Raw genomic sequence first — 57,671 nt, forward strand, 5'->3', positions numbered from 1 at the left:
GGGTGTGGGGTGTGGGGTGTGGGGTGTGGGGTGTGGGGTGTGGGGTGTGGGGTGTGGGGAAATGGGGAGAATAAATAAAAATAATCTCCTGACTCCTGACTCCTGATTACTGTCTCCTGAATCCTGACTCCTGATTACCGTCTCCTGACTCCTGAATCCTGACTCCTCAATGGCTGATTTTTTTGTGCAGAAATAACTTTTGTGGTCGATTAAATAACCAATTGCTCAACCAACCGTCGGTTTTTTGCAGACGATAACCGCTACTTAAGTAGAGTGACTGGGCTGCTAGATTATTATCGAGAACATGGAGGGAAAGTTCCTCAAAACCCCATTCTCTAGCGATCTGTTCACACTTGAGCAGCAATCTCCGGGCCAGACCGGCACGCCGGTGATCGGGACTAACGGCTAAATTAGAGATATAAGGAATGGGAACAGCTAAAAAAGCACTGGATTTTAAGGCAATTTCCGCCGTAGCGACAATAATTTCCTCAGGACCCGTGGCGGTGACACTGGTTTGACTGACTACCAGACAGTGATAGTAAGGGGTATCACCGCGTAATCGTCCCCGTAAGTCCTCGTAAATGCCTAATTTAAAGATAGGACGCAGAAAAGACCAATAATTGGCCGTGGGGAAAAAACTATCGGCGATAATCTCCGCCAAGCTTTTGAGATCTTGGCTTTGGGCCAAACGCACCTCGACGGTAATGGCGGCAGTGTCACCGGTCGCTTCCGAGTCGGAGGGATGAGACAATAGGTATGAGATAAAACAGGAGTCCACTTTAATCACAGGAGTCGGGAGGGAAGATGGGGGTGGCGGTCCTTATCTAGGAAGGGTAAATAGGGATGGGAGCTAGTTGGGGGAATCAAGCATCTATCTTAAGGAGAAGACCGCAATTTTTCAAGACTACTGAATCAAAATCTCATCTATTCTACTGCCTATAGCCACGGCTGGGGGAAAGACCGCTATTTTTCGGGAATTTTTTTTGATCGCCGGGCCATGGTTAAGAGGGGGATGATGCCGGTCAGAACTAATTTCTTTCTTTTTGGGTCAATTAACTATATTCTTTAATCTAATCTATCCTCCTACCCCCCTCTATGATCAAGGAAATTTCCGCTTATTTGCAAGTGTTCCGCAGTCAAAAAATGGCGGCTTTGTTATTCTTAGGTTTTGCTTCTGGATTACCCTTATTGCTCACCAGTCGCACCCTGCAAGCTTGGATGACCACCGAAGGAGTTGATCTGAAATCGATCGGTTTATTTAGTTTAGTCGCTCTCCCCTACTCTCTTAAATTTCTTTGGTCTCCCTTACTCGATCGCTATGTTCCTCCTTTTCTTGGTCGTCGTCGCGGTTGGATTTTAATCGCTCAAATTTGTCTAACTTTAGCGATTGCAGCCATGGCTTTTCAACAACCAAAACAATCTTTGGAATTATTGGCAATTAATGCTCTACTGATCGCCTTTTTTAGTGCCACTCAAGATATTGCCTACGATGCCTATCGCACAGATATTTTAGAAAAATGGGAGATGGGTGCCGGGGTAGCGATCGGGGTTTTAGGTTATCGTTTGGCTTTAATTCTAACTGGTTCGATAGCTTTAATTTTAGCCGATCACTTTCCCTGGCCTCTCGTCTATCTTTTCCTAGCTGGATTGATGGCTTTAACGATTATTTGGTCTTTTTTTGCCCCAGCTACTCCCCCTAGAGATGATACTCCCCAAACTCTTTTAGAGGCGGTTTGGTTGCCTTTTTGGGAGTTTTTTCAACGCTATCAATTAGGTCAAGGAATCGGCATTCTCGCCTTTATTGTTCTCTATCGTTTAGGGGATGCTTTAGTTAATAATATGGTGACTCCTTTTCTCTTAAAAACTGGTTTCAGTCAAACCGCTATCGGGGCGATCCAAGGCGGTATGGGCATGATAGCAACTATGGTGGGAGTTTTATTAGGTGGTTCCCTGTTAAGTCGTTGGGGAATTAATCGATCGCTCTGGATTTTTGGCGGCTTGCAAGCTATTAGTAATTTAGCCTATTTTATTTTAGCAAATTTAGGGCAAAATTATCCTTTTATGGTCTTAGCTATTAATATTGAAAACTTCTGCAGCGGTCTAGGTACTGCCGCTTTTGTGGCTTTTTTAATGAGTCTTTGTAATGCTCGTTTTACTGCTACTCAGTACGCCCTCTTATCGAGTTTAATGGCTTTTAGTCGCGATATTTTAGTCGCTCCCGCCGGAGTTTTAGCAGCGGCGATCGGTTGGCAGTGGTTCTTTTTAATCACGGTAATTGCCGCTTTACCCGGGTTAGCGTTATTGCCTTTATTCGCTCCATGGCAAGAGCCGAATTAGGCTAATTTACGAGCTAGGAAGTGATGATTTATTCTTCCGATTTCACTCGCATAACTACTAAAGTCATATCGTCACTACTGTCATTTCCTAACCCGGTAAAAGCGTCCACTTTTCCAAATAAATATTTTAGAATCTGTTCAGGATCGTTGTACTGTTGACAGGCTTCTTTAACTGCCGATAGCCAATTTTTCTGATCAAATCTTTCCCCTTTCGAGTTGACTGCATCGGTAAAGCCATCGGTATAATAGATCAGCGTATCTCCCGCTTCTAATTGCACTTGGGCATCATCATAGATAGAATCGGCCTCTAAACCAACTAATGTCCCTTCCGTGTCAAGAGACTCTAACTCTGCCGTTTTAGCCCGCCACCAGAGGGTGGGATAATGGGCAGCATTACTGTAGCCAAGACGCTGCGTCAGGGGATCATACTCGGAATAAAATAATGTCACGAAACGATGAGAATTATCGAGATCGGCATACATAACCCGATTGAGATGACGCAAAATCTGGGCCGGGGAGTGACGATTTAACACTTCCGCTCGCAACATTCCCCGGGTCATGGTCATCAATAATCCTGCTGGGACACCTTTTCCCATGACATCACCGATGACTATACTCCAAGGAGCGGTACTGGCTTCCATTTCCGCCTCCCTTGCCGGTTTAAATTGATCGTAGTTGCAGGGGATAAAATCATAATAGTCGCCACCAACGCGATTAGCCGTTTTGCAGTGGGCTGCCAATTCTACCCCCTGAATTTTCGGACATTGCCGGGGTAAAAGACGATTTTGGATTTCGGAAGCGATTTCTAACTCTCGATCCTGACGTTCCTTGGCCCGTAATTCGATCGTTAATTCATTATTAGCTATAGCTACCGCCGTTTGATCGGCCACTAGCTGCAACAGTTTACGACGGGTGGGTGTCCAACCATAATCGGGATCGCGACTGAAAACGTATAAACGTCCCCGCTCACTATTTTTTACCAAAACTGGTGTACTATAAATCTGCGTACCCTGTCCGAGAGTTTGCCGGATTTGATGGTCGAGACTATCGAGAAGCGATCGACTATTTTTATTCTCAAGTGGCGTTTCTTGGTTTAATTGTCGGATAATTGCCTCTAATTGTCGGCGTAGTTCCCCATTAATTTGATTATCTTGGCAATGCAGTTGATCAAGCGCCACTTGACCGTTATTTTTACTCAAAATCAACGCCCCTCCCTCCGCGTCTGCCACTCGTGCGGCCATCAAGGGGGTAAGATCGAGGAATTGGTTTAAATTATTGAAACTCCGCAGGGCAAAACCGAGGGAACTTAAGAGATTTTGAACTTTGTTTTGTTCACGATATAAACTGGCGACCAACTCTTTTAAGGCTAAAATTGGCTTAATATCGGCACTTTGATCGCCCATATTGACGGTGGCAGTGGTGAGAGTGTCCCTCGGTTCCGGCTCAGAAAGCATAAAATGATTTTTGTGGCGGTGACATGATTATAGCTAGATGGTCATTGGGTTATGACCTGTTTAAGTTTAACAGTATAGTCGATCTTTTCCTGACTGCCACAATTTAACCCTGATGTTTTACTATTTCTGTTTTTTCACACCTAAGACTGAGGCTGATAGCTTGACCTTATAATAATTAGAAGTATTTAACTTGATCCATTGACTTTATGACCTTGCCTCTCGATGTTCCCACGGCGATTAATCAACGTCGTTCTATTAAAAATTTTACCACCGATCCGATCGCCCCAGAACTGCTGAAAACCCTAGTAGAATTAACCGTTGCCGCACCTAGTAGTTTCAACATCCAAGATTGGCGAATTATTTTAGTACAAGATGAGGCACAAAAGGCCGCTTTAGCCGAGGCCGCTTGGGGACAAAAGCAAATTATCCAAGCACCAGTTACTTTTGTTTTCGCTGCCGATGCTGCCGCAGGAGGAGGAGAGCTAACTCCTATCTATGAACAGGCTCTCAGTACAGGTGCCTGGAGCGAAGGCACGGTAAAATATTTTAAACAGGCAATCCCGGGATTTCAAAAGGATTTGGGCGAAAAAACCCGGGAATACGCGATTAAAGATGCCATGATCGCCGCTACTCATCTGGTTTTGGCTGCCGAAAGTCTCGGTTTATCTAGTTGTTTTCTCAACGGTTGGATCGAGGACAAGGTAAAAGCTGTGATCGGTGCTGCCGATCATCCCGATCTGGCGATCGCTGTTGTCGTTCCCATCGGTTACGCGGCGGAACCTCGGCTTAATCCGGGGCGTTTACCTTTAGATTACAATGTTTTTGTGGATCGCTTGGGTAATCCCTATCAAATCTAAACTCTATTAACTGGATTTAATCTCGTTTCGATCGCTGTTTTGTCCGGTGGTTTGGGGGTGGGTGTCGGTGTCGGTTTGCAGGAGTTGGTGTTGCTGATTTGAGATAGGAAGCTTCTGGCAAACTAACTTTTAGATAGGATGGCACGGTTGGCATTCATAGCTTGATTCAGCAACGCCTTGTATTGTGGCAAAATTAACAATTTAATCTGCATCAAGCTGCGCTAATACAGCCGACATCGATCTTAATTTTTTCACAAGATATAAGGTTAATTATTTGTATAACAAGTCCCTAAGAACCTTATTCATACCAAAACTCGGAACTTCCCGCACATTTTTCGTCTCTAAATAACCATTGTTGAAACACTTGTTCTCTACCGTCATAAGGTGCAACAATCTGATAAACTTTTAGAGATTTTTTAGCAATTCTCTGGCTGCCCTTGTCAGTTAATTCATAACCTAACAAGTTTAAAAAATTACGAATAATCGTCAGAGGACGGGAAGTATTAGCGAGGTTAATCTTGGTGATAGTTTTAATCTCGTTACGGTTTTTAATGGCAATTTCCGCCATTTTTTGTAAATCGGCATCATGATTATTTAATTCTCTTTCAGGATTAGCTAATAATACGGGAATTCCCAACAATTCTAACGTCCCGATAATCACTCCTAATTGACTACTATTAAAATCGGGAATAAATAAACTTCCGTGACCTGATTCTATCAGTTTACGCGCAATTAAAGCATCTCGATCACACAAAAATTGTCGCCCAATTGTCAAAAAGTAATGTAAGCGTAGTTCTTGATACCATCCTTGATCATCTTTAATTACTAATTGTGGTGTGACGGGGATTCCATAGCGTTTGTATAGGTCATATTTCCTGATAATTCTCCTTTCTTTTACTGACTTAACTAACTGTTTTTTTAGCAGACGACACTCTGATTCCGTTATCTCGGATGCGCTGGCAATTGCCTCGCATTCAGAACGATAATTATGTTCCATAATTTCTTCAATTGCTTCCGTTAACTGATTAGTTATGTCTAGTTCTTCTTCCTGATTTCGTTCTTTAATTCTATGACCTTCTGCTTGTAAAATCCCTAGAATTGACTGACGATAATTAAGCATATAAGCATTGACTCTTACGGCCATTTTTGCCCAACAGAGGAGAGATTCCGCTTGAAAAGTTGTATCTAAATCCTCCAGAGATTCTAAATCTGATTGGTGTAGTAAGCGAATATTAACCTCGGTTAATCGGTGTCCAGAGGTGAGAAGTTTGGGGATAGAAGTGGATCCATTGCCCACCTGATTAAATCCGTACACTGCTGACCAAATATAACGAGGAATATTCTCTCTAATTCTTCCTAAAAATTGAGCGATAGAAGTGGGATTCTGAATTCCCTGTGCTAAACACCAAACCGAGGAAAAGTGTTGCTGAATATCAATACTAATTCCCGTTTCGATCGCGGGACTAGCTAGAACTATATCATAGTTAAGTAACAACTGATTTAAATTGCCAATCGCTTGATAGGCAGCGTGACTAGAATCTTGCAATGACTCTGAGTCTATCCGCAGAACTTTCTTATGAGGAAATTGCTTTTTTAGATAAGATTCTAGGGTAATTGTTCCCCATTTGCTGGTTAATTTTTGTGCTGATAGACAAACAAAGGGTTTTCCTCCGTCTTTAATATGTTTGACCAAATCATTAACTAGCCGTTGGGGAGTATTATCGGAGTAGTTATAAACTCGCCAAGCTTCTTGATAACTAGGTTTCCACTCGTTACTAATCAAGAAAGTTTCTAGTTTAATTGCAGCTAAAGAAGTTAAATAATCTAGGGAAATATCACTTAAATCAGCATCAGCGACTAGGACTTTACCCCCACTGCTGACCACAGTTTGCAGCAAGGACTTTAGGGATTTTAAAATTGCCACACGATTAGTTTTACAAGTATCCCCATTTAACCCATGCCATAGAACCTGTTCGATCTCATCGATAATAATGATAGCTCCTTGGCAATCTTCTGCTTTAAATTTAGCTTGTGATTGGGGATGGAGAGAGTCAATACATAAACCATAACCGTAAATTTGTGCCGCAGGATTATCTCTAATTTTGCTGATATAGTTTAAACCAAAGCGTTGACACAACTCCTCTACCAGTTTCACCCGATGACCAATAACTAAAACTTTTTGTTGATTGGCAATAGCTTGTTTAACTATCTTGGCTAAAAACTCAGTTTTTCCCGTACCTTTAGCCGATTTAATCGCTATTAACTGCGCTGATGTAGGAACAGAAATATCTGGCAAGTAACGGCTATTTAACTCTAGATGAGGTGGGAGAGTTAAACTATTTAAACTTGCTGCCTTCCAAATCTCCCAAGAGGTAGCTTTTTGATAGACTTGTTTAAAGTAATCTTCTCCTCGATTGATTAGTAAATCATCCACTCCTTTACCGTCAGCAGCATCCCAAGTAACCACCTTTACCTCACAGTTAGCCTGGGTGAATAGATAACCCATTCTCTGTAAAGCTAAATTAACCGCTTGCTGGGTTTTCGGTTTAGTTTCTTGGTCGAAAACTAGATAAATCTTTCGTCCAGAATTAGCTAATTTTTCTAGCTGCGGAATTAGATGAGATTTACCGATTCTCCTACCTAGTTCGTCCTTGGGAGTACGATAACCATTGTGAATCCCGGGTAAAGCAATTGTCACATAACCTGCTGTTAGTAATGCCCCCGCTTTTTTCGCTCCTTCCGTAAGACAAATAGGTATCTCTGGATGTTTGATTACCCAGGACCAAAAACCGAGATCCTCTTGCTTATTATCCACTTCTTCAGTTAAAATATTAATACTGATATGCTGGGCTACTTTTTGCCAAATTTTCAGGGGAACCCGCAAAGCAAAGACTCCCGTGGGGGTTTGGGGAGGATGTTCGTACTTAATCGGTTTAGCATTATCGAAGCTTAAACGGGGAAAATCGGGCTTAAAACAGCCCCAAGAGTCATAATTGCCCGTTAGTAAGTCAATTCCTGAACACCACCAACCGCCTTGACTGGTATGTTCATAACGCTTGAGAATACTATCCCTAACTCTGCCATCATTGCGTCGCGGTAATTCTTGGGAGTAGAGTAGGTATTCACTGGGAGATAGCCCCGCTAAACCGGTGACATTGAGAGCGATTAACTCCGCATCCACCCCGCTACCACGCCATTCTTCTAAATATTTCATCCTTGTCCTCTACTGGCTAGACGCTATATATAGCGTTTTGTCCTATTATTCTAGCGGTAAGCCACTAAATAGCGAAAAGAGAAATTTTACTCTCTCAGAGGTTCTCAGAGGAAATTTGACTTTTAATCCACTCTTGTCTTAAATTATCGAAAAGTTAAGAACAAATAAAATCTCATCATAACCTCCTCAGCAGTCAGTCTGTTTTGCAATCAAATAAAAAGCTTTTTGTCAAGCATACAAAAGAACCACTTTGAGAGAGAATCGAGAATTTTTTCCAGAAAATGTCATCCAAAACACGGTTTTTAGGGAACAAAATAATCCTGGTTATACCACATATAGAGTGATAAAATTATTTAACACGCTAGATGTTGTGTTTTCCCAGAAAATCTGATAGAATGCTCTAGTACAAATAGATTAATTTGTCAAGTTTTTTAACGCCGCAATTTCCCAATTATGCAATCGAAGCCCTTGACTACTGCCGTCTCCATTCACAAAAATAACGAAGTAATACCCTTTCGTTCTACCCCTTTAGCTAATATGGGCAGCCATGGAATTAGAGTGATTCGGCGCGATGGTTCCACCACCAGCTTAAATATCGGCAAAATTCGCGACGTGGTAGAGTGGGCTTGTGAAGGTAAAAAAGTCAATTCAATCGCCTTAGAAGCGGGTTTAACCACACGCCTGCGGGATGGGATTACCACTAGGGAAATACAGGATAATTTAATCAATTGCGCCCTAGAAATGTGTAGTCCCGAGGAACCGGATTGGCGCTATGTAGCGGGAAGATTGCATATTTGGAGTCTGTGGAAAGATACCTTAGTAGTCCGAGGTTATCAGTACGGAAATTACGAGAAAACCGTCAAAACTCAAGTTAAAAATCGGCTGTACGACGAAAGGATTCTCATCTATTCCGAAGCAGAATTAAAAGAAGCCGGTTCTTGGATTAATCCCGATTGGGATATCGATTATGATTACGCTGGGGCATTGTTAATCACTAGCCGTTATTTACTCAAAAATGAGTTACCCCAAGAGGCATTATTAACCTGTTCCTTACTGCTTGCCACTGTGGAAGAGCCGGCTAATAGACTCCCCTGGGCTAAGAAATTTTATCAAGCAATTGCTCAAAGAAAAATCTCTCTTGCTACCCCAATTTTAGCCAATTTACGCACACCCAAAGGTTCCCTAACCAGTTGTTTTATACTTTCCATTGATGACAGTTTAGAAAGCATTTTCAGCGAGATTACTAATGCTGCCCGCATCTCCAAAAATGGTGGCGGTGTCGGGGTGAATGTGAGTAGAATTCGCTCCACTGGTAGCTGGGTAATGGGGAAAGCTAATGCTTCTGGGGGGATTATTCCTTGGATTAAATTACTCAACGATACAGCTATTGCAGTAAATCAGGGGGGAAGACGCGCCGGGGCAGTAACTATCGGTGTTGACATCTGGCATTTAGATGTGCCAGAATTTCTGGAAATGCAGACAGAAAACGGTGATCAAAGACGCAAAGCTTATGATGTTTTTCCCCAATTAGTTATCACCGATGAATTTATGCGTCGGGTGATAACTAAAGCCGAGTGGACATTAGTAGATCCCTACGAAGTTCGCACAAAATTAGGTATAGAATTAGCGGAACTATGGGGGGAAGAATTTGAAGAGGCTTATCGTTTAGTAGAGGCTAATTTAGATAAAGAGGTTCTCCTCTATAAAAAAATCAATGCCCGGGACTTATTTAAAAGTATCATGCGTTCCCAAGTAGAAACAGGAATGCCCTACATTGCCTTCAAAGATACCATCAATCGCGCTAATCCTAATAAACACGATGGCTATATCCCCGGTGTAAATTTATGCACGGAGAGTTTCTCGAATGTCACCCCGGATAAAACTGCCCATTGCTGTAATTTAGTTAGCCTTAATTTAGCCAACATCGACAAGGAAGAAATCGAGTCTAATTGTCAAATCGCTGTCAGAATTCTCGACAATACTATCGATATCACTAACCCTCCCTTTGATAATGCTAAAAACCACAACGATAAATATCGCACTATTGGGGTAGGGGCGATGGGATTGGCTGACTGGTTAGCTAAACGGAAATTATCCTACAATAACCTGTCAGAAATTAGTAATTTATTTGAAGAAATTGGCTATTGGTGTACCTATTCCTCGATGGAATTAGCCAAAGAACGCGGCGCTTATCAAGCTTTCTTGGGTAGCGAATGGAGCCAAGGTAAATTAATCGGTGCTAAACCAGTGGAATGGTTTTTAAATAACGCAGTGCAACCGCAAAGATGGCAACAATTAGCAACAGATATTCAACGATTTGGCATCCGTAATTCCCATATTACCGCCATTGCTCCTAATACTTCCTCCAGTTTGGTACAGGGATGTACCGCTAGTGTTTTGCCGGTTTATAGTCGCTTTTTCTACGATAAATGGGCAAAGGGAACCGTTCCCATCGCACCACCTTTTATTGAAGAAGCTTTCTGGTTTTATCCAGAGAATAAAAATCTCGAACAGCAGCAGGTGGTAAAAGCGATCGCTACTATGCAAGAATGGATCGATACGGGGATTTCTATGGAGTTATTATTCAACCTCAATGAAGGGGTTTACTTTCCCGCAGAACCTAACCGTTGTCTCACTGCTAAAGATATCTTTGATACTCTAATCATGGCGTGGGAATTGGGGTGTAAAGCGATTTATTATGTCCGTACCGTACAAAAGGACAATTTTCGAGAGTCTGACGATAGTTGTTCTAGTTGCGCTAATTAAAGTTAACTTGGGTGGGCAATGCCCACCTTAATTTTTTTATATAATTTAAAGGTGAGTTTTATTGATCACCTAATCACAGCTATGGATAAGACTTTATACGAACAGGATTACTATCTCTGGTTAGAGAAAACCATATCTTTACTAGAAAATCGCCAGTTTTCTGAGTTGGATTTAGAAAATTTAATTGAAGAAATAAAAGATATGTCCAGAAGAGAACGTCAGAAGTTAGAGAGTTTACTAACTAAACTCTTGGAACATTTACTTAAATTAACTTATTGGCAATCTAAGCGCGATTACAATAAAAACAAGTGGCGACGAGAGATTTTAAATTTTCGCATTCAAATAAAAAGAATTATTAGCAACAAAAAGGATGGAAACTATAATACAAACTTAGTATCTTATCTCACCGAGATTCTCGATCAATGTTATGAGGATGCTTGCCATCTATTTGTCGAAGGTTCTGGCATCGATAAAAGACTTTTAAGTGCTACACCTATTGGATCAATCAACCAAATTTTAGATGAAAATTGGTTTCCTGAGTTTCTCGGAGAGGATTAAGCAATGAAGAGTGATTTATACGAACAGGATTACTATCTCTGGATAGAGAAAACCATATCTTTACTAGAAAATCGCCAGTTTTCTGATTTGGATTTAGATAATCTCATCGAGGAGATTAGCGACATGGGCAAAAGTCAACGACAAAGCTTAAAGAGTTATTTAACTCGCTTATTAGAACATTTGCTAAAACTGGTTTACTGGCAGTCGGAATTAGAATATAATCAAAGAGGATGGAAAAATGAAATTAGGAATTTTCGTCGTGCCATAAAAAGAATTATTGCCGATAGTCCTAGTTTACAGCCTTATCTGATTGAAATTTTTAACAACTCTTTTCAAGAAGCTCGTATTTCTTTTATCGAATTATCGGGAATGGCTGAAAATTTGGTCAGGTTAGCTCCAATTTGTACTATAGAACAGGCGTTAAATGAGGATTGGTTTCCTGAAATATCAAAATAATGGGAATAATTATGGAAACGAACTTATACGAACATGATTACTATCTCTGGATAGAGAAAACCATATCTTTACTAGAAAATCACCAGTTTTCTGAGGAGGTTCAAAGACTGATCGGGTTCCAATTATTTTTATTAATAAATACTTTACACACTTCCTACCAGGTAAGCAAGAGGGCTACGCCACTACTACCAAATCATTACCCTGGAAGCTTTTCAGTGAGCAGAAAATCTCCAGACGGCCAATGTTTGCACAAACGAACCTCCTTGAAGTGTGGCAAGAGGCAGTAGAAGCTGATAGGCAAATCGCCATTCCGGGCGATTACCGAACTCAACAAGAAAATTACAGATTTTTTCAAGCTAGGATCAAAGATTTTGTATCGAAAAATACAAAACTGGACAAAGTGACTGTTTAGGATGGGTTTTTTGAGAAGCTTAAGAACCGATCCATACGTCAAAGGAGTTTTCCATGCCCGAAACGCCACAAGAAGTCTTGAAAATGATTCAGGACAACAATATTAAGATTATTGACCTAAAATTTATTGATATGCCCGGTATCTGGCAACACTGCTCGTTCTACTACGACCAAATCGATGAAAGCTCTTTCAGCGATGGTGTTGCCTTCGATGGTTCCAGTATTCGCGGTTGGAAAGCAATTAACGAATCCGACATGGCCATGGTTCCCGATCCTACCACCGCTTGGATCGATCCCTTCTACAAGGAACCGACCCTAAGCATGATCTGTAGCATCAAAGAACCGAGAACCGGTGAATGGTATAGCCGCGATCCTCGCTCTATTGCCCAGAAAGCGATCAATTATCTTAGCACTACCGGTTTAGGTGATACCGTATATTTTGGACCAGAAGCAGAATTTTTCCTCTTTGATAGCGCTCGTTTCGACCAAACCGCCAACTCCGGCTATTACTACATGGATAGTGTCGAAGGTCGTTGGAATAGCGGTAAAGACGAAAAAGACGGAAATCTTGCCTATAAACCCGCCTACAAACAGGGTTATTTCCCCGTTAGTCCCACCGATACCTCTCAAGACATTCGCACGGAAATGCTCTTAACCATGGCCGACTGCGGAGTTCCCATCGAAAAACATCACCACGAAGTCGCTACCGGTGGTCAAAACGAGTTAGGGATTAAATTCTCTACCCTAGTACGGGCCGCCGACTACTTGATGACCTACAAATACTGCATTAAGAACGTGGCTAAGAAATACGGTAAAACCGTCACCTTTATGCCTAAACCCATCTTTGGCGATAATGGTTCCGGGATGCACGTTCACCAGTCTATCTGGAAAGATGGTCAACCCCTGTTCGCCGGGGATAAATACGCCGGACTCAGCCAAATGGCACTGTACTACATCGGTGGTTTGCTTAAACACGCTCCCGCTCTCTTAGCTTTAACTAACCCCACCACCAACTCCTACAAGCGTCTCGTCCCCGGTTTTGAGGCCCCAGTAAACCTGGCCTACTCCCAAGGTAATCGCTCCGCTTCGATTCGGATTCCTTTATCGGGAAGCAACCCGAAAGCTAAACGTTTAGAATTCCGTTGTCCTGATGCGACTTCTAATCCCTACCTCGCTTTTGCAGCTATGCTCTGTGCTGGTATCGATGGGATTAAAAATCAAATTGAACCGGGAGAACCTCTCGATGTGGATATCTATGAACTCAGTCCCGAAGAATTGTCAAAAATACCCTCTACCCCCGGTTCTCTAGAAGCAGCACTAGAAAGTCTCGAAAAAGATCACGCTTTTTTGACCGATTCTGGTGTTTTTACCGAAGACTTTATCCACAACTGGATCACCTACAAACTCGATAACGAAGTTAACCCGATGCGCTTACGTCCCCACCCCTACGAGTTCTCTCTCTACTACGATGTCTAAGGTTTGATTGACTAATCATTAATCCTAGGGTAGGCTTTTTGCCTGCCCCTTTTTTTCGGAATCAGCAAGGGAGTGGGGAAGTGGGAAGTTTTTTGCCGTGAACAGTAAACAGTAAACAGTAATCAGTGAACTGAAAACTCGGCTCTTCTCGACTTTGTGTGATAATTTTTGCTTATGAAATCGTGAAATGTTTACTGGGAAAGACTTTTAGGACTATTTTGTTAAATAAACTATCAGTATAGACCTCGTTTCCACACAGAAACCAGAAGAGCCAAAACTCACATCTGATAACTGATAACTGATAACCGCCTAATCAAACAACAATCTTAAGCTTGATCTCCTCAGTGGTCAACAGTGATACAATTGCCGTCATAGCTAGGGGTGTCTGAGATAATCAGGCTGAGAAAGACCCTTAGAACCTGAGACTGGGTAATTCCAGCGTAGGGAAGCTGTTTACAGAGGAAATAAAATTATGAGACAAGAATGGGTTGCCCCCCGGCGCGGACAAGCAAATGTATCGCAAATGCACTACGCCCGTCAGGGGATAATTACCGAAGAGATGACGTATGTGGCAAAACGGGAAAATCTCTCTCCCGAATTGATTCGCAGCGAAATCGCCCGAGGAAGACTGATTATTCCCGCTAATATCAATCACCTCAACCTCGAACCCATGGCGATCGGTATTGCTTCTAAGTGTAAAGTTAATGCTAATATCGGGGCTTCCCCTAACTCCTCGAATATTAACGAAGAACTGGAAAAATTACACCTAGCGGTCAAATACGGCGCCGATACGGTAATGGATCTTTCCACCGGTGGCGGTAATTTGGACGAAATTCGCACCGCGATTATCAATGCTTCTCCTGTCCCCATCGGTACTGTACCCATCTATCAAGCGGTGGAAAGTGTTCACGGCAATATTGAAAAACTCACCCCCGAAGATTTCCTCCATATTATCGAAAAACACGCCGGGCAAGGGGTGGATTACATGACGATTCACGCGGGAATCCTCATCGAACACCTGCCCTTAGTCAAAACTCGTCTGACCGGGATTGTCTCCCGGGGGGGTGGTATTATTGCTAAGTGGATGTTACACCACCACAAGCAAAATCCTCTCTATACCCATTTCGACGAAATTATCGAGATTTTCAAGCGTTATGACGTTTCTTTTAGTCTCGGTGACTCCCTACGTCCCGGTTGTACCCACGATGCTTCCGATGCAGCCCAATTAGCGGAATTGAAAACCCTCGGCCAACTAACGCGTCGCGCTTGGGAACACGATGTACAGGTGATGGTGGAAGGACCGGGCCATGTTCCCATGGACCAAATTGAATTTAATGTGAAAAAACAAATGGAGGAGTGTAGCGAAGCACCTTTCTATGTTCTCGGTCCCCTTGTCACCGATATTGCCCCCGGATACGATCATATCACTTCGGCGATCGGGGCGGCTCTGGCGGGTTGGTACGGGACGGCGATGTTATGTTATGTCACCCCGAAAGAACATCTCGGTTTACCCAACGCTGAAGATGTGCGAAATGGCTTAATTGCCTACAAAATAGCAGCTCATGCGGCAGATATCGCCCGTCATCGTCCCGGAGCGCGGGATCGTGACGATGAACTCTCCATTGCTCGTTATAATTTCGATTGGAATCGTCAATTTCAGTTATCCTTGGATCCCGATCGCGCTAAGGAATACCACGATGAGACTTTACCCGCAGATATCTATAAGACTGCGGAGTTTTGTTCGATGTGTGGACCGAAATTCTGTCCCATGCAAACTAAAGTCGATGCCGATGCAATTACGGAATTAGAGAAGTTTCTCGCTAGTCAGAATCAAGACAATTTAACCCCGGTTTAAAGGGGAGTTATGGGAAGGGCTGATTTGATTTCAGCCCTATTCCTAGGATAGAAGTCAAAATTATGGGAATAGCCGCCATTTTTTTGACTAATTGACCCGTTTTTCTAGATATTGACCGATCATCAATTCTTGACCGGCGCGAGAGATAATAGTTTGTCGGGTGCGATATTGTTGACCGATGAGTTTAATTTCCTCTTCAAAGACAGAACCGGCGTATTCTGTTCTCAGACAGAGAGTAGAGGGGTTAGGAAAGGTATAAATGGCACTAACGGGTTTATCCGTCGCAAATCCCCGATCGCGATAGAGAATATTATCTAAAATACCGAATATAGTGGAACCGTTGGAGGGTTTTTTACTCTGGGGACGGAGATAATTACTTTGCCAAGTCACTTCCGTACCACCTAATAAAGTTGTATCTTCCAGATTATGTAAACGGGCCAGTTGAATTAATGGTTCGCTGCCTTGGGGTAAATATTTAATCTCGATGGCGCTGATAACTTCTTGGGGTTCCGTTTCTTGGGTGAGGGTGTAATAACGTCTCTGGGATTGCCAGCGTCCTTCTGTCTGCTTAAAAAAGGCTAAAGCCAAAGTTTCTAGCGATAATTGGGCGGTTTGAATTAATGTCATAGAAATAAAACCTTTCCTGTTTTTTGGTAGAGCAGATTTGTTATCCTTTGTCAAGAGTTTGCCAGAGAATTGTTACACATCTTAATACAATTATAACCCTGCATGGAAATTAAGTGGTAGGAGTGTTGAGGGAGATAATTGGGAAAAGCCGCACAGATACAGCATTTACAGGGAAAAAACGGGATAAGATTGCTAAAAACTGCGAACTTATCCTAGTTACTTCCATTCACTCTTATCTATCGATTAATTCTGTCAAATTGGCTACAGTCAGGCCGAGGTTCTTCCCCCAACCCCTTTTTTACTTTTTAAGTATCTCAGCAAATTTAATGGCTCTTCTAGGTTCTGTGTGATAAGTTTAACTTACATAGGATTGATCGATCTTTGTGTCTTTTGTGTCTGGAGTGGTTCGTTCCACCCCCTCGCTAGGAGGAATGTATCTTAGAATACATTTTACCCACCAAACCTGGAAGAGCCGATATTCCTGAACCGAGAGTGTCCCCAACCCAAAAACATTTATTAACCGATATTTTAGTCATTGCTATTTTAGCAGTTATACGATAAATTTCCCTCTTGACTAAGTTGGTAGAGCAAGTTTCTTTGTTCTATGTTAAGATGTTGGGGGCTTCGTTTTTGGGTCTGATTTGTTTTTGTTAATGATCAGACAGTACCTGATGAGCATTTCTTTGTCAACTCTTGAGGTTGATGCGTTTCATTTTTGAATTGGCGAATTATGGAAAAGAACTTATACGAAAAAGACTACTATCTCTGGATAGATAAAACCATATTTTTGCTAGAAAATCATCAATTTTCTGAATTAGATTTAGAGAATTTAATTGAAGAAATAAAATCTATATCTATCAGTCAACAGAAAGCATTAAAAAGCAATCTGAGCGTGATTTTATGGCATTTACTAAAATACTTACAAGAGCCAGAAAAACAAACCAGAAGCTGGGCATTAAACCTTTTTGAGCATCGCGAAAGAATCGAAGAAGATTTAGAAAATAGCCCTAGTCTTAAGAGTTTTTTAACAGAAGAAAATTTCAAAAAATGCTATAATAAGGCTAGAAAAAAAGCCGCTATTGAAACAGGGATAAACCTAGAGAAATTCCCGAACGATTGCCCATTTACTTTGGCAGAAGCCCTAGATTTTGAATTTATCCCTAATCAAACCATTTGACTTTTTACCGAAAACCCATTATAACCTAAAAGTGCCTTAATGTCCAAGTAGTCATGTCCTTACATTTAGTTAATTCTTGCCATTCGATGCCCATTTCCCCGATCTTCAATCCGTCGGGAGATGATGCGATCGAAAACCGTTCGATCTGGTTTGGTAACACCACCAACCTGATGCAGTTAAACGATGTCCGCTACACCTGGTCGGTGGGTTTATATCAACAAATGCGGGAAAATTTCTGGATCCCGCAACGCTTAGATATCACTCAAGACGTGACTGAATACGGGCATCTTACCGACGAAGAAAGATATGCTTATGATGGTATTTTGTCCTATCTAACTTTTCTTGATTCCGTGCAAACCTGTAATATTCCCCACCTAAAAGGTAGCGTCACTGCGCCAGAAATTAGTCTTTGTATGGCGGAACAAATTTCTCAAGAGGCCATGCACAATCAAAGTTATCAATACTTAATTGAAACGATTATTCCCTCGGATCGCAGAGGCGAAGTTTATGACTTTTGGCGCACCGATAAAGTTCTCAAGGATCGCTGTGAATTTATTGCTAGTCTCTACCAGCAATACATCGATAAACAAACTACTGAAAGCTATTTTATCGCTCTTCTTGCCGACTATTTACTGGAGAGTTTGTATTTTTATAACGGCTTTATCTTTTTCTATAATCTCGCTTCTCGACAGCTAATGTCCGGTAGTGCTGACGTTTTCAAAATGATCAACCGGGACGAATTAAGTCACGTCCGTTTGTATCAAAAACTTATTCCCGAAGCCATGGCAATTTTTCCCCATTCCGTTGAACAGATTTATGAGATGTTCGATAGTGCCGTTAAACACGAATGTCGCTGGACAAATCACATCGTTGGCAACAACATTTTAGGTATTACCGAATACAGTACCGAACAGTACACTAAATACCTCGCTAATATTCGGCTAAAAGCGATCGGACTTGAGCCTTTATACAGGGAAGAAAAGTATAACAAAAGTCCCTATAATCATCTGGAACGCTTTTCCGATACCAAAAAAGAAGGCCACACCAAAGCTAACTTTTTTGAAGCAACTGTTACCAGTTATGTTATGTCTTCTGGCTTAACTGGATGGGATGAAATTTAAAATTTAAGGGATAATAATAACCCAATTTCTTACCATAAAGTGGCAACTTTGTCAAATATTTTGACAACTTTTGACCCTCTCTTGCAGAAATACCGACAATCAGCAAATGCGCTTCTGGGTTTGGGGGGTTCTACCCCCAAAAGCCTAGATTTACTGATAAAATCGGAAGTAATGACCAATTTTAGAAGATATACTTAGGGCTTGCTCAATAAATCTAAAAACCTTGTTGGATAAGGTTTTTAGACTTTTTTTCCCTCAAAAAGTGTCGACCTTTGGAGTGATTGGGGGGAAAATTCAGGGACTTTTTCCCTGAAAATTAGGTAATTGACCCCCTCAAAATCGGTAAAACCCTACACCCTACACCCTGTCCCCACGAAAAACTTTGCCGCAAACCCTAATTATGACGATTGCCATCATAATGAATTCTCGCCCCGGCCCATTGCAGTTTTTCCTGTAGAGTCTGATAAAAAGAATAACTTTCCCGCAGGATAATAAATTGGGCGAATTTTTCGGCTTTAGTAACTCCCACCCATTGCCCGGGCCAAATGGAAGTGGCTAAAGCACCATCCATCCAGAGTTTAGTATTTAACTCGTAGTCTCCTAGAGGCCAAATACTGACCAGAGATGCTGGGGGAATGACAATCGGCCGACTGGAGAGACTCAAGGGACAAATCGGGGTGACAGCGATCGCTTCCATGCCGGGGTGTATAATCGGACCATTAGCGGAAGCGGTGTAACAGGTGGATCCCGTGGGAGTAGCCACTAATAGTCCGTCGCCTTGGTACTGATCTACTATTTCCCCGTCCACTTCGATTTCGAGGATTGAGGTGGGCATCCTATCGATACTAGCGGGTTTCACACACATCTCATTCAGGGCATAAAATGCCTCGCTCACTGGCTGCGGATTTCTTTTATCCCCTTCATAGATTCTGGCCGTTAACATCATCCGTTGTTGTACCGCATAGTGATCGGATTGTAAACGCTCCCAGACCGTCTCCGTATCCTGGAAAATCTCAAAGGGTTCCGTTAAAAATCCCAGATGGCCGCCGACATTCACCGCTAAAATCGGAATGTCTTCGTGAGCTAAATAGCGAGCGGCAGCTAAAATGGTTCCATCTCCCCCCAAAACGATGGCAAGGTCGATTTTTTCCGATGCTGAGGCTAAAAATACTGGATAGGGATTATCTTTAAAGCCACTGGGTCCCATTAAAACTTTACACTGACGGGCTTCTAACTGTTTAGCGCATTTTTCCGCCCATGCTTTACTTTGGGGATGGTTGGCCTTATGAGCGATGATGACTTGTTTTAACTGCACAGAGTTGAGACCTTTTTCGGAGGTTCTATACTTTTAACAATAGCAAGACCGGGCAGATCGGGTGAAAAGTGAGTAGGGTTTTCTGAAAAAGTTTGTTAGTGGGGTCAGGAGTCAGGAGACAGCTATCAGGGATCGGATTTGAGTTTTCAGTTTACTGTTTACTGATCACAGCAAAAAGCTGACGGCTTATCGCTCTTCGGCTCTTCTAGGTTCTGTGTGATAAGTTTAACTTACATAGGATCGATCAATCTTTGTGTCCTCTGTGTCTTTGTGGTTCGTTCCACCCCCTCGCTAGGAGGAATGTATCTTAGAATACATTTTACCCACCAAATCCAAGAGAGCCAAATTTGAGTTTTTATTAGAAAAAAAGTTAGCGATCACTTGTCAAGCAAGGGTTTCAGAATCTGGATTCGGTCGGGGATTTCCGAAAGTTCCAGAAGAGCGATTATTCTCCCTTTTGCCTCTTGCATGAGTGCCTCTCCTGATATGTGGCCTATACTCAACGGATTTAGTATAATAAATTGTTCGGTATTTAAAGTCTGCCAAGAGGTTCTGCACCCGAAATAGACGGATCAGATGACGAACCTGCTAACTCAAGGAGAGGGTAGAGGGGAGTGGAGCATTTGGCTGAAATTTCCCTAAACCCCTAAACCCCTATCTCCCGACTCCTGAATTCTGTCTCCGCGAGAGATTAACTTGCTTGGGAGGAGACAAAACCCGATAACTCGCGAAAACGGATCTCATCGCGGTGGGGATCAGAGCGACTAACTTGTACTTGAAAGCGATCGCCTAAAGATACCGATCGCTCAAAACGATGGGGTAATTCTAACCCCAATTCCTCCAATAAAATCAAGCCTAAATTTTCCTCTTCCCGCAGCCAGCGCAATACCAAAGCTTGCCAGACTTGATCTCCCTGTCGTCGCAAAAATTCCAAACTCCAATAACGATTAGTTTGTCGTTCCACCGAGGTGGCTTCCAGGGCCGAACTAGCGACACTATAGAGAATTTCCTGCATTCTATCCCGGGTAAAAGGCAGTTTATCGCCCCGGAGATGGGCTTTTAGTTGAAAATGGGTCAAAAGGTCAGTATAACGGCGAATTGGCGAAGTTACTTGGGAATAGGTATTCAATCCCAGACTAGCATGACGGTTAGGAATCGTCGTCATCTCACTGCGCGGCATACAGCGACGCAAGGCACAGGAACGCACTGGGCCCGCAGGTAGTAAAATTAACTCCTCATCGGGGGGTAATTCCGGTTGTGGTTGTCCGCGGAAAGGCACGGGGATCTCGTGTTCCTGACAGTAGCGACCGGCGATTTCTCCGGCTAAAATCATCATTTCCGCCACTAATTGCCGAGATGGGGAAACTTCCTGCAATTCTATGATAATTTCGTCGTTAGCCTTCACCTTAATAGATGATTCTGGCATTTGGATGTTAATCGATCCCTGAGATTTGCGCCATGCGTGGCGTTGTTTGGCCCAACGGTTGAGAATCTTCACTTCCGGTTCATGCTGCAGATCCAGATGTAACATTTCGTCCACATCTTCGTAGGTGAGGCGATAGGTGGGTTTAATTGTACTGGGATGGATACGATAATCGGCGATCGCCCCCGTTTCATCGAGGATTACCCCAAAACTCAATGCGGGACAAAGTTTACCCTGTACCAAACTCATTGGACCGGCGGCCAACTCTAGGGGAAACATGGGAACCATTCCCGTGGGAAGATAGAGACTGGTACTGCGACGACGCGCTTCTAGGTCTAATTCATCATCGGGAAGCACTAAACGGCTAGGATCGGCAATATGAATCCAGAGACGATGACCACCATCCGCGAGCATTTCCACCGATAATCCGTCATCGATTTCCTCGGTACTTTCATCGTCGATGGTATAAATTTTTTGGTGGGTTAAATCGAGACGATTGTTGACATCCGCATCCGCAGGGGGATTGAGTAAATTAAGACGCGTCACATCAAGTACCTTTTTCGAGAATTGAACAGGGTAGGAACTGCGTCGCAGGAAAAGGTTTTCGTGACTACTCCACCATTTCAAATCGACTAACAATTCAAAAGCAGCCTCGGGGGTTTGGGAACGGCCTAGCAGCGAGAGTATGTCCGTGGCTGCCGGATATTTTTGTTCGGGTTGGAGGATAAATTTTTCTAGAGACTCCAGACGAATTCGATCGCTTTCTGACCATTCTACCGTTTCACCGGCCAGGGTCTGTTGGAGACGTTGGAGAAATTGGCCTTTTTCCCGTTGACGCTGTTGTTCTACCTCTAGCTGGTGTTTGATTTCCTCTACCTGATTTTCCGAGCGGGCCTCGTAACCATCCCCTTTATTTTTAAAATAAACTTTATCATCACTCAAGAGACAATGGGCTGCATAGCAAGACTGGGGACTGCGATCGGAAAAGAGAATCTCGGCCATGGTTTCGGGAGTGACTAACTGATTTTCCCCGGCTAATAATTCCCAGGCCACTTCTAAACCACTGGGATCTAGATAGGGTTGGACTTCCCGCAGAAAATTGCCAATCTCCTTATAGTTGGACGGACTTGCTTTGATAATGTAATCGAAGCGTTGGGGACGCAGTTTATGCGGGTTTCCCCCTTGATCGATGACGATCCAATCTTTTTTCCCTTCTGGGCGATCGATCACCCCTAAGCGCCTTTCTCCTTGCACTCGAAATTCTACCAGCGTTCCCTTTTCCACTGTTTTCCTTTACTGCCTATCTATTTTGTCTATTTTCTATCATCCTCGATCGATTACTCGATCGGCAAGAGCAATCATCAATCCCCACCCACTAGATAGGGTTTGTGGCAAAAAGTTTTTCGTGGGGGTAGAGTGTGGGGTTTTACCCATTTTGAGGGGGTCAATTACCTAATTTTCAGGGAAAAAGTCCTGGAATTTTCCCCCTGATCACTCCCATGTCCACCACTTTTGGATTTCAAAAAAGTCTAAAAGTCTTATCAAACAAGGTTTTTAGATTTATTCAGCAAACCCCATTTAGTCAAAGATTCGCCGCTCTCAGGACAACCAGTGTACCCACAAGTTAATCGTCGTCAATTTAAGTGCGATAATTGTCGGAAACCCTTGAGCGAAGAGTTAGATTTTGTCGCCAGTAAACGAACTTATACGAAAAGACTAGCCGAGAATATACTCGAACAATTAAAAGAAGGTGATATTTTAAATGTTAGCCGAAGAAATGACGTAACGGAAGAAGAGATTCCAAGAATGCTAGAGAACATCGCCGAAGAAATTACAGAGCCAGACCTATCGTAATTAAAAAGACTAGGAATTCGCCAATTCAAATACTGGCGAAATGCAGACGTAATCAAGCAAGATAGTAAATTATTTTCTTCTATCTCACTCTCAAGAAATGTTATTTCTTGAGCGTTTTGGGACAATAATTGCTAAAAATAAGCTTTTTCCGTGTTAATTAACTGAATATTGACAATTTGACCGTTAGTCACTTGTACGGTTCCATAGCTGCCGTCCCCTAAAAAATTATTGAGGTACAAATTGTCATCATATTGAGCGAGGAGAGTATATTCCCCTGAGGGCAATTCCACCAAAAAATTACCTTGAGAATCACTACTTATTTGCTTGATTAGGTGAGGATGTTTTTGGGCTTGGGCTACTGGCCAGTTGGTTCCTTGAGCGGGAATTCTACCTGAAAAAATCCAAACAGTTGTTTTAATAGGTTCAGGTTTTGTTCTTAAGGATGTTGTGTCTATAGTGGGCATTTGGTCGCCGCTAAGACGAAGAATAGTGCCAGAAATACCCTGTTTTGATTGAGAGAAATTCGGGTCAGTAAAGCTCATCATTGTAACTAGAATAATGGTCAAACTTAGGAACCAGCGAAAGTTAGGATAAATCATAGTTTTGGCGATTTGGCTGTTATTTTGGCTGAAGAAAAGCCTCGTGCAGAATCCAACAGAGACTTTCTTCAGCATTGGTTAACTAGGAATGCTCTGGGTTGTGAGCATTAATAGCGTTTTAAGTAAGACGGACAGCACTGCTAGTGAGAATACTGCGGACTTGAGCATGGGTTAAGTTGGGATTAGCCCCGAGCATTAAAGCCACTACTCCTGCCACATGGGGAGCCGCCATCGAGGTTCCGCTGTAACTCGCGTATCCGTTGCCCGGTACAGTCGAATAAACATTCACCCCCGGAGCCATAACGTGCTGCATACTGCTGTTAGTTCCGGCACGATTGGAGAAACTAGCAATTGTCCGGTTGCTATTGACGGCACCGACGGAAAGACCGTATTGGGTAGCGTAGTATGCAGGTGTTCCGGGAGAAGACAAGCTAGAGTTGCCAGCTGCACTAACCGTAATCACATTGCGACTAGCGGCATAGGCAAGGGCATCGCGTAAAGCAGTTGAATCAGACCATCCCAAACTCATATTAATGACGCGAGCGCCATTATCCACTGCATAGCGGATGGCTTGAGCAAGGTTGCCCCCATTAGTAAACCGACCTTGTGAATCTACATCTCCCATACGAATCGCCATAATTCGGGAATTATAGGCAACGCCCGTCATACCAATGCCGTTATTAGCGGCGGCAATTGTCCCAGCGACGTGAGTTCCGTGTCCTTGTCCAGAAGAACTGGTTCCGGGTAGAACGTTATTGTTATTTTGACCGACACCAAAGTTCCAGCCATAAACGTCATCGGTATAGCCATTTCCGTCGTCATCAATGCCATTACCGGCAATTTCCCCTGTATTGCGCCAAATATTATTGCTCAGGTCTTGGTGGGAAATGTCCACACCAGAATCAATTACAGCCACTGTAACACCTTGTCCTGTATAACCTCTTGCCCAAGCTTCAGGGGCGTTAACCATATCATTACCCCAGTTATTACCTCCCAAGTTAGGAACATCGGCAAAAGTGGGTTGACTAATTGCTTGAGCAACGGCAGCGGCAGCGTTAACTAAACCGTAACCATAGGTGGAGTTAAATCCAGTTCCACCACCGTCACTGGTAGCCGAAACAGCGAGATTATAGTTGGTATTAGCACTTTGATAGGGATAGACATGAATGTAGTAGGTACCTGCACTCAACTGACCGGTAATGCTCTCAGAAGCCGTACCACCGTTAGTAGAGGAGGCAATGACAGAACCGCCACTATTTAACAGTTGCACGTCCCCGTCGGCGGTCATTCCGGTGAGACTGAGATTAAAGTTACTAGAATTAGCGAGGGAAAAACTATAGTAATCGTTGGTGTCGGTGCTTCCTACCCAATCGGTGTAACTGGTGGTGCTGGAACCGACGGTAATCGCTCTGGCAGTGGCGAGGGTATTGCCGGCTAGGTCAATACTGGTAGCCGAAACAGCAAGATTATAGTTGGTATTAGCACTTTGATAGGGATAGACACGAATGTAGTAGGTGCCTGCACTCAACTGACGGGTAATACTCTCAGAAGCCGTACCACCGTTAGTAGAGGAGGCAATGAAAGAACCGCTACTATTTAACAGTCGCACGTCCGCATCGGCGGTCATTCCGGTGAGACTGAGATTAAAGTTACTAGAATTAGCGAGGGTGAAACGATAGTAATCGTTGGTATCGGTGCTTCCTACCCAATCGGTGTAACTGGTGGTGCTGGAACCGACGGTAATCGCTCTGGCAGTAGCGAGGGTATTGCCGGCTAGGTCAACAGAACTGGAAAGACCCACAAAACTACTTTGACCCGTTAAAAAATCACCGTCTTGAGGCCAAGAGGAAAGGGATTCGGATGATTGCCAGCGATTTTTCAGTTCTAGCTGGTATTCTTCCAGAGAATTGCTTAAAAAGTCAGAATCCAGTCCCTGGAGACTTTTGCGGACAAAAGGGGTAATCAAGTCGGAGCGTCCTAAACCTGATCCCACGCCAAGGGTTGGTAACTGGAAGATATCATCTAAAACATTGCTGTCTGATAGGTTGAAACTTTGGTCAAGCATCTTTTTTATCCTTGAGTAAAGACTCTTAAGTAGGGAGGCAAAATTATTGGTAGGATGGGTTGGCGGTAGCGTAACATGAGCAGGAGTTGGGTTTCATTCTTCAACCGTTCGGCAAAAGCTCACGGCCGAAGTCCAACCTACGTTCATCTTATACTTAATTCCACCCACCCACTTACTCTATTCCATCATTAGTTGTAACCGAAATTCCGCACATTTTTATATATTTTTATATATTTTTATATATTTTTACATCACCTTGATGAAAATCAATAATTGTAGCTATAATCCTTCCTGCCAATGGGTTGTAAGCAATGTATTAGTAATAATTATCAAATTATCAATTGAATGATAAGAAATGCGGAATGTGGGTTGTAACCTATTTCCTGTAGCAAAAGTAGCAGGTAGCAAGTTATTGACACAAATCGCAAAGTATTTGTAACTAAATTTTTACGAAATAGATGTTGATGTCGCTTCCCTCCTGCGGGACGGCAAGAAAGGAGTGAGAAAATACATATAAATGTACTACCAGAGGTAGCATTAGCCCAAAATTCTGCGATCAATGCTTTAAAAAGGGAAAATGAGCTAAATTTCCCCCACAAGTAACCTCTATTAATCCCCACCCACTAGATAGGTATAACGTCGCAAACTGCGTTCATAATCCTGTAGTAGTAACTGGGATTCTTCCACAGTCATGCGATTTTCCTGCAAAGCTTGTTCACAACGAAGACGAATTCTTTCTAACAGGTCTTCCGCAGAATACTGCACATAACTTAATACTTCCGTGATCGTATCTCCTTTGACTAGATACTCGATATCGTACCCCTTGGGACTCATCTGAATATGTACCACGTTAGTATCGCCAAAAAGATTATGTAAATTGCCCATAATCTCTTGATAAGCACCCACCAAAAACATTCCTAGATAATAGGGTTCTGGAGAATGTTTACCGTTTTTGTACTCCAACGGATGCAATTCTAAAACTGATTTTATGTCCCCGCGCAAATCGATAAACTGGGCAATTTTCCCATCACTATCACAGGTTAAATCGGCGAGAATTCCTCTTTGAGTAGGTTCTCGATCAAGACGATGGATCGGCATAATTGGAAATAGTTGATCGATCGCCCAACTATCGGGAACTGATTGAAAAACCGAGAGATTGGCATAATAAATTGAGGCCATAATTTGCTCTAAGTCTTCCAAGTCATCGGGAACATAATCCTCTTGTCGGGCCACTTGCAGAATTTTGTGACAACAAGCCCAGTACAATTGTTCGGCTCTAGCTCGTTCTTTGAGACTGAGATAACCGAAATTAAACAGACTAATCGCCTCCTCTTTGAACTGTCCCGCATCGTGATAAGCTTCCTGATAATTGCGCTCATCGATACCCGTGTAGGTTTCCCAGAGATTACGGAGGATCAGATGTTCTTTCCCATTGCAGGGATCGGGGGGATTTTGGGGAACCTCACTACTTCCCAAGATATCAAAGACTAACACCGATTGATGAGAAGCGATCGCCCGGCCACTTTCACTGATGAGAATTGGGGGTGAAATCTGGGCATCTTCACAAGCTTCCTTGACCTCAGCCACGATATCATTGGCATAATTCTGCATATTGTAGTTTTTTGAGGCGTAGAAGTTAGTTTTTGAGCCATCGTAATCCACCCCTAAACCACCCCCCACATCGAGATAGGTCATATTTGCCCCTAATTTCGCTAATTCCACATAAATCTGACTAGCTTCGCGAATAGCATCCTTAATGACGCTAATAGCGGAGATTTGCGACCCGATATGATAGTGCAGCAGTTGCAGACAATCTAACATCCCCGCTTGTTCTAATTCCGTCACCACCGTTAAGATTTCCGGGACGGTTAAACCGAATTTGGCCCGGTCTCCCGTGGAACATCCCCAACGGCCCACCCCTTTTGTCCCCAGTTTCGCACGCACTCCCAAATGTGGGGCAATTCCTAACTGACGACTGACGCGCAGGGTTAAATATAATTCCTCCAATTGTTCGATGACAATCAAAGGCCGATGACCGAGACGAGTGGTCAATAGGGCAGTTTCCAGGTATTCTTTGTCCTTATAGCCGTTACAAATTAGCAAGGGTTGTGTTTTGTCATTTTTGCCGTTTAAGGCAGGTTCTAGGGTCGCTAAAGCAATCATTAGCTCAGGTTTTGAACCAGCCTCCAGCCCAAATTGATAGGGTTTGCCAAAACGCACTAAAGACTCGACGATGTGACGGTGTTGATTGCACTTGATCGGATAGACACCGCGATAGACGTTGGCATAATTATAACGGGCGATCGCTCGGTTAAAACAGGCATTTAGGCGCTCGATCCGGTCTTCCAAAATATCACTAAACCGAATTAGTAAGGGTAAACCGATATTTCGCCGCTTAATCGCTGAAACTAACTCGTATAAGTCCAAAGAACCGCCCCTTTCTCCCTGGGGCGAAACGGTAATATTTCCTGCGGCATTGATCGAGAAATAGGGTTCTCCCCAGCCTTGGATGCGATAGAGATTTTCGCTATCTTCGATCGACCAATGTTTAACGGGGGCAACTTTTTCGAGGTTGTTACCGTCAGAAGGGGTCAGATCGAGTGGAGATAATTGCTTTTCTTGTTTCTTAAGTTGAGTTTTACCCGCCATTGTCTATCGATCGCTCCGTGTGAGACTCCGATCTTCTATCTTAAGTCAGACTTCCTGTCTGCGACCAAGATTCCGATCGTGATAGAATTTACTCTCTAGGCTCGATCTCTAGGAATAGTCATCTATATAAATTCAAGGCTATGCAGTTATTAGACTCAAAAGGACGTTTATTCGGTAAATTTAGCTTGCTTGATATCGGAGCGGCCTTAGTAATTTTATTGACAATTATCGGTATTTTTGTCGTACCGGGGACAAGTGGTAAAAGTACGATCGCTCAAGTTACCAAAGAACCCATAGAAGTGGATGTTATTGTCCGGGGTTTAAGTGTTCTCAATCCCAATGCTTTGATTAATCAATTCAATACCGAGAAGAAAACTAATATTGTTATTCGTAATCAACCGGCTGGTCAAGTGGATATAAAAAATGTTAAACCTTTATCCAGAAATGTCTTAGTTCCGCAGCCGGATGGTAGTGTGAAAGTCCTACCGGATCCCCGCACGGAAAACTATTCTCAAGATATGATTATGACTCTCAGTGGTCAAGCGGAAGTTACCGACACTGGTGCGGTTGTTGGCGGTCAAAAGGTGAAAATTGGCACTTTAATCGAGTTGGAAGGAGATAATTATAATTTCAACACCAGTGTTATCGATGTCCGTTTACCAAAAAGGTCTTAGTTAGTAAACAGTGAGCAGTAAACAGTGAAAAGACAGCAGGAAACTTCCATGTAACACTGCTCACTTGAAAACTCAAATCTGATAACTGATAACTTACCCACTGATAACTGATAACTGATAACTGATAAGAGGATTAACTGCTATTTATACACCGCCTTTAGCTCGTTTGATCGAGCAGTTACAAAAATTACCTGGAGTCGGACCCAAAAGCGCCCAACGTTTGGCCCTGTATATTCTCAAACGACCAGAACAAGATGCGATCGAATTGGCCCAGGCGATCGTAGCGGCTAAAAAACAAGTAGGATTATGTCAGGTTTGTTTTCATCTTTCGGCCGAACCGATCTGCGAAATTTGCCGCAATCCTAACCGAGAAACGGGGACTATCTGTGTGGTAGCTGACTCCAGAGATGTGATTGCTTTGGAGAAAACTAGGGAATATTCGGGCAAATATCACGTTTTAGGGGGTGTTATCTCACCTATGGATGGGATTGGACCGGATCAATTAAATATACAGTCTTTAGTCACCAGAGTCAGCCAGAAAAAAATTCAGGAAGTTATCTTAGCTATCAGTCCCAGTGTCGAAGGGGAAACCACGACTTTGTATATCGGGGGTTTACTGAAACCCTTCACTAAAGTTACCCGTATCGCTTTCGGGTTGCCCATGGGCGGCGATCTGGAATACGCTGATGAAGTAACTTTAGCGAGAGCTTTAGAAGGTCGTCGGGAATTATAGAGCAGGGTGTGAGGTTTTGATCAGGTTACTTTTTGGCGAATAATCGAGCATTTGTAGCCAGCGATACAGTTTTATAATGCGTATTATGCTTAGTTGCAGAATTTGTAGCTGCAGAAATCTTTGGGGGGGGAATCACCAGCAACTGCACGGGAGCGAGAGAGAGCGCTGTTAAAGACTTTAAAGGCTGTTCTAGAATCGCCATTTCGCCGAAACAGTAGCCGTTTCCCCAGATTTTCTAGGACGATTATTCGGCCCGACTACTCAAAGGGTTATTGAGATTGCCAGTGCCGGGACGTTTAACACTATGGGATTGTAGGAGTGAGATCGCCTGTTGATACTGGGGATCATCCTTCGTTCCCAGCAAAGAAGGATCATCCCGGAAGCGCAGCTGTTGTTCTTGGGTTAACTCGATCTGCACATCGGGTTTAATGCCTTTTTTGTAGATATTTTCGCCGTTGGGGGGATAATAACGGGCAATTGTCACCGCTAATCCAGAACCATCGGAAAGGGTGTGTACCGATTGGACGGTACTCTTGCCATAAGTCGATGTACCTACTAAAGTCGCCCGGCCATTTTCTTTTAGCGCTCCGGCGAGGATTTCGCTGGCGCTGGCGGAACCTTTATTAACCAAGACTACTAGGGGTAAATCGGTAATAGCGGTGTTATTGGCGATAAATTGACGATCTCCACCACGTCGATCGATGGTGCTAACGATTTTGCCCTGTTTCATCCACATACGAGCGATATCGACACTAGCAAATAGTAACCCCCCGGGGTTGCCCCGCAGATCGAGAACATAGCCGGATACCTGTTGTTGACTTAATTCCTCGATCGCCTCTTTCATTTGTTCGGCTGCGTGGGAACTAAATTCATCTAGTTTAATATAACCAACTTTCACCCCACCTTCCTGTTTCAGGGTATAGCTAACGGAGGGGATTTCAATATCTACCCGGGTCAAAGTCACTTCAAATACCCCTTTATCGGGACGGGCAAGCTGTAAACTAACGCTAGTACCCACTTCTCCCTGTAGTGCCTCCATTGCCTGTTCTAGGGTCATTAAAGCGGTGGGTTTGCCATTAATTCTGATCAGGCGATCGCCGCTTTTCACTCCCGCTTCCTTGGCGGGGGATTTTTTCACCGTATCGACAACAACCAGATCGTTACTGCGTTTATCGAGAGCTAAACGTACCCCAATTCCCGATAATTCTCCGGAAGTTTGACTGGTGAGGACAGAAAATTCCCTAGGAGTTAAAAAACGGGTATAAGTATCATCCAATTCCTTTAAAGCTTCGCGAATTGCTGTGTAAGCTTGTTGGGGATTAGTATAATTTCTGCTTAACAATTCTTGACGTTTTTTTTGCCAATCGATTTGATGAAAACTACGATCTACAAATTCATTATTAACAATTTGCCAAACCTGGTCGATGACTGCTTTCGGGTTATCTTCTAAGGGTTTTTCCCCTTTGGCTGCGGGGGTGAGGACTATCAGGGAACTAACTGCTAGGGTAGCGATCGCACCTCCAGATAGGAGTTTCTGCACGGAAACGAACGAGGGACGCGACTGGTTCATAAAGACAAAGCCAAAATAAGATTGACGTTTCAATAAAGCCATTCAAAAAGCGGGAGCATTTTGCCTTCGAGGGAGGTGAGGAGCAGTGTTAACTACGACTTTCGTATAGATAAGGGAGTTCCTTGTCTGGCTCTAGTATCCACTATAATTCTAGTTCTATAAAATCGAGCAATATCTGGCGATGAATTTTTCCTAAAGGACGAGTCTGATTAATCTTCTGGGAATAGTATTCCCCTTGACGGAGGGCAGCCGGAGGTAATAATGCTAAATCTTGCCCTTCCGTTTGCACTAATTTTTCTAATTCCACGGTCAGGGGTACATGATAAAGATAACGGGAGAGATTATCATCGTTATAAGAGCGAAAATAGCGTAAACTAGGGGCTTCGTAGTTAATTTCTTCTTGTAACTCTCGTTTTAACCCTATTTCTGGACTTTCACCCGCTTCCAAGTGACCACCAAATAAACCCCACACCCCCGGATAGAGAATCGTCGGGATGTCGTCGCGCAACTGCATTAAAAAGCGACCGTCCTGTTCTAAAATCGCCAAAGCAACAAATATCATCAGTTATCAGTTATCAGTTATCGGGAGACAGGAGACAGGAGACAGGAGACAGGAGACGGGAGACTATTTTATTTATTCTCCCCACACCCCACACCCCACACCCCACACCCTAGCTATTTCTCGCTTTGTTTATGGGGTAAAAAGAAAGCATCGAGGGGATCTGGGATGGGTTTAAGCACTGCGGGGGGTTTGGGGGGAATCGCTTCCGCGACGGGTTGCGCGGGGGGATTGGGTTTAACGGGGGTAACGACGGGAGTTTCTGGGGGTTTTGTTTCAGCTGCGCTGGGAATTGTCACCTGTCGGGGATTTTCCAGGGGTTTAGTGGAGACTGGGGGAGAATTATTTTCTGGGGGTTTAACTTCTGAGGTGGGGGAAGGTTTAATTTCTGGGGACGGAGAAGGAGTGGGAACCGAGTTAACCGCTACTGCATCCATCTGTTCTAATTCCACTACATACACTTCGTTAACGGTTTGAGAACCCTGGGGAATAGCCTCAAAGTCAATTTTGCCCTTAATGACGATTTCTTCGCCTTGACGGGGTAATTTATTGCTATTGGTGCGAATCCAAATCTTACCAGACCCATCCTGCAAAAGATAGGCTCCTCCCGCTAAAAAAGGGGCATAATTGCTGACAGTTCCCCTAAGATAAACTAAAGCGCCTTTTGGTTTTTCCTGTAATTGCTCGATCGCTGTTAGGGGAGGATCACCGATGTAGGGAACGGCAATACCGAGGTCAGCAAGGGTACTACAACCGAATAACCCTAGCAATAATAATAAACTGCCGATGCGCCCTAGACGAGTCTGAATAGACATTCTTGCTTTAACCTTAACGAGTGCGATTAGCCAATCTTTTTGACCATAGAATGGATCCGAAAGATTTTTGTTCTCGGTATTATCATAGAATGTCCGTAACTACTTGCCAAATTCTCGACGGGAAAGCCTTAGCTCAAAAAATCCAGCTTGGTCTAGGAGAGCGCATCCAGACGCTAAAATCTCCAATGGGAAGACCTCCGGGGTTAGCGGTGTTGATGGTGGGGGATAATCCTGCTAGTGCCGTTTATGTACGCAATAAGGAGAAAGCTTGTACTAAAATCGGCATGGCCTCTTTTGGTCGTCATTTTCCTACCGATACAAGTGAACTAGAAATTTTAGCGGAAATTGTCCGTCTCAATCAAGATGAGCGGGTGGACGGGATTTTAATTCAATTACCCTTACCCAAGCATTTAGACGCGGTTTCCCTTCTCTACCAAATTGACCCGAAAAAAGATGCTGATGGTTTACATCCTCTCAATTTAGGCGGTTTAGTGCGGGGTGAGGACTGTATCCGCAGTTGTACTCCTGCGGGGGTCATGGCACTGCTGAAAGAATATAATATTCCCATAGCCGGTAAGCACGCGGTGGTACTGGGTCGCAGTATTCTAGTGGGGAAACCTTTAGCTTTAATGTTATTGGAGGAAAACGCTACGGTAACTATTGCTCACTCGCGCACGGAAAATCTGGCAGAAATAACCAGAAGTGCTGATATTTTAGTACCTGCGGTCGGTAAAGCGAATTTAATCACCCCGGATATGGTAAAACCTGGTGCGGTAGTGGTGGATGTGGGTATTAATCGCGTCGCTGACCGTTTGGTGGGGGATGTGGACTATGCTGGAGTTTTAGAAGTAGCTAGTTATCTTACTCCTGTACCGGGTGGTGTCGGTCCGATGACAGTGGCAATGTTATTAAAAAATACCTTGTTAAGTTACGAACGCAAGTTATAAATCCTCAGCTACCAGCTATCAGCTATTCAGTGATTCGGCTCTCTTGGATTCGGTAGGTAAAATCTATTCTAAAATACAGTCCTGCTGGTGAGTGCATGGAACGAACCACAAAGACACAAAGGACACAAAGATTGATCACTTCTATATAAGTTAAACTTATCACACAAAGAACAAGAGAGCCGTAATTCTACCGATACAATCCTTGATTTTTTTTTAACTATGTTGGTAGAATTTTACAAAACTGGATAGACTAGGAGATTTTTGGTCATGATCTTTATTATCCCGATTATTCTTGGTGCGGCTGCCTTAGTTACTGCTGGTGTGGGTGTTAGTGCTGGTGCTGATGGTGTCTCCAAGCTACAAAAGGCGAAAAAAATTGGCAAAAGTGCCGAACAAAGATATAAAAAAGCCAACAAATCCCTAGAAAAAAAGTTTCAAGCTACCCAAAAATTTGCGGAAGAATACGGTCAACTGCAAATTAATGTCAAAATCAACACCATCGGCAGATTTATTAAGTTTATTAGCAGAATTGATCAAAGAATAGGTCAAAGACTTGGTCAAAATTCTTCCCCATCCCATCAACGCTTCTTAGAAGGGTTTGAGGGATTTTCTGCCGAACAATTCAAGGAATTTAAAGCAGAAGTGTTAGACGCGCAAAGTTTGGCTGTGGGGGGTTTAAAAGTAGTGGGAGTCGCTTCGGCAGCCAGTCAGGGAACCCTAGGATTAATTGGCCTTTTCGGTACTGCTAGTACAGGAACAGCAATTAGTGGACTTAGTGGGGTAGCCGCTTGGAATGCTACCTTAGCATGGTTAGGAGGTGGTTCTTTAGCTGCTGGTGGTGGTGGTATGGCTTTGGGAACAGTGGTTTTAGGAGGTATTACCGTCGGACCTGCTTTAATGATTGGTGGTTTTGTCTTAGGAGGAGAAGGGAAAAAGGCCCTAACTAAAGCTATCGAATACGCCAAGGAAGTGGATAATAAAATAGCTCAGTTAGATAAAAGTAAGGGTTTTTTAGGACAAGTTCAGCGCAGAATTAAGGAGTTACAATACCTGGTTAATAGTCTGAATAGTAGAGCTATTAAGGGTTTAAATGAACTGGAGTCACGAGCTAATTTTAATCTCCATCTAGAGGAAGATGCAACCAAGTTTCGGGAGCTGCTACTTTTAATTAAAGCTTCATCGGAAATCATGAAACTACCCATCCTAGACGAAAAGGGAAAATTAACCAAAGCAACGGAAAATCTCGAAGAAAAGTACCGCCATCTCTTAGAAAACTAATAATTATTCTTGAAAATCTATGAATGTTATCAATTGGTGAATAGCTCTTTATCCTCTGGTGATAATCAAAAACTTGCCTTAACTTTAGAAGAAATTATCATCTTATTTTGCTCTATTTCTTTGATAATTTTAGTCAATTATTAACGGTAAAAGCCGCGTTAAAGGATGCTAATCACTGTTGGGAATTTTAATTAATTACCCCTCAATATCTAATACTAAATCTGGTTAGTAAAAACTGATTATTTATTCTCACTTTTGCCTGAGTGCCTGTCCTGATATGTAGCCTATACTCGACGGATTTAGTATTACTTATACCAAGACAAAAAAAGGTGGGACTTGCCCACCTTTGTCACTAAACTATTGTCCTTGCTCCACTGCTGCCACCATCAATAAAGTTTTGAGGACAGAATCAGGATTAAGACTGATGGAATCGATGCCTAATTCCACTAAAAATTGAGCGAATTCGGGGTAATCACTGGGAGCTTGACCACAGATACCGATTTTGCGATTATGGGCTTTAGCGGTTTCAATAGCCATTTTCACCATGCGTTTAACTCCCTCATTCCGTTCATCAAAAAGATGGGCAACTAGGGCAGAATCCCGATCTAATCCTAAGGTTAATTGGGTCAAATCATTAGAACCGATCGAAAATCCGTCAAACACCTGAGCAAATTGGTCGGCAAGAATTACATTACTTGGTAACTCACACATCACATAAACTTGCAAACCATCAACCCCGCGTTCGAGACCATTTTTCGCCATTTCTTCGAGGACTCTCATCCCTTCTTCGGGGGTACGACAGAAAGGAATCATCGGAATCACATTAGTTAATCCCATTTCTTCCCGGACCATTTTCAGCGCCCGACATTCCAAAGCGAAAGCCTCGCGATAATTAGGATCAGTATAACGGGAAGCGCCGCGCCAACCGATCATCGGGTTTTCTTCCTTGGGTTCAAAGGGTTTGCCACCCAATAAATTAGCGTATTCATTGGATTTAAAATCGGACATCCGCACAATTACATCTTTGGGGTAGAATGCGGCTGCAATCATGGCAATTCCCCGGGCCAATTTATCGACGAAAAATTGGGGTTTATCCTCGTAGTGTTTGGTTAATTCGGCGATTTGGTCTTTTACGTCTCCTTCTTCCAATTCGTGGAATTTCAGCAAGGCGCTGGGGTGGGCCTGAATGTGGTTAGCGATAATAAACTCTAGACGCGCTAAACCGACCCCTTGGGCAGGAATATCGGCAAAAGCGAAGGCTTTTTCGGGATTACCGATATTCATGAGGATTTTTGTCCGAGTTTGGGGCAAATTGTCCAGGGGAGTTTCAAGAATTTCAAAGGGTAGCAATCCGAGGTAAACTTTCCCTTCATCCCCTTCCGCACAGCAAACGGTGACTTCCTGACCGGTTTTAATCGTTTCCGTGGCATTATTGCAACCCACGATCGCCGGAATACCCATTTCTCGTGCGATAATAGCGGCATGGCAAGTACGACCACCTTGATTAGTCACGATCGCGCTTGCTTGTTTCATAATCGGTTCCCAGTCGGGATCCGTGCGATTGGTGACGAGAACTTCTCCCGGTTTAAAGTTGTTGATTTTATCTACACTGAGGATGACTCTGGCTTTTCCTTGACCGATTGCCGCACCTACACTCCGTCCCACCGCTAAAACTTGACTTCTTTCTTTAATTTCGTAGGATTTAAGGATATTAGCGGCTTTTTGCGATTGTACGGTTTCTGGACGGGCCTGAACGATAAAGAGTTCTCCCGTGATCCCATCTTTTGCCCATTCGATATCCATGGGGGTGTAGGTTCCGCGCACTTGCGAGTAATGTTCCTCGATTTGGGTCGTCCAACGGGCTAAAGTGAGGATTTCTTGGTCACTAATGCAGAATTGATCCTGTTCTAGCTTGTTAACTCGGATATTCTTGGTTAGACGCGATCCTCCATCATCGTAGATCATCTTGATGGCTTTACTGCCGAGGCGTTTGTCGAGGATGGGTTTGTAGCCGTTTTTAAGAGTGGGTTTAAAAACCAGATATTCGTCGGGGTTAACGGCTCCTTGCACGACATTTTCCCCTAAACCGTAGGCTGCGGTGATTAAAGTGGCATTTTTGAACCCTGTTTCCGTATCGATGGAAAACATCACCCCGGAGGTGGCTAGATCTGAACGCACCATTTTTTGGACACCGACGGAAAGGGCGACGGCAAAGTGATCGAAGCCGTTATGATGACGGTAGGAAATAGCGCGATCGGTGAATAAAGAGGCAAAACATTTATGGCAAGCTTCTAAAACTCCCCTCACCCCTTGCACGTTGAGATAGGTTTCCTGTTGTCCGGCAAAACTCGCTTCTGGTAAGTCTTCGGCAGTGGCGCTCGATCGAACTGCCACATCGATGGAATGATAGAGATCATCGCCATAACGTTCACAGAGTCGGCGATAGGCAATAGCGATCGCATGACTTAAATCATCGGGGAACGGTGTATTTAGGATTAATGTGCGTGCTTGTTTACCTTTTTCTTGCAGGTTCTGCACATCGTTTTCGTCTAAATCTTGGAAAATTTGTCTTAATTGTGCGTCTAGTCCGGCTTTTTCGACAAAGTGACGGTAAGCGTAAGCGGTGGTGGCGAATCCTGTGGGGACATTAATCCCTTTCGGGGTTAATTGTTGGATCATTTCGCCTAAGGAGGAGTTTTTGCCACCGACTAATCCCACATCTTTGCTGTCTACTTCTTCAAACCACAGAATTAATGCTTGTTCTCTAGAGGTTCTCGCAACATCTTGTAGTAGCATCATAAGTATTTTTACCTCTGTACTCTATACTTTCAGTTTAGCGACATACCATCTTCAAAAACCCTTGAGTTTGATATTTATTTACAAAACTCTACAATAGCCAACTCAGCCACGCTCACCCTATCTCTAAAGGGTTTAATTGTCTAGGTACTTGACATAAAAATTAACAAACTAATCAGGAGTCTCAACAGTAACTTTCCTGAATGATAGCCTTAGTTATCTCAAAATAGTTAAGTTTAAGATCGACTATTTTTATTGAGTTCCCTCACTAATTCATGTACGGTAGTGGAAGGATGGGGATCAAAAGGATGTTGTTTTAATTCATCTCGCCGTTTAATAAGTTTTTCGGCGTTGATAATCGCTGTAGGCTGATAAGGCTTTAATTTTTCATAGATATTCTCTCGGTTTTTTTCATATTTTTCTTTCTCGCAAACTAATCCAAGTTTTCTCATTTGATTAGTTAAAATACTCCCGTATCTATCTCTAGGTGTAGCAGTATCAAGATATTGAAAGTGCAAAATATACCAAATTTCAAAGGCTTCATTAGAATAGGCAATCTTGATATTTTCTTTTTGGGCAAGTCCCTCAGCTTGATTAAATTGCTCTTTGGTATAATTATCTTTATCAAAAACACACCAAACTTGATCGTAAGATGCTGATTTTTCATTGTTTTTAATATTAATTGCTTTCTTGACTAAACTCAAGGTATTTTGACCTTCTCCCTTAACTTTTATTTTAATGTTATTAGATTTTAAATCTTCCCTCAAACAAGTAAAGTAATAGTATTCAGTCTTTTCTCCTTCACAAACAATCAAAAATATTTCCCTTGGCTGTCTCCTGTTAGCTTGACGTTTTAAATAACTATAATTACCATCTTTTTTAGCCATAATAATCACCGATAACTTTGCTTAAATCACCAATAAAAGGTATGGCACCATAGCGACCTTGAATATAATCTTGTTCAAAGGAAGCATTATTATCAATATCAAATTCGACCAGAGAATATAAATCCGTTGCTTCTTGGCGATTTTTTTCGGTAAACCAGATTTGATCTCTTCTAAACAGTTGATTACTAAGTAAATTAACATCATGAGTAGCAAAAATAAGTTGAGCATTTTTAGGGTTTGTTTGTTGAGAGTTAAATAATCCAATAATTGCTATTGCCATTAAGGGATGCAGTAGGGAATCCAGTTCATCAATTATTAATACCTCACTTGCTTTTAAAACCGATAAAATAGGTGCTAATAAAGCAAATAATTTTTGAGTGCCACGCGACTCATGTTTATTCAGTTGAAAGCTTTCTAACCCGATTACCTTTCCCTCTAAATCATACTTTTCATGATAGGTTTCAATGGAGTTGTAAACTGTATCTGGAATATCCTTATGAAAATTATCTAGGGGTTTCCGTCCCACTTCTATACTCATATCCTTGATACTCAAATCTAATTTTTTAATTAAGAAAACGATTTCATTTTTAAGATTTTGCTCTCTAGAAAGATAGTCAATAGATAGCTGTCTTAAATTTTCAAGTTGCGAACCCGATATAATCTTTAACCTACTAAACCAGAGTAAAATCTTACCTGCTAACGGATCATTAAACTGAGCAGCAATCGATAGAAATAAGGTATTTTTTTTAGTTAAATCTTTGACATCTTTGCCCTTCATCAGACTTTTACTATATTTAATTTTATCTTTTTCACGACTAAATATATTAGTTTTACGAGTTTTGGGCGTGCAAGATAACCCCTCAGAAATTACTCGCTCTTGAGTGACTTCAAAGCTATATTCATAGGTCTTATTATCTAGATAAAAAACTATCTTAAAAAAAGAAGGTTTATCTTCGGTTTCAGAACTTAATCGAAATTTTTCTAAATCTATCTTATCTGTAATTTGTAATTTCGAGGAATTAATGACAAAACTTTGCATAAAATATAAGGCCAGAATCAAATTACTCTTACCACTAGCATTTGCTCCATAAATAGCAGCACTTTTTAGTAAACTAAAATTCTGATTAACCTTAAAAACATTATTTTTATCAAGCTCATCATTATCTGCTGCTTCATCTGCAGCCACCATACTGAGAGTAACTACATCCTTAAAAGACCGATAATTACCGACACTAAATTCGATGAGCATTACATACTAACCCTAAAAGTCTCTGGGGAATTGATGAAGACTATGCTTTTATGATAGGCAATTTGTCAACATTTAAAAGGAAATTTTTCTCAGGTGTGTTAGCGTCATGTAACACACCCGACATCTCTACAGTTATTTATATTTGTGTGATGGTGACATCAACAGTTTTAACCGTAGTTCCCAAACTGGATAGAGGAGGTTGAATTTCCTGTTCATTACCCACTACTAGAGTCACAATTTGATTCGGTTGTAGATATTGTTGGGCCACTCGTTGAATATCGGCAATTGTCACCCCTTTTACCGCTTGTTGATAACGGAAGATAAAATCTTGGGGATAACCATAGTATTCATAAGTCATCAATCGCGATAAATTTTGAGCAGGTTTCTCAAACTTAAAAACAAAAGAATTGAGAATAGCATTTTTAGCGTCTTCTAATTCTTTGGCAGTAACGGGTTGATTGCGAAGGCGCTCGATTTCGCCTAAAATTGCCTTAATAAAAGGTACGGTAGCATCGGTGCGAGTTTGACCTCCAGCAATAAATAAACCGGGATAATCATAACGACTATTCCAGACACCATAGACAGAATAAGCTAATCCTTGACGGGAGCGCACTTCATTAAATAAACGACCACCAAAACCGCTTAAAATCTCATTTAATACCGTTAAAGCGGGATAGTCGGGACTATCCAACCGACCCCCAAGATGACCTAATAAAACGCTACTCTGGGTTAATTGGGGTTGATTGACGACAAAGACACCTTGAAGATTTTTTTGGGTTGCCGAAGGGGTGACAATTTTAGGGGCAGTGGCGGGATTTTTCCAATCGCCAAAAGTCTTATTGATTAATGCTTTCATCGACTGAGAATCAAAATCACCGATAATTCCTAAAATTATTTGGTCGGGACGGACATAGGTACGATAAAAATCGATTAAATCCTGACGATCAATATTAGCTAAAGTGCTATATTCTACAGTACGAGCGTAGGGGCTATTATCACCATAGACTAGCTTTTTAAACTCCCGACTAGCAATATCACTGGGATCATCATTACGTCGGGCAATTGCTCCTTTTTCCTGAACTTTGGCTAATTCCACTCTCTGATTTTCAAAAGTTGGGGAACGCAAAACCTCAGCAAAGAGATTAAAAACGGTTTCTAAATCTTCACTAAGAGCGCTAAAACTAGCAGTTCCAGCATTAAGATCGATCGAGGTTTCTACTAGGGCTGCTCTTTGTTCTAATAACTGATTTAAGACATTAGAAGGATGTTTTTCCGTGCCACCACTACGCAGCACGGTTCCAGTAATATCGGCTAATCCGACTTTTTCCCCGGATTCTAATCTTCCTCCCGTCCGAATCATCGCCGTACCACTTACTAAAGGTAAGCTCCGATCCTCCACTAAATAAACCACCATCCCATTATCTAGTTGATAGCGCTCGTATTGGGGAACTGTAACTTCAGGAAGGGGAGGAAAAGTTAAATCGGTAAAATGTCGCGGGGTTTGGGCAATTGCTGGGGAACGAAAAGCTAGGACACCTATCAGGGTGATCAGGATTAAACCTAGCCATTGTAAGCGTTTTTTCATGATTTGAGTCGAAATTATTGAGAGGAATAGATAAGAGGGAACAAAAGGCAAATCTGGCCGCTTTTTGCTTTTTACGGTAGTCCTCAAGAAGTAATGATGATAGAATAGTCGCTAAAAATCAAGTGTCTCTCCGCCATGCCTAATTGTCCAAAATTGCCTACGGATCGGGGAGATATAGTATTTTATCTATCACTATAATTCCTCTTTGGATTTATCATTACTTGTTTAGCACCATCAATTTCAATCAGATTCTTGAGTATTTTTCGTTCCCCCTACAAACCCATTCTAAACTAGAGGTCGGCATTGCTGCTTTGGCAGCGTCCTGAGCATTCAAACTCTCGAACTAGCTTCGCCAATTCAAAAATGAAACGCATCAACCTCAAGACCCTTTTGCATGAGTGCCTCTTGCCGTTCGGCTGTCCTGATATGTAGCCTATGCTCAACGGATTGAGTATAATAGGTCCCAATCCCAGTGATATGTGTTACCATTCGGGGTAAATTCAAGCGATCTCCAGACACCTATGAGCAAGGTTCTCGTGTTGAATGCCTCCTACGAACCGCTAAATATTACCAGTTGGCGGCGTGCGATCGTTTTATTATTGAAAGGAAAAGCTGAATCCCTAGAACATAACGGAAAAGTGGTTTGTCGTGACTTACCCCTACCTTCCGTTATCCGTCTTAGGCAATACGTCCGTGTTCCCTACAAGGAAATTCCTTTAACCCGTCGTAATATTCTCGAACGAGATCATCACACCTGTCAATACTGTCTCTACCGAGGTGAACAATTAACCATTGATCATGTGATTCCCCGTTCTCGCGGAGGGGGTGACACTTGGGAGAATTTAGTGGCGGCTTGTGTGCGTTGTAATGTGCATAAGGGCAATCGTACACCAAAAGAGGCCAATATGTCCCTACTCGCCCAGCCACGTCGTCCCTACAGCAGTCTCCACTTTGAGCTATTAAAGCACACCAGGGGGAATCACAATCACGAATGGCGTAAATATGTCATCGGTATTTAGGGTGAAAAAGGCATGGTGAAACCAAGACCAAAATTGATTCCCATGCCATTATTATTAGTCTGGGTGCGAGGATTGGCAACTCCCGTGCCTAGATAAACCGCACAACCGCGACAGGGGGAATTGACTCGGTAGCGCACCGCCATGGGATCATTAGGATCGGTGATGGTTACTCCCTGATGGTTTAAATCTTTAATTAGATTGGTGACGGGTTTGAAAAAATCGGCGCTGGGGGGTTGACTTGGTGGCAGTTCTAGGGTTTGTTCTTGGGAAGCAAGAACGATTTCTGAAGCGATAACTAGCAGTAGAGAGGTAGTTAAGCTAAATAAACCCAGATTATTTTTGATTTTCATCCTTTTTTGTTACCGAGAGATTGTTAATTTTTTCTCTGAAAAGTCTAGCGTTTCCTCGCGGGAAAGGACACTAATCAGTAAAAAAATTTACCGATGTCTGCCATACTTATAATAAGCGGCACAAGCACCTTCACTAGAAACCATACAAGTACCGATGGGGTGTTCGGGAGTACAAGCAGTACCAAATACTTTACATTCCCAGGGTTTTAAAACACCTTTAAGAATTTCGCCACACTGACAAGCTTTGTGATCTTTAACACGCTGATTGGGTAGGGTAAATTTTTTCTCCGCATCAAAATTACTGTACTCATCTCGCAGTTTTAATCCTCCTTGAGCAATTTCTCCTAAACCTCGCCATTCAAACTGATCCCGCAGTTCAAAAACTTGCTTGATTGCCGATAAAGCGACTCTATTTCCTTGATTTTGTACCACTCGATCGTACTGATTTTCTATCTCACATCTCTGCTCATCTAATTGTTTTAATACCATCCAAATTGATTGGAGAATATCCAAGGGTTCAAACCCAGAAACTACCACAGGTTTATGATATTCTTGGGCAATAACTTGATAGGGTTCTGTGCCAATTACCATGCTGACATGACCGGGACCAACAAAACCGTCTAACTGTAAATCTGGGTTATCTAACAAAACTTTCAGAGCGGGAATAATCACCACATGATTAGAAAATAAACTAAAATTAGTGATGCCATCTCTTTGTGCTTCTAAAACGGTTAAAGCGGTGCTAGGAACGGTTGTTTCAAACCCTAATGCTAAAAATATTACTTCTTTATCGAGATTTTCTCTGGCAATTTTTAAGGCATCGCGAGGAGAATAAACCATGCGAATATCATCACCTTTTGCTCGTGCTTGCAGCAGACTCAAATGGGAACCGGGAACACGCATAGTATCGCCAAAAGTTGTCAGAATTACGTTCGGTTTTTGTGCGAGAAAAATGGCATCATCTAAACGACCTCGCGGCATCACACAAACGGGACATCCAGGACCATGAATTAATTCGATAGTTTCTGGAAGTATTGCCTCGATACCGTATCTAAAAATTGAGTGGGTATGACCTCCACAAACCTCCATAATTTTAGTAACTTTTTGCCGCTTTTCAGAGATTCTTGTCGATAATTGTTCTATTTGTTGAATTAATCCCGACGCTTTAACTGGATCACGAAATTCATCAACGTATTTCATAGTTTATCTCCTTTAATTATAATTTTTAGCTGTCGGTAGTCAGTAATAATTGCCGTAATTTACATTTCTTATAGATAGACAACAGCATTAATTTATGGGTGACTACTTTAAGAACATTAATTATGATTAAATTCTAACTCTAATTCCGCTAATTGTGTTAATAAATTTAGGGTTTCTTGCGCCTCATCTTCATCGATTCGATTCATGGCAAAACCCACATGAACTAATACCCAATCCCCTACACAAGTATTAGCGGGATGGTCTTCATCAACAATACAAGCGATATTTACTTCTCTTTTTACACCCCCCACATCGACGAGAGCGAGATGATGGTTTTCATCAATAATTGCCGTAATTTGTCCCGGTATGCCTAAACACATAGTTTTTACCTTAAATCTAGTTTTTGTTAATTATGCGCCGATTTTTGGGCTAGAGATTGCATTAATATCAACTGACAGCCCTTCTCATAAAGATGAAGTATAACCTAATTTGATATTGACGACCTACGACCGCCTCCCGAAAAGGAAAACCGAGTCAAAGGTTATCCTTTTTACTTGGTCTTAGCTGCCATTCTGGACTATTGCCCTCAAGAACAGCTTTTTTTCTCCTATCTTTTTTAAGATTTCCCCCGTCCTGGACAGTGGAAGCTATCCCAGCAGGGGTAAAACTTTTGTATTAGGGACTACACCAATGATAAGAAATTATTCAATCAATCGATCGGGTGACATTCTAGGCTATGATTTCCCTGACTATAGTTATTTCTCTACATTAAGGAAAATCTACGATGACAACCTTTCCCATCGATTTGAGTGCCTATAAACCCATCAGTCTCGACCCCAGTAACCCCACCCTCACCGACGACCAAAGAAGCGCCCTAAAAGCCAATATCCAACTTTGTCGCGATGCTATCATCTTTTTTACTGCCACGGGTGCGGCCCGGGGTGTGGGTGGACACACCGGCGGTCCCTACGATACCGTCCCGGAAGTGGTGATTCTCGATGCTCTTTTCCGCAGTCAACCTAGTCAATTTGTACCAATCTTCTTCGATGAAGCAGGACACCGCGTCGGTACTCAATATCTCATGTCTGCGTTAGAAGGTTCTTTACCCGCAGAACAATTAATGCACTACCGCGAGGCCAATTCTAAACTCCCCGGACACCCGGAATTAGGATTAACCCCCGGTGTCAAATTTAGTTCTGGCCGTTTAGGACATATGTGGCCCTACGTTAACGGTGTCGCTTTAGCTAACCCCGGAAAAACCGTTTTTTGTTTAGGTTCCGATGGTTCTCAACAGGAAGGCAATGACGCGGAAGCTGCCCGTTTAGCCGTGGCTCAACACATTAATGTTAAGCTGATTATTGATGATAATGATGTGACGATTGCCGGTAATCCTTCCAAATATTTACCCGGTTATGATGTGGCTAAAACTCTCATCGGCCATGGTCTAAAAGTGTTAGTGGGAGATGGGGAAGATATCGATAGTTTGTATCGCAATATCTGTGAAGCAATTAATACTCCGGGCCCGATTGCGATTATTAATAAACGTCCCATGTGTCCCGGTATTGAAGGTTTAGAAGGTTCTAACCACGGTCATGATGTGATTTCTGTCCCCTTGGCTTTAAAATATTTAGAGGCAAAAGGACACAGTGCCGCTGTGGAATATCTCAACAGTATTAAGAAGCCTTCTAATGACTATAAATTCCTCGGTTCTGGGGATAAATGGGGTTCTAACCGCAATGTTTTCGGCGAAGCAGTAGTCAGTCTTTTAGGCAAAATGAGCGAGGAAGAACGCAAGGCTAAGGTATTAGTAGTAGATAGCGATTTAGAAGGTTCCTGTGGTTTGAAAATTATCCACGATAAACATCCCGAAGTGTTTATTCCTTCCGGTATTATGGAACGGGGCAATCTTTCGGCAGCCGCTGGTTTTGGTATGGAAAAAGGTAAACAGGGAATTTTCGCCACCTTTGCCGCTTTTCTAGAAATGTGTATTTCTGAAATCACCATGGCCCGCTTGAATTATTCTAATCTTTTGTGTCATTTTTCCCATTCCGGTATCGATGACATGGCCGATAATACCTGTCACTTTGGTTTGAATAATTTCTTTGCCGATAATGGACTCGATGACGGTTACGAAACCCGTCTTTATTTCCCGGCCGATGCGGCACAAATGACCGCTTGTGTCGAGGCAACTTTCCATCAACCCGGTTTACGTTTTATCTTCTCGACTCGTTCTAAAACTCCCAATATTCTTGATACTAAAGGCAATAATTTCTTTGGCGATGGTTACACCTTTGTCCCCGGAAAAGATGAAGTAATTCGGGAAGGCACTGCCGGTTATATCATCAGCTTTGGCGATGGTTTATACCGCGCTTTAGATGCAGTGGAACGCTTAAAACAAGAGGGGATCGACGTGGGTTTAATTAATAAATCTACTCTCAATGTAGTGGATGAAGAAATTATCGCTAAAGTTGGTAATTCTCCCTTTGTTTTAGTGGTAGAAGCATTTAACCGTCGTACGGGTTTAGGTAGCCGTTATGGTTCTTGGTTACTCGAACGCGGTTTAACTCCTAAATACGCCTACATCGGTACTCACCATGAAGGTTGTGGCGGTTTATGGGAACAATTCCCCCACCAAGGTATTGACCCAGTTGGTATCATTAGTAAAGTTAAATCTTTAATCGCTTAGATAGTATTTTAGGGTGGGCTTTAATCAGTTATCAGTTATCAGTAGAATTATTGTAAATTAATTATATGTTATAGTGGTGGTTTAACTAACTTTTTTGGAAAAATTAGTTAGTTATTAAGTTTGTTTTAAATAAAAACTTGAAGTTTTACTTTTAACTCAAAACTCTTTAGATATGCTTTAATTTGGTTATCAAAACCTCTTTATTTGAGCGGCACAAACTATCTCAATTTTTATAATTGAGAATAAATTCTCCTGATTAATTACAATTCTCCTTCACTGGATTAATGTTTGGCAACTTTTAAGAAATGTGAAGATATGTTCTATAGTCATTTCAATTAAGATTGAGAATATCAATCCCAGAGTTCATAAGGATTTTGTTGGTCTAGATTGTATCAGACTTATCTGAAATGACTATATTCTTTTTTTAACTTCTATCCAAAAATCAATAAAAAAGCCAAACCGTCTGTTTTACCATAAAAAAATTATGCAAGAGGTCTATTGGCGACGATTAAGCAAAGACTACGAGGATTGACCCGAAACTCTTCCCCTGAGATACGTTGAACAGTTCGAGGCGTTTATTTATCTCGGCATGATTCGACTCATGTTGAGGCGGCTTGCCTAGACAACTAGGCTACCTGTGACCCTTTTCAAACATCCTCTTAGTTAAAATCTAAGGGTTTTGTTAGTTTTTTAGTATTTCTGTAGGGAGGAAGTCCCAGAATAGTGACTCCTAAAAACCGACTCCTAACCCCAGCTACCAACTTTTTCAGCAGACCCTAATTATATATTGGCTTCAAAAACGGGACAATAGCCTTCGGCAACCACTTTAAAACCGTAGAGGGGAGAAGCGGGATTCCAACAGCGCTGACTTTTGTAGTGGACACAGACACGACAGCAATCCATCTCCTCTAAAGCTTTGGTGATGCGATTGGGACTCTCGCTTAATAGTTCCCGTTGAGAGACTCCCCGCAATAATAATTCTTCCCCTTGCCAGCGTGCTTCTACCAGTCCCGTATCGGCGAAATTACTCCACCGGGGATCCCGGGTGATCGACTCTGGTAAGGTGATAGTGACGATCGAATCCGATTCATTTAATTCTCCCTCATAGTGACTGGGGGCCGGGGGTGTCGGTTGCATAAAGCGATCGCCAATAGGCAATTCCACCAGGGTTCCCACGGCCGGAGAATGGAGTTGATAACGGCTTTGTAATTCTTCTAAACTGGTCAAATCCGCTAGATATAGGGGGGAGCCATGGACGAGCATGATATGCTGCGGCCGCAGGTTATGGATCAGTTGGGTGGTGTTGCGACTATCGCTATGTTCAGCCAGTAGATAGGTTTCTTGGCTAATTAATCGCGAACGCTGTGCCGCTTTTAATCGGGGATTCTCTAGGTTGATATCGTGCAGGTGTTGGGGAACTAACATTAACCAAGGTTTATCCCCTTGCAGATATTTACTCACCTCCTCTAGGCGATCGATTAGTAAAATTATCGGAGTGGTTCCCCCTAGAGGTGTCGGTTTTTCTGGCAACCTTCGCAACCGGGGACAGATGCGCTCATCCCAAAATAAGGGCTGATGTTTGGCAAAATTCTGGACAGATGCGGGAAATTGTGGTAAGATTTCTAGGTAGGCATCGCAAGCTTTAGCGATCTTGCCCCCAACCCAGATATCAATATCGCGACCCGTGAATTGATGATGCGATCGCAGTAATTTTAAAATTTCTTGACCCAATCCCAAAGCGGGGACGGGTAGTAAGACATTTTGCCCCTCAGCGATCGCATGATAGATGCGATTCATCAACTGTTTTTCCTGCTGTCGTCGGTGGGGATGGCGTTCTGTGCCGTAACTGCCTTCAATAATCAGCACATCGGGGGATATTCCCCGCAGCAGATCGATCGATAATCCTTCCACCAGTTGAAAATTAGATAGGGAAAAATCGCCGGTATAGAGGACTTTATAGGTACGTTTGGGGGTTTTGTAGGTGAATAAGACCACGGCGGCCCCGGGTAGGTGGCCGGCCGGAAAAATCTCGACGGTGAGATCATCAAAGAGAGTGATCGGTGATCGCCATGGCCAACCCTGACAGAAACTGCCGATTTCCTCGGCAGAATCGGGCCATTGTAGGGGCAGCAGTTGTACTGTCACCTCACTGGCATAAACTGGCAATTGGGGATAGGTCTGATGGAGAGCCATTAACCCACGGATGTGATCGCTGTGGGCATGACTACAGAACACCAGATCTACGGGTGGTTTTTTGTTTTCGGTCAGGGGTTGCATATCGGCCAAACCGCAATCTAAAAGTATGCGATAGGAACCGATTTTCAGTAGGAGACAAACCCCTTCCGATGCGTGACCGACACCAAAAGGTAAACAGGATAAAAGGGATTTTGACCCCCAGACAGCAGTAGAGCGTTGAACCATGGCAACCCTGATTATGATGACTGGTTAGTGAGCCGAACCGTTGCCATCGTAGTTATCGCTATCATAAAAACCGTTGCGGGTGCCGAAAAAGAGACAGGAGACGGTGAATACAGCCGTTAATGCCAACAGGATTAATTTGATGTCCATATAATTTAGTGCAACTCCTCAGAGGGTAATCTCCCCTCATACTAACTCAACTTTTTCGGTTCTTAGCAGCTAGGTTTCGGATTTGACCATGGGCGCTCACCCTCTTTTAATAATTAAACTTGTCAGTAATTTGTGATGATTTCAGCAAAAACTACTGGTAATTTTCGAAAAGACTAGCATCTTTTGTCATAATATAGCAAACCTAAATGAGTTGTGAAAAGGCATCAAATCTTTTCAAATTTCCTAACTTGACAAAGATTATATTTGGCAAAAAATTGATCAATTTAAGTCTGAATTGCATCCCTGTCTAATCTACCTTTATAGAATACCTCATTCGGGGTACGATAGTCAAGACATTTTCGAGGACGATTGTTAATTAAGTTTACGGCTCTTTCTACCTCCTCTGGTTCAACGATTTTCAAATTCGTTCCCTTGGGAAAAAATTATCTCAATAGTCCATTAGTAGGCTCGTTTAATCCCCTCTCCCAAGAATGATAAGGAGTAGCAAAATAAAAATCTGCTCCTAGTTTCTGACTCAACTCTTGATGTCCACAAAATTCTTTGGCCTTGTCATAAGTAAAGATTTTTCTTTCAGTAACTGAGGAGCCTTTCTTTGTCAAATCTTGAGGTTGATGCTTTTCATTTTTGAATTGGCGTTTTAAGATTCACTAATAATTGCTGACTGATTTTTGGTATTTTTGCAAATGTGAGATGCGATCATGGTTTCAAAACTATTCAGGATTATTTATTGCTTGATTAATTTGAGTGATTTGGGTTTGAAAATATTGTTCACGATAACGGATAGCTTGGGCTAATTCCGCACCTTTTTGGAAAGCGAGTAAAGCTTGGGGATAATTTTTTCTCTCTAGATAAATTTGACCGATTTGATCGTAGGTGTTCATTAAACCGTAGTAATTATAACCCAATTCATGGACTTTAATTAATTCTTGATAGATTTGTAAAGCATAATCCACCTGTTGATAACTTTTATAAAGTTCTGCTAATTTATTTAAAGCTTCTCCTGCGGTGCCGTACTGTTGTAAAGCAAAAGCGAGAGAATAGGCTTCTTGAAAGTTTTGGCTGGCTTTATTTGCATCTTTTAAAGCTTGATAATCTAAGCCAATTTGAATTTTTAGATCGGGGATTAACTGTATTTGCTGATTTCTGATCTCGGTTTCAGCTATTTCTTCTTTAATTTTTACTGCGTTAGCTGGTTGCAGAGATTCTCGATAAATTTCTGCTAGTCTTTGCAGATAAATTCCTTGATTTAAAGAATTATTCTGCGCCTTAGAAATAGTTAATAATTCCTCGTAAACTGGGGCGGCTTTTTGATAATCAAAACGGGATAAATGAATTTGACCAAGTTGATTTAAAGTTGCTTCTACTGCCAGATTATCCCCAGATTTTCTGGCATTAGCTAGGATTTTATCATAGACAATTATCGCCTCATTAAAAGCTCGTACCTGTTGATAGGATGTACCTAGTAATGCTAATAATTCCCCGTCCATTGTCTGGTTAATTTCTGCGGTTTGTTGCACAGTTTTTAAACGAGCAGTAATTAATTTAACATCCTCGGTTCGATCTCGATTCCAAGCTGCTAACCCGACTTTTCCCAAAGATTTTACTTCTTCTTTGGCTCCTAAATAACGATTTAATTTAATCACTTCATACCAGATAGGAAAAGCTTCCTCATTTAATCCCGCATCGTATTTAGCTTGAGCTTCAGCATCCCGTTGATCGATGTATAATAACAGTTGACGATGCTCCAAGGGAGTTAAAGGGCGATCGATTGCGGGTAATAAAGGACTTTTTAGGGGAGTTTCGAGGGGATTGGGTGCAGGGGTTTCTGTTTGTGCTAGGAGAGGAAGGGAAGTACCGATCAAACAGAGCCATAAACTGAGAGAAAAACGTAGCATAATAGATTGATAAGAACGTAGTAGAGGATGATATTTTGTGATCGATCGATTCTATAAGAGACTGACTGCCGAAAATTGCCGTTTGCCAATTTTGGGTTTAATTGCTAGTTTAATTGTAACCTTTAGTCTGGGGGCTTGTGGTGTCTCCCCACAAGTTTTGGCAGAACAACGAATGTTTCTACCCCTCTCGATCGAGTTTTTGGGAGAATATCAATTACCACAAGCGGATTATCAGGGGACAAGGGTGGGGGGATTATCGGCAATTAGCTATGATCGCACCAATAACCGCTTTTATCTCCTCAGTGATGATCGTTCTCAGAAAGCTCCAGCCCGCTTTTATCGGGCTAGTTTGCAGATAAATGATGAAAAAATCGAAAAAGTGAATTTAGAGGCAGTCACGTTCCTAAAAGATGGCAAGGGAGAAACGTTTAAAAAGGGATCGATCGACCCGGAAGGTATCGCTTTTTCGCCCCGACAAACTTTGTTTATTTCCAGTGAAGGTGCGGTTAAAGAGGGAATTGCTCCTTTTATTGCTGAATTTGATTTACAGGGACAATTAAAGGAGTCTTTATTAATTCCTAATCGCTTTTTACCGGATGATAGCAATCAAAAAGGAATACAGGATAATTTAGGGTTTGAATCCTTAACTTTAGGGATTACCAGCACCCTCAAAGACGATCCTTTTCGTTTGTTTACTGCCACAGAAAACGCTTTAATTCAAGATAGTCCCACGGGAAAAAGAGCAGAAAATCTCAGAGTGCGACTTCTTCATTATGTGATTGATCCGATTGGTGCGCCTGTGTTAGTATCGGAACAGTTGTATGTCTTAGATGAGCCTCCCAGTAGTGCGAGATACTACGGTTTAACGGAATTATTAGCTTTAGAAAAAGAGGGTTATTTTCTTAGTTTAGAGCGAACTTTTGGTTTAGAAGGTTTTGGAGCGAAACTATTTCAGGTAGTTAATGGGAGTGCCACTGATACCTCGAAAATCGCCAGAATACCGGGGGAATTAGAAGCTTTACAGGTGCAACCCTTGCGGAAAAAATTATTACTAGATTTAGGGACTTTGGGGATTGATTTAGATAATTTGGAAGCAATGACCCCCGGTCCAAGATTAGCTGATGGTAGTCGCTCTTTGATTTTAGTCAGTGATGATAATTTTAATCCGAATCAGGTCAATCAGTTTTTACTCTTTCGACTCAAGGAAAAATAAACAAGAGATGGTTAATTGCCTCACCTATCTCCTTCTGGGAGAAGGTTTGGGGTGAGGACTACCAATAAAGAAAAAGGGGATAAATAGTCGGTTTAAAGACAAAACTGCCGATTAATAATCACTTTTTTCGATATCTTTGCGAATATCATTCAGGTCAATATAGCGATCGGTAGCGTTGCGTAATTCCCTAGCGATCATCCCTTCCGTAGAAACTACGGTAATATGAGTATTTTTAGAGCGCAATAGTTCGATCGCTCGTTCAAAATCGCCATCACCGCTAAATAAAATCACTCGATCGTATTGATCGACGGTATTAAACATATCGACGACAATTTCGATGTCTAAATTAGCTTTCTGGGAAAAACGACCGGAACTATCATCATAATATTCTTTCAAAATTTTTGTTCTCACCGTATAACCCAAACTAATTAAAGCATCGCGAAAACCTCTTTGATCTTGGGAATCTTTTAAACCCGTGTACCAAAAGGCATTAATTAACATAATATTCGGGTCGTTGGTGAAGTAATTTAACACCTTGCGCGGGTCAAAAAACCAACCATTTTTTTGTTGAGCATAAAACATATTATTGCCATCCACAAAAATCGAAAGGCGATCTTTCGGACGGGTGCCACCATTACAATGACAAAGACCGGCTTCTGTCATACAAAATACATACCTAATTTTTTATAGAGTTTAACTATAAAATTACTAAAAAGTAATTTTACGGGGGAAAATAACTATTCTTTGAGGAATAGCGGTGATTTGAGAGCAAAAAGATAGCAACTAAAATAAAAATTAGCTTTTTTGTCTAAGTAGGGAGGCACAATTATTTGTAGGATGGGTTAGCGGTAGCGTAACATAATCGGGCGTTGGGTTTCATGCTTCAACCCAACCTACGTTCATCTTATATTTAATTCCACCCACCCACTTAGAAGACAAACTAGATAATAGTTTCGGAATAATTAAAAGTGATAATAGGGGGATTGTACAGTAATTAGGTCATTTTGATAATCTTTCTCGATAGATGAGCATCAACAAGGCTGGTTAGATCAGGTAGGAACACCAATCACTCCAACCTCCAGAATATAGCTTAACATTCTCGTATCCGGCTAGGGTCAGGGAAAAGATATTAACACAGGCTGTCACTCCTGAACCACAGTAGAGGATAATTTCTCGATCGCCTTGCCGCTCTTGCCAACGTTGTGTTTGCAGGTCCTGGGGTTGGGAAAAACCCTGACTATCGGTGACTTCCAACCAGGGATAATTAAGCGCCCCCTCGATGTGGCCCGCGATCGGATCGATCGGTTCCCTTTCACCCCGATAGCGATCGCTTTCCCTGGCATCAATTAACACCACTCCCCCTTGCTCTTTTTGCCTTTTTACCTCCTCGATCGTCACTACCCAATCCTGTTGAACTTGGGGGAGAAAAGCGCCGGTTTTCGGCACAGGTATCTGATTAGAGACGGGATAACCGGCATTTAACCAATTTTGCCAACCACCATCGAGAATGCTGACTCGTTCATGGCCGAGATAACGTAATAACCACCAGAGACGACTGGCAAAGGCAAAACGGGAGGAATCGTAGGCGATAACATGGGTTTGACCAGAAATCACCCCTAAAGAGCTTAATTTAGCGGCTATCGTCTGCGGATTCGGTAAAGGATGACGGCCGCCATGACGGGCAATGGGAGCCGATAAATCGCGATCGAGGTGTAAATAGAAGGAATTTTCAATATGATTGGCCAAATACTCTTGATAACCGAGATCGGGATCGTTTAATTGAAAACGACAGTCAATAACCATCAGATCGGGGCGATCGAGATTAGTTAGTAACCAACTAGGAGAAACGAGGGGTGCGATCGGATTCATGGCGGGAAAATTGTTTAATAATTAACAGACAGTTGCGCTGATCTTCGCTGCGAGTATAACTGAGTTGATCGGCGATTTTTTGGAGGATCGGCAGTCCTTGCCCATGACCAGAGAAACTATAGTCATGATAGGCGTTTTTCTCGATAAAGTCCTCTAAATCGAAGACGGAACCCCGATCCCAGATGCGAATTTCCATCTGGTGAGGGGTAATCTCAATCTCGATCTCGATCGGGATTTCGGGGGGGAGGTGTCGGTGAGCGTGACGGACTGCATTGGTAAAACCTTCGGCAAGAGCAAGCTGACACTGGAGCCAGTCTTTTTGGGGAATGCCCGTCGGTTCAAGTTGCTGAAAATATTTTAAAACGGTATCTAAGGACCTGAGATCGCTATCTACCTGAAAAGAAATCTTCACCCCCGGCTTACCTCTGCAATGCCTTACGCTAGAAGTTATACCATTTTTCCCCAACTATGAATGATGTGTTAGCTCGATTCTGGATTTAATCTTCTCTTGAGGGACAAGCAAAGTCATCCGTCAGGGAGTCCGAGGTAAGCAGTAAGATTGAGATAGTCGAGTTACAAAAAAGATGGTACGAATTCTAGTAATTGATGATGATGGAGTAATTCAAACGTTCCTGAGACGAGCTTTGCAGAAGGAATACGAGGTTTTTGTTGCCAGTGATGGGGAAGAAGGATTAAAGCAAGCGGGGCAACTAAAACCGGCGATGATTATTTGTGATTGGATGATGCCGGGGATCGATGGGTTGGAAGTTTGCCGGCAAATTAAGCTTAATCCCCAACTGTCAACGACTTTTTTTATCCTCTTAACTTCTTTGGGATCGGTGGAGGATCGGGTGAAGGGATTGGATGCGGGGGCCGATGATTTTTTGTGTAAACCGATCGAAATTAATGAGTTAAAAGCGCGTGTGCGAGCGGGAATGCGTTTGCATCAATTAAGTCATGATCTGCAAGCACAAAAACAATTACTAGAAATCGAGTTAGCCGAGGCGGCGGACTATGTGCGATCGCTGTTGCCAGAACCTTTTATTTCTCCAAAACTTGCTATCGATTTTCGCTTCCTTCCTTCTCGTCAATTGGGGGGCGATGGCTTTGATTATTATTGGTTAGATAATGACCATTTGGTCTTATATCTTTTAGATGTGGCGGGCCATGGTTTACGAGCGGCTTTACCTTCCCTTTCCGTAATTAATTTACTCCGTTCCCGTGGTTTAAGTCAGGTGAATTACTATGAACCTAATCAGGTTTTACAAGGGTTAAATCAAGTTTATCAAATCAGTCCTAAGAATGATAAATATTTTACTATTTGGTACGGAATTTATGATCGGAAACAACAACAGTTAACCTATGCCAGCGCCGGTCATCCCCCAGCAGTTCTCCTGACTCAAAAACCTTTTGGCCAGATGATTGAAACCAGACTGAAAGCCCCCGGTTTTCCCATCGGGATGTTTCTAGAAGCAGAATATATTAATCAGGTTCAATCCCTGAATTTACTCAGTAGTCTTTATCTTTTTAGCGATGGAATTTACGAGATCGATTGTGCTGATGGTAGGATGTGGGGACTAGAAAACTTTATTCAATCTTTACGAAATTATCACTGTAATTCGGCTAAAAATCTCGATAATTTTATTGGAGAAATTCAAGCTTTACAATTTGATGGCAATTTTAAGGATGATCTTTCGATTATGCAGGTGGATTTTCGCTGATTAACTTCCTAAAATTTTTTGTTCTAATTCTTCTCGGTTATTGAAAATTTCAAAAACTCGATCCATATCAGTCAATTCAAATAACATTTTGATCTGATCATTAATCGAGCAGATCAATAGTTCACCCCCCGCAGAACGCACGGTTTTTAAGGATAAAACTAGCGCCCCTAAACCAGAACTATCCATAAAGGTGACATCCTTAAAGTCAACGATAATAACCTCGGAACCTCCCTGCACGGCTTCGGCAATTTCTTGGCGAAATTCGCTGGCTTGGTTGCCATCTAAAATACCGGATGGTTGAATAACTTTGATGGAAGAACTCATAAAAAAAAGGAAAAATTAAATGTTTTCTACCTGCTCACTGATAACTGCTCGCTGAAATCTGCTGATAGCAGCCAATCTTTAACTATTTTTAACATATTAGGGTCAAGAAAAGCGCAAAATTAAAAATAGGAATTTTTGAAACTGTATGGAAAGTTACGATGTCATCCTCATCGGTGCGGGGCATAATGGTTTAGTTTGTGCCGCCTATCTCCTCAAAGCTGGTTATCGCGTCCTCCTTCTCGAACAGCGTAGCGTACCAGGAGGAGCGGCTACCACAGAAGCGGTTATCCCGGATCTGGCCCCCGATTTTAAGTTTAATCTCTGTGCGATCGATCACGAATTTATTTTTTTGGGGCCGGTAATTGAGGAATTAGAGCTAAAACGCCACGGATTAGAGTATTTATTCTTCGATCCTACCGTTTTTTGTCCCCATCCTTCTGGCCAATATTTTCTTTCCTATCGCTCTCTGGAAAAAACTCACGCCGCAATTGCCCAGTTTTGTCCGCGAGATGCCGATCGCTACCTTCAGTTTATCGACTATTGGGGACAGTTGATGAATGCGATCGGGCCTTGGTTTAACGCTCCACCTCAAGATTTGCTCAGAATCGCCCGCAATTATAACTCTAGTGCCTTAGCTAGTGTCTGGAAAGCGATCGGCTCGAAAAAGAAACTGCTCGACTTCATCCGCACGATGATTACTTCCCCCGAAGATGTCCTTAATGAGTGGTTTGAGAGCGAATTTGTCAAAGCACCCCTGGCTCGTCTAGCGGCAGAAATTGGCGCTCCTCCCTCCCAAAAAGGTATTACCTCCGGGATGATGATGATGGCGATGCGTCACTCCCCCGGGGTGGCTCGCCCTCGTGGTGGTACAGGCGCACTAACTGAGGCTCTGGTGAAATGTGTTGTCAGTCTCGGTGGGGTGATTTTAACCGAGCAGAAAGTTAAACAGATTCTAATCGAGGAAGGACAAGCGATCGGGGTTAGGGTGGACTCTGGAGGTGAATATCTGGCAAAAGCGGGTGTTATCTCTAATATTGACGCTAGACGAGTTTTTTTACAGTTAGTCGCTCCCGCCGATGTGGATGCCGCCGATCCAGAATTGCGAGAAAGGGTAGAACGGCGAATTGTCAATAACAATGAAACAATTCTTAAAATTGATTGCGCCCTCGCGGAAGCGCCAAGGTTCGAGGCTTACGATCACAAGGAGGAGTATTTACAGGGAACGATTCTCATCGCCGATTCCGTGCGTCACGTTGAACAAGCCCACGCTTTAACGATTTTGGGGCAGATTCCCGACGAAAATCCCTCGATGTACCTAGATGTACCCACTATTCTCGATCCGTCTATGGCTCCCCAGGGCAAGCATACCCTCTGGATCGAATTTTTTGCCCCCTATCAGATTGCCGGGGCCGAGGGAACGGGATTAAACGGCACGGGATGGACGGAAGAATTAAAAAATCGCGTGGCCGATCGAGTTCTTGATAAACTGGCCGATTATG

45 protein-coding genes, 3 pseudogenes and 1 riboswitch (1 of these 49 running past the window's edge) are annotated in these 57,671 nt (G+C 42.5%); of the genes and pseudogenes, 21 read left to right on the forward strand and 27 right to left on the reverse strand.

Features of this window, described 5'->3' with window-relative positions:
* Positions 1–166: 166 nt before the first annotated feature.
* A complete protein-coding gene (locus tag IM507_RS00070) occupies positions 167–787 on the reverse strand; it encodes a GNAT family N-acetyltransferase (RefSeq protein ID WP_069474897.1) in 621 nt (206 codons plus the stop codon).
* A gap of 308 nt (positions 788–1,095) precedes the next feature.
* Between IM507_RS00070 and IM507_RS00075 the strand changes: the two genes are divergently transcribed.
* Positions 1,096–2,337, forward strand: a complete 1,242-nt coding sequence (locus IM507_RS00075) for an AmpG family muropeptide MFS transporter (protein ID WP_287636273.1) — start codon at positions 1,096–1,098, stop codon at positions 2,335–2,337.
* Between the two features lie 28 nt (positions 2,338–2,365).
* Here the strand turns inward: IM507_RS00075 and IM507_RS00080 are convergent, their stop codons facing one another.
* On the reverse strand, positions 2,366–3,790 hold the full coding sequence (locus IM507_RS00080; protein WP_287636275.1) for a PP2C family protein-serine/threonine phosphatase: 1,425 nt from the start codon (positions 3,788–3,790) through the stop codon (positions 2,366–2,368).
* Positions 3,791–3,996: 206 nt separating this feature from the next.
* Here IM507_RS00080 and IM507_RS00085 point away from each other — a divergent pair, with 206 nt between their 5' ends.
* Positions 3,997–4,647 carry a nitroreductase family protein gene (locus IM507_RS00085; RefSeq protein WP_002735609.1) on the forward strand — a complete coding sequence of 217 codons (651 nt, stop codon included), beginning with the start codon at positions 3,997–3,999 and terminating at the stop codon, positions 4,645–4,647.
* Between the two features lie 298 nt (positions 4,648–4,945).
* On the opposite strand, the gene IM507_RS00090 is transcribed toward IM507_RS00085, so the two are convergent.
* On the reverse strand, positions 4,946–7,861 hold the full coding sequence (locus tag IM507_RS00090) for a plasmid replication protein, CyRepA1 family (protein ID WP_287636276.1): 2,916 nt from the start codon (positions 7,859–7,861) through the stop codon (positions 4,946–4,948).
* 453 nt (positions 7,862–8,314) lie between these two features.
* Here IM507_RS00090 and IM507_RS00095 point away from each other — a divergent pair, with 453 nt between their 5' ends.
* The 7 genes and pseudogenes from IM507_RS00095 (at position 8,315) to thiC (ending at position 15,383) form a co-directional block, all read left to right on the forward strand.
* Positions 8,315–10,627, forward strand: a complete 2,313-nt coding sequence (locus IM507_RS00095) for a ribonucleoside-diphosphate reductase subunit alpha (RefSeq protein ID WP_069474892.1) — start codon at positions 8,315–8,317, stop codon at positions 10,625–10,627.
* 81 nt (positions 10,628–10,708) lie between these two features.
* Positions 10,709–11,185 carry a DUF29 domain-containing protein gene (locus IM507_RS00100; protein ID WP_002777793.1) on the forward strand — a complete coding sequence of 159 codons (477 nt, stop codon included), beginning with the start codon at positions 10,709–10,711 and terminating at the stop codon, positions 11,183–11,185.
* 3 nt (positions 11,186–11,188) lie between these two features.
* Positions 11,189–11,641 (forward strand): DUF29 domain-containing protein, encoded by a 453-nt coding sequence (locus IM507_RS00105; RefSeq protein ID WP_002737195.1) that lies wholly within the window; start codon positions 11,189–11,191, stop codon positions 11,639–11,641.
* An 11-nt stretch (positions 11,642–11,652) separates the two neighbouring features.
* A pseudogene (locus IM507_RS00110) lies at positions 11,653–11,754 on the forward strand (DUF29 family protein); the annotation flags it as partial.
* 128 nt (positions 11,755–11,882) lie between these two features.
* A complete protein-coding gene (locus tag IM507_RS00115) occupies positions 11,883–12,053 on the forward strand; it encodes a hypothetical protein (protein ID WP_016515827.1) in 171 nt (56 codons plus the stop codon).
* Between the two features lie 53 nt (positions 12,054–12,106).
* Complete coding sequence (gene glnA / locus IM507_RS00120; protein WP_002737277.1) at positions 12,107–13,528, forward strand: type I glutamate--ammonia ligase; 1,422 nt, start codon at positions 12,107–12,109, stop codon at positions 13,526–13,528.
* 367 nt (positions 13,529–13,895) lie between these two features.
* Positions 13,896–13,992, forward strand: a riboswitch (TPP riboswitch).
* An 8-nt stretch (positions 13,993–14,000) separates the two neighbouring features.
* Entirely contained in the window at positions 14,001–15,383 is a 1,383-nt protein-coding gene (thiC, locus tag IM507_RS00125) for a phosphomethylpyrimidine synthase (RefSeq protein ID WP_002751876.1), read from the forward strand.
* A gap of 87 nt (positions 15,384–15,470) precedes the next feature.
* Here thiC and IM507_RS00130 read toward each other — a convergent pair whose 3' ends face one another.
* Entirely contained in the window at positions 15,471–16,010 is a 540-nt protein-coding gene (locus IM507_RS00130) for a phycobiliprotein lyase (RefSeq protein ID WP_002738011.1), read from the reverse strand.
* 730 nt (positions 16,011–16,740) lie between these two features.
* On the opposite strand from IM507_RS00130, the gene IM507_RS00135 reads away from it, so the two are divergent.
* Together IM507_RS00135 and IM507_RS00140 are read left to right on the forward strand one after the other, a co-directional pair.
* A complete protein-coding gene (locus IM507_RS00135) occupies positions 16,741–17,187 on the forward strand; it encodes a DUF29 domain-containing protein (protein WP_149107491.1) in 447 nt (148 codons plus the stop codon).
* A 53-nt stretch (positions 17,188–17,240) separates the two neighbouring features.
* Positions 17,241–18,308, forward strand: coding sequence for a ribonucleotide-diphosphate reductase subunit beta (locus IM507_RS00140; protein WP_069474890.1), 1,068 nt, complete (start codon positions 17,241–17,243; stop codon positions 18,306–18,308).
* Positions 18,309–18,702: 394 nt separating this feature from the next.
* On the opposite strand, the gene IM507_RS00145 is transcribed toward IM507_RS00140, so the two are convergent.
* A complete protein-coding gene (locus tag IM507_RS00145; RefSeq protein WP_002777783.1) occupies positions 18,703–19,623 on the reverse strand; it encodes an NAD(+) kinase in 921 nt (306 codons plus the stop codon).
* Positions 19,624–20,314: 691 nt separating this feature from the next.
* Positions 20,315–22,330, reverse strand: coding sequence for a ribonuclease catalytic domain-containing protein (locus IM507_RS00150; protein ID WP_287636278.1), 2,016 nt, complete (start codon positions 22,328–22,330; stop codon positions 20,315–20,317).
* A 291-nt stretch (positions 22,331–22,621) separates the two neighbouring features.
* Between IM507_RS00150 and IM507_RS00155 the strand changes: the two are divergent.
* Positions 22,622–22,897, forward strand: a pseudogene (locus tag IM507_RS00155) (ISL3 family transposase); the annotation flags it as partial.
* A 134-nt stretch (positions 22,898–23,031) separates the two neighbouring features.
* On the opposite strand, the gene IM507_RS00160 reads toward IM507_RS00155, so the two are convergent.
* The 3 genes from IM507_RS00160 to speA form a co-directional block, all read right to left on the reverse strand.
* Positions 23,032–23,442: a hypothetical protein gene (locus IM507_RS00160; RefSeq protein ID WP_262382225.1), complete on the reverse strand. Its 411-nt coding sequence runs from the start codon at positions 23,440–23,442 to the stop codon at positions 23,032–23,034.
* A gap of 175 nt (positions 23,443–23,617) precedes the next feature.
* Positions 23,618–25,564: a S8 family serine peptidase gene (locus tag IM507_RS00165; protein WP_123230231.1), complete on the reverse strand. Its 1,947-nt coding sequence runs from the start codon at positions 25,562–25,564 to the stop codon at positions 23,618–23,620.
* Between the two features lie 609 nt (positions 25,565–26,173).
* On the reverse strand, positions 26,174–28,213 hold the full coding sequence (speA, locus tag IM507_RS00170) for a biosynthetic arginine decarboxylase (protein ID WP_123230232.1): 2,040 nt from the start codon (positions 28,211–28,213) through the stop codon (positions 26,174–26,176).
* A gap of 140 nt (positions 28,214–28,353) precedes the next feature.
* On the opposite strand from speA, the gene IM507_RS00175 reads away from it, so the two are divergent.
* A complete protein-coding gene (locus IM507_RS00175) occupies positions 28,354–28,887 on the forward strand; it encodes a DUF4330 domain-containing protein (protein ID WP_002737551.1) in 534 nt (177 codons plus the stop codon).
* A gap of 142 nt (positions 28,888–29,029) precedes the next feature.
* Positions 29,030–29,620: a recombination mediator RecR gene (gene recR / locus IM507_RS00180; protein ID WP_043999193.1), complete on the forward strand. Its 591-nt coding sequence runs from the start codon at positions 29,030–29,032 to the stop codon at positions 29,618–29,620.
* Between the two features lie 244 nt (positions 29,621–29,864).
* On the opposite strand, the gene ctpB is transcribed toward recR, so the two are convergent.
* From ctpB to IM507_RS00195, 3 genes are all read right to left on the reverse strand, one after another.
* Complete coding sequence (ctpB, locus tag IM507_RS00185; RefSeq protein WP_002735200.1) at positions 29,865–31,190, reverse strand: carboxyl-terminal processing protease CtpB; 1,326 nt, start codon at positions 31,188–31,190, stop codon at positions 29,865–29,867.
* Between the two features lie 142 nt (positions 31,191–31,332).
* The gene (locus IM507_RS00190; RefSeq protein WP_287636282.1) at positions 31,333–31,752 is read right to left on the reverse strand and encodes an NUDIX hydrolase; all 420 of its coding nucleotides are present in this window, start codon (positions 31,750–31,752) and stop codon (positions 31,333–31,335) included.
* A 113-nt stretch (positions 31,753–31,865) separates the two neighbouring features.
* Entirely contained in the window at positions 31,866–32,564 is a 699-nt protein-coding gene (locus IM507_RS00195; protein ID WP_069474878.1) for a single stranded DNA-binding domain-containing protein, read from the reverse strand.
* A gap of 89 nt (positions 32,565–32,653) precedes the next feature.
* Here IM507_RS00195 and folD point away from each other — a divergent pair, with 89 nt between their 5' ends.
* Together folD and IM507_RS00205 are read left to right on the forward strand one after the other, a co-directional pair.
* Positions 32,654–33,511, forward strand: coding sequence for a bifunctional methylenetetrahydrofolate dehydrogenase/methenyltetrahydrofolate cyclohydrolase FolD (gene folD / locus IM507_RS00200; RefSeq protein ID WP_002735754.1), 858 nt, complete (start codon positions 32,654–32,656; stop codon positions 33,509–33,511).
* A gap of 267 nt (positions 33,512–33,778) precedes the next feature.
* On the forward strand, positions 33,779–34,789 hold the full coding sequence (locus IM507_RS00205) for a hypothetical protein (RefSeq protein WP_287636284.1): 1,011 nt from the start codon (positions 33,779–33,781) through the stop codon (positions 34,787–34,789).
* A gap of 357 nt (positions 34,790–35,146) precedes the next feature.
* On the opposite strand, the gene ppsA is transcribed toward IM507_RS00205, so the two are convergent.
* From ppsA to IM507_RS00225, 4 genes are all read right to left on the reverse strand, one after another.
* Positions 35,147–37,588 carry a phosphoenolpyruvate synthase gene (ppsA, locus tag IM507_RS00210; protein ID WP_002751914.1) on the reverse strand — a complete coding sequence of 814 codons (2,442 nt, stop codon included), beginning with the start codon at positions 37,586–37,588 and terminating at the stop codon, positions 35,147–35,149.
* 233 nt (positions 37,589–37,821) lie between these two features.
* Entirely contained in the window at positions 37,822–38,472 is a 651-nt protein-coding gene (locus IM507_RS00215; RefSeq protein ID WP_287636286.1) for an RloB family protein, read from the reverse strand.
* The gene (locus IM507_RS00220) at positions 38,465–39,721 is read right to left on the reverse strand and encodes an AAA family ATPase (RefSeq protein WP_002737351.1); all 1,257 of its coding nucleotides are present in this window, start codon (positions 39,719–39,721) and stop codon (positions 38,465–38,467) included. The genes IM507_RS00215 and IM507_RS00220 overlap by 8 nt, the downstream gene beginning before the upstream one ends.
* 136 nt (positions 39,722–39,857) lie before the next feature.
* The gene (locus IM507_RS00225) at positions 39,858–41,306 is read right to left on the reverse strand and encodes a M16 family metallopeptidase (protein ID WP_002777768.1); all 1,449 of its coding nucleotides are present in this window, start codon (positions 41,304–41,306) and stop codon (positions 39,858–39,860) included.
* 521 nt (positions 41,307–41,827) lie between these two features.
* On the opposite strand from IM507_RS00225, the gene IM507_RS00230 reads away from it, so the two are divergent.
* Positions 41,828–42,325: an HNH endonuclease gene (locus IM507_RS00230; RefSeq protein WP_002751922.1), complete on the forward strand. Its 498-nt coding sequence runs from the start codon at positions 41,828–41,830 to the stop codon at positions 42,323–42,325.
* Here IM507_RS00230 and IM507_RS00235 read toward each other — a convergent pair.
* The 3 genes from IM507_RS00235 to IM507_RS00245 form a co-directional block, all read right to left on the reverse strand.
* Positions 42,322–42,675 (reverse strand): hypothetical protein, encoded by a 354-nt coding sequence (locus IM507_RS00235; RefSeq protein ID WP_002751924.1) that lies wholly within the window; start codon positions 42,673–42,675, stop codon positions 42,322–42,324. The genes IM507_RS00230 and IM507_RS00235 overlap by 4 nt on opposite strands.
* A gap of 87 nt (positions 42,676–42,762) precedes the next feature.
* Positions 42,763–43,875 carry a hydrogenase formation protein HypD gene (hypD, locus tag IM507_RS00240; protein ID WP_069475745.1) on the reverse strand — a complete coding sequence of 371 codons (1,113 nt, stop codon included), beginning with the start codon at positions 43,873–43,875 and terminating at the stop codon, positions 42,763–42,765.
* A 116-nt stretch (positions 43,876–43,991) separates the two neighbouring features.
* A complete protein-coding gene (locus IM507_RS00245) occupies positions 43,992–44,255 on the reverse strand; it encodes a HypC/HybG/HupF family hydrogenase formation chaperone (protein ID WP_069475744.1) in 264 nt (87 codons plus the stop codon).
* Between the two features lie 404 nt (positions 44,256–44,659).
* Between IM507_RS00245 and IM507_RS00250 the strand changes: the two genes are divergently transcribed.
* Positions 44,660–46,561 (forward strand): transketolase C-terminal domain-containing protein, encoded by a 1,902-nt coding sequence (locus IM507_RS00250; RefSeq protein WP_190538048.1) that lies wholly within the window; start codon positions 44,660–44,662, stop codon positions 46,559–46,561.
* Between the two features lie 780 nt (positions 46,562–47,341).
* On the opposite strand, the gene IM507_RS00255 is transcribed toward IM507_RS00250, so the two are convergent.
* The 4 genes and pseudogenes from IM507_RS00255 to IM507_RS00270 form a co-directional block, all read right to left on the reverse strand.
* Positions 47,342–48,982, reverse strand: coding sequence for an MBL fold metallo-hydrolase (locus IM507_RS00255; RefSeq protein ID WP_002735309.1), 1,641 nt, complete (start codon positions 48,980–48,982; stop codon positions 47,342–47,344).
* 24 nt (positions 48,983–49,006) lie between these two features.
* Positions 49,007–49,129: a hypothetical protein gene (locus tag IM507_RS00260; protein ID WP_002737208.1), complete on the reverse strand. Its 123-nt coding sequence runs from the start codon at positions 49,127–49,129 to the stop codon at positions 49,007–49,009.
* A 284-nt stretch (positions 49,130–49,413) separates the two neighbouring features.
* Positions 49,414–49,722 (reverse strand): annotated as a pseudogene (locus tag IM507_RS00265) (IS30 family transposase); the annotation flags it as partial.
* A 138-nt stretch (positions 49,723–49,860) separates the two neighbouring features.
* Positions 49,861–51,045, reverse strand: coding sequence for a tetratricopeptide repeat protein (locus IM507_RS00270; protein ID WP_002737498.1), 1,185 nt, complete (start codon positions 51,043–51,045; stop codon positions 49,861–49,863).
* Positions 51,046–51,082: 37 nt separating this feature from the next.
* Between IM507_RS00270 and IM507_RS00275 the strand changes: the two genes are divergently transcribed.
* Positions 51,083–52,258, forward strand: a complete 1,176-nt coding sequence (locus tag IM507_RS00275; protein WP_287636290.1) for an esterase-like activity of phytase family protein — start codon at positions 51,083–51,085, stop codon at positions 52,256–52,258.
* Positions 52,259–52,369: 111 nt separating this feature from the next.
* Here the strand turns inward: IM507_RS00275 and IM507_RS00280 are convergent, their stop codons facing one another.
* The 3 genes from IM507_RS00280 to IM507_RS00290 all read right to left on the reverse strand — a co-directional run bounded on the left by IM507_RS00280 (position 52,370) and on the right by IM507_RS00290 (position 54,539).
* Positions 52,370–52,921: a LabA-like NYN domain-containing protein gene (locus IM507_RS00280; RefSeq protein WP_002751943.1), complete on the reverse strand. Its 552-nt coding sequence runs from the start codon at positions 52,919–52,921 to the stop codon at positions 52,370–52,372.
* Positions 52,922–53,302: 381 nt separating this feature from the next.
* Complete coding sequence (locus IM507_RS00285) at positions 53,303–54,127, reverse strand: sulfurtransferase (RefSeq protein WP_002738015.1); 825 nt, start codon at positions 54,125–54,127, stop codon at positions 53,303–53,305.
* Positions 54,096–54,539: an ATP-binding protein gene (locus IM507_RS00290; RefSeq protein WP_002777751.1), complete on the reverse strand. Its 444-nt coding sequence runs from the start codon at positions 54,537–54,539 to the stop codon at positions 54,096–54,098. Before IM507_RS00290 ends, IM507_RS00285 begins: the two co-directional genes overlap by 32 nt.
* Before the next feature lie 172 nt (positions 54,540–54,711).
* Here IM507_RS00290 and IM507_RS00295 point away from each other — a divergent pair, with 172 nt between their 5' ends.
* Positions 54,712–55,848: a SpoIIE family protein phosphatase gene (locus IM507_RS00295; RefSeq protein ID WP_287636292.1), complete on the forward strand. Its 1,137-nt coding sequence runs from the start codon at positions 54,712–54,714 to the stop codon at positions 55,846–55,848.
* On the opposite strand, the gene IM507_RS00300 is transcribed toward IM507_RS00295, so the two are convergent.
* Positions 55,849–56,172 (reverse strand): STAS domain-containing protein, encoded by a 324-nt coding sequence (locus tag IM507_RS00300; protein ID WP_069475738.1) that lies wholly within the window; start codon positions 56,170–56,172, stop codon positions 55,849–55,851.
* A gap of 145 nt (positions 56,173–56,317) precedes the next feature.
* On the opposite strand from IM507_RS00300, the gene crtO reads away from it, so the two are divergent.
* Positions 56,318–57,671, forward strand: partial view of a beta-carotene ketolase CrtO gene (crtO, locus tag IM507_RS00305; RefSeq protein ID WP_002735781.1) — the 5' portion only. It continues 293 nt past the right edge of the window; the window shows 1,354 of its 1,647 coding nt (coding positions 1–1,354); the start codon lies at positions 56,318–56,320; its stop codon lies beyond the right edge, outside the window.

Origin of the sequence: Microcystis sp. M20BS1, assembly GCF_020245305.1 — a bacterium.
GTDB lineage: Bacteria > Cyanobacteriota > Cyanobacteriia > Cyanobacteriales > Microcystaceae > Microcystis > Microcystis ichthyoblabe_A.

Bases quoted from the DNA above. Each gene is read 5' to 3' on its own strand.
- folD (WP_002735754.1), top strand. From the start codon at position 32,654: ATGTCCGTAACTACTTGCCAAATTCTCGACGGGAAAGCCTTAGCTCAA.
- IM507_RS00095 (WP_069474892.1), top strand. From the start codon at position 8,315: ATGCAATCGAAGCCCTTGACTACTGCCGTCTCCATTCACAAAAATAAC.
- IM507_RS00135 (WP_149107491.1), top strand. From the start codon at position 16,741: ATGGAAAAGAACTTATACGAAAAAGACTACTATCTCTGGATAGATAAA.
- ppsA (WP_002751914.1), bottom strand. From the start codon at position 37,588: ATGATGCTACTACAAGATGTTGCGAGAACCTCTAGAGAACAAGCATTA.
- IM507_RS00130 (WP_002738011.1), bottom strand. From the start codon at position 16,010: ATGACATTAATTCAAACCGCCCAATTATCGCTAGAAACTTTGGCTTTA.
- IM507_RS00175 (WP_002737551.1), top strand. From the start codon at position 28,354: ATGCAGTTATTAGACTCAAAAGGACGTTTATTCGGTAAATTTAGCTTG.
- IM507_RS00115 (WP_016515827.1), top strand. From the start codon at position 11,883: ATGTTTGCACAAACGAACCTCCTTGAAGTGTGGCAAGAGGCAGTAGAA.
- IM507_RS00245 (WP_069475744.1), bottom strand. From the start codon at position 44,255: ATGTGTTTAGGCATACCGGGACAAATTACGGCAATTATTGATGAAAAC.
- IM507_RS00235 (WP_002751924.1), bottom strand. From the start codon at position 42,675: ATGAAAATCAAAAATAATCTGGGTTTATTTAGCTTAACTACCTCTCTA.
- IM507_RS00270 (WP_002737498.1), bottom strand. From the start codon at position 51,045: ATGCTACGTTTTTCTCTCAGTTTATGGCTCTGTTTGATCGGTACTTCC.
- IM507_RS00280 (WP_002751943.1), bottom strand. From the start codon at position 52,921: ATGACAGAAGCCGGTCTTTGTCATTGTAATGGTGGCACCCGTCCGAAA.
- IM507_RS00285 (WP_002738015.1), bottom strand. From the start codon at position 54,127: ATGAATCCGATCGCACCCCTCGTTTCTCCTAGTTGGTTACTAACTAAT.
- IM507_RS00260 (WP_002737208.1), bottom strand. From the start codon at position 49,129: ATGGACATCAAATTAATCCTGTTGGCATTAACGGCTGTATTCACCGTC.
- IM507_RS00075 (WP_287636273.1), top strand. From the start codon at position 1,096: ATGATCAAGGAAATTTCCGCTTATTTGCAAGTGTTCCGCAGTCAAAAA.
- thiC (WP_002751876.1), top strand. From the start codon at position 14,001: ATGAGACAAGAATGGGTTGCCCCCCGGCGCGGACAAGCAAATGTATCG.
- IM507_RS00090 (WP_287636276.1), bottom strand. From the start codon at position 7,861: ATGAAATATTTAGAAGAATGGCGTGGTAGCGGGGTGGATGCGGAGTTA.
- ctpB (WP_002735200.1), bottom strand. From the start codon at position 31,190: ATGAACCAGTCGCGTCCCTCGTTCGTTTCCGTGCAGAAACTCCTATCT.
- IM507_RS00225 (WP_002777768.1), bottom strand. From the start codon at position 41,306: ATGAAAAAACGCTTACAATGGCTAGGTTTAATCCTGATCACCCTGATA.
- IM507_RS00080 (WP_287636275.1), bottom strand. From the start codon at position 3,790: ATGCTTTCTGAGCCGGAACCGAGGGACACTCTCACCACTGCCACCGTC.
- IM507_RS00160 (WP_262382225.1), bottom strand. From the start codon at position 23,442: ATGAGCTTTACTGACCCGAATTTCTCTCAATCAAAACAGGGTATTTCT.
- IM507_RS00205 (WP_287636284.1), top strand. From the start codon at position 33,779: ATGATCTTTATTATCCCGATTATTCTTGGTGCGGCTGCCTTAGTTACT.
- IM507_RS00215 (WP_287636286.1), bottom strand. From the start codon at position 38,472: ATGGCTAAAAAAGATGGTAATTATAGTTATTTAAAACGTCAAGCTAAC.
- IM507_RS00300 (WP_069475738.1), bottom strand. From the start codon at position 56,172: ATGAGTTCTTCCATCAAAGTTATTCAACCATCCGGTATTTTAGATGGC.
- IM507_RS00255 (WP_002735309.1), bottom strand. From the start codon at position 48,982: ATGGTTCAACGCTCTACTGCTGTCTGGGGGTCAAAATCCCTTTTATCC.
- speA (WP_123230232.1), bottom strand. From the start codon at position 28,213: ATGGCGGGTAAAACTCAACTTAAGAAACAAGAAAAGCAATTATCTCCA.
- IM507_RS00295 (WP_287636292.1), top strand. From the start codon at position 54,712: ATGGTACGAATTCTAGTAATTGATGATGATGGAGTAATTCAAACGTTC.
- IM507_RS00140 (WP_069474890.1), top strand. From the start codon at position 17,241: ATGTCCTTACATTTAGTTAATTCTTGCCATTCGATGCCCATTTCCCCG.
- IM507_RS00230 (WP_002751922.1), top strand. From the start codon at position 41,828: ATGAGCAAGGTTCTCGTGTTGAATGCCTCCTACGAACCGCTAAATATT.
- glnA (WP_002737277.1), top strand. From the start codon at position 12,107: ATGCCCGAAACGCCACAAGAAGTCTTGAAAATGATTCAGGACAACAAT.
- hypD (WP_069475745.1), bottom strand. From the start codon at position 43,875: ATGAAATACGTTGATGAATTTCGTGATCCAGTTAAAGCGTCGGGATTA.
- IM507_RS00220 (WP_002737351.1), bottom strand. From the start codon at position 39,721: ATGCTCATCGAATTTAGTGTCGGTAATTATCGGTCTTTTAAGGATGTA.
- IM507_RS00165 (WP_123230231.1), bottom strand. From the start codon at position 25,564: ATGCTTGACCAAAGTTTCAACCTATCAGACAGCAATGTTTTAGATGAT.
- IM507_RS00105 (WP_002737195.1), top strand. From the start codon at position 11,189: ATGAAGAGTGATTTATACGAACAGGATTACTATCTCTGGATAGAGAAA.
- IM507_RS00195 (WP_069474878.1), bottom strand. From the start codon at position 32,564: ATGTCTATTCAGACTCGTCTAGGGCGCATCGGCAGTTTATTATTATTG.
- IM507_RS00250 (WP_190538048.1), top strand. From the start codon at position 44,660: ATGACAACCTTTCCCATCGATTTGAGTGCCTATAAACCCATCAGTCTC.
- IM507_RS00085 (WP_002735609.1), top strand. From the start codon at position 3,997: ATGACCTTGCCTCTCGATGTTCCCACGGCGATTAATCAACGTCGTTCT.
- IM507_RS00100 (WP_002777793.1), top strand. From the start codon at position 10,709: ATGGATAAGACTTTATACGAACAGGATTACTATCTCTGGTTAGAGAAA.
- IM507_RS00190 (WP_287636282.1), bottom strand. From the start codon at position 31,752: ATGATATTTGTTGCTTTGGCGATTTTAGAACAGGACGGTCGCTTTTTA.